Origin of the sequence: Massilia niastensis DSM 21313 (genome assembly GCF_000382345.1) — a bacterium.
Classification (GTDB): domain Bacteria; phylum Pseudomonadota; class Gammaproteobacteria; order Burkholderiales; family Burkholderiaceae_D; genus Telluria; species Telluria niastensis.
Genome location: NZ_KB908079.1, coordinates 1 through 57,531 on the forward strand (window position 1 = coordinate 1; position 57,531 = coordinate 57,531).

Consider the following 57,531-nt stretch of genomic DNA (forward strand, 5'->3'; position numbering starts at 1 on the left):
CCAAGCTTGTTCCAACGCTGGCGCCATTGCTCGACACTGTTCAAATGCACCGAGAACTCGTCAGCAGTCTCTTGCAGGGTCAGTCCCTGACTCAACCGCAAGATGCCTTGGGCGCGCATACGAGCCCGTGGATGAGGATGGAAAATCCCCATGTCCCGCAGCGTCCGACGCTCGGCATCGGACAACATTAACAGTTTCATCGCAGTGACTCCTGCAGCAGTCTCCGATCTGAGTTTAACTCAAAATTTTCGGAGACTACTTAGGCTCCCATCGCGATTTCTGGGCGGCGCATCGTTGCGCCGGGTCAGCCGTATTTGTAGAGCCGCCTCGGCTCAGATTTCCGGGCAAGCGAAATGGCTGCGAGGAATTGGGTTTCGTCCTTGTTCGGCCGCCACGTTCTCGAACTCGACGGCGCTTTTCTCCTCGCGATCGACGGCCGCCTTTAACAGCTCCGCCACCCCACCGGCATACTGGCGCGCGAGGGCGCGATAGGCTGCAAACATGGTCGATGAGGAATTCGCTGTCATCAGGGCGGTTTCATGCTGGGGAAAGATCGGACACGCGTCGCGGGATCGATACTTCTTGTTCGCCACCAGGAATACTGCCGCTTCGCAGTCGAGAAGTCCCTGCTCCCATTTCTCCGCCCCGGTCCGCACATTGCATCGGGCAACCTTCGGGGCATCGCCTTCCATGATTACTTGCTCTTGTACAAAGTAGTGATAATTTATCGCGGGCTTGACAATAAAAAGGCGCACATCTTCTTTTCCCAAATGGCGACACGCTTCGGCGGCAGTTCCGCGGGTTTCATGGCGCCTCACGCAACCGAACAACACCGGTTGCTTGATAAACCAGCGATACACATCGTAGCCTTTTCCCTTCTCGTTCTTGTCGCAATGCTCCTCGAAATCGGCTAGGCCAGGAACATAGAGATAGCGGGGCCACTCCTTTGGTGCCCACTGCAAGCGTTTCCGAAGTCCGCAGATATCACCAAAGCGCCCGTCTTTGTCTTCTGCCGCATCGGATATCAGGATATTCCGCGTCTTTCTCTTGATGAGCGAATACACGCCCAAGTTCTCGGAATTACCACCGTCGATCAGCCGGATGTAAACCGAGCGTCTACGATCACGCATTTCGTCCGTCTTCTCGCTCATGGTTGCCGTATATCCATCCACGTAATACAAAGGTACTGGCAATGCTCGGTGCAGTCGCCTTCGATCGATCGAGACGTTGTAGTTCGGAATGTCGTAGCCCCAATCCAAGTTTCCAACATGCATCAGTAGCGCGACAATGCTTTTCCCAAGACGGTTCTGATAAACCAGCTGGTTCGAGTCGAAAAAGGCGGCCGATGCGGCAACGGCATCCAATACTGTCATGTCGTAGATCGACACAGGAGCAGACACATAGCCATAACGGCCGGAGCCATGACTGACAGCGGTCATCTCGAACATGTCGTTATTGCTGGTGTCTTTCCTGGCTTTCACCAGCCAGCCATAGGCGCTACGATGCTTCGGTGCGGTGGCGTTGATGATCCAGAACGGAATGCGTCGACCCGCTACCCTGTTCAGCTTCTGCAAGCCGGATCGAAGCTCGTCGAAGCTCATGGGGGCCGGATCGGGATCGAAAACGTTCGGCTTGCAATCCAGCATTTCGCTTGCCTTTACCGATGCGGAATCACAGAATGACCTGCTCTGCTCTATCCCCTTTGGGAACGCACTCGGCCGGGACACCGTCGCCCCATTACTGATGCCGATACCGTCGTGATAAGTGCGACCGGAGGGCGATGTCGACAAGCCCCAGTCGAATAGCGTATTCGAGATATTGCTCAGCGGGAACAGACTAATGCTCCCGAGCAGGCTGATCTTCGAAATTCCCCAATCAAATCCCCTTGTTGTCCGCGTATCGCATTCGCCCGGCTGCAATACGTCTTGTGTACATCTCAGGAACGCCTGGTAGCGAATCGTTTGGGCAACGTCGTCGTTGGCCGGGTTCGGTACCAACCCAAGCCGGGGACAGTGATTGACCTTGCCGATCGCCGCAATGACCGTGCATGTGGCGATCACGCGGTCCGGCATGCCGATGCAATCGTTATACAGCGCCGCGGTATCTGGCGTAGTGCCGTGACCCGGCCTCACAACAGGGAAGATCCGGTGCGCATAGTAGAAATATGCAGCATATCCGCCGCCAGATACCGTGCTGATAAAGTCCGCGCGGTCGAGAAGATCGTGATCGGACAAGCCGGCCATGACACCGACTGTGAAGGCCGATGCCTTGCTGCCCCCGCCGGACAAGGCCAGCCCGAAACGCGGAGCGGCCGCGCCTGCCGCAAATGGCGGCTCCAGTTTGCCGCGCAAGACTGCTTCCGCACCTGAAAACGCCCGGGCCTCGATCTCACGCCGTTCTTCTTTGTTCGTTCCGGGCTGTGCCACTTCGCCGATCGGCGCGGTCACACAGAGCGATGTCGGATCAATCTTCTCTCTGCTTTTTGGCGCCTTCACATCTTTACCGACACGGGTGAGAACAGAATCGCTACACTCATCCAGAGGAAATTCCAGTCCGATGGGCGGTTCCGATTTGGGGTATTTCGTAACACATGCCGATAGTGTGACGAGGAGGAAGAGGCATGCGAGCGTGCGGATCGCCGACCTGATGTTATCTGGAGCTCCCGGTCGGTTCTCTTCGAGATACCCCCTCCACATGCCGAGCAAGCGTGACATGGCACGGCTCCTCAAGAAACCACGAACACACAACAGATATATGAAACCTGCCTGAATATATATTCCAGCTTATTCGAAAATGAGTGAGCTGACTCCTGGCGCATAACGGCCCGGTGAAAAAAACCACAGATTGACGTCTCCAAGCAATCCGACAAATTCACTTGTGAAGCATCAAGACGGCAGCCGGGCAGCGCCCTGCTGCCGGAACTGTTCGGGATCGATACCGTGGGTATCCTTGAACAGCTTCCAGAAGTGGCTGCGGCTGCGATATCCCAGCCGACCGGTGATGGTCTTGATCGGCATGTCGGTGTGGGCCAGCAGTTCCTCGGCCCGCTTCAGGCGGATCTCGCGCAGCACGCTCAGGGGCGAGCCGCCATAGGCCTGCTTGAATTCCCGGTGAAAGACGGTACGGCTCATCCCCGCCGCGTCGGCCAGGCCATCCAGGGTGTAGTCGCGCGCCGGATCCTTCCGCATCAGCTCGATGATCCTGCGCAGCTGCTCGCGCTTGCTGTCGACGCCGGCGGGCTGGATCGCGGTGGCATCCGGCCAGGCGTCCCGGACCAGGGTCGTGACCAGGCGCCGCGCCAGGCAGGTGACGATGGCGGACGAACCGGGGCCGCCGTGGGCGGCTTCGCGCAGCATTTCGGGAATGGCGCCCGTGAACAGCTCGCTGCCGCCAGCGTCCAGGGTGTGCGGCAGCGGCAGGAAGTCGAACAGGCTGCGGCCGTCCAGCAGCCGGGCGCCGAGCAGGCAGTGCGCCAGTTCCAGGCCGGCGCCCGCCTGCGGTGCGGCGTCGCGCGGCAACAGCAGCAGCTGGCCGGCCCGCACCGCACGGGGTCCGCCGGCGCAAGCCAGCATCCCCGCGCCATGGAGGACGGCGATGAAGTGCACCTGCCCCGCCGCCGGCGCCGGCATGCCGGTCCCGGGGTGGTCGACACGCCCGATCGCCACCGCCGAGATATCCAGTTGTCCCAGGGCCTGGTCCAGAGTCAGCGCCATCGTGTCCTCCCGTCCAATCATTTTTCCAGGCGCTTCAGTACCTCGTCCGTCGTCATGACGGCATTCGCGATGTAGCGGAAATTCACCAGTGCGCTGCCGTAGCCGTCGCCATCGGGAAGCTTGGGTCCGGCGATCGCATCGCGCACCACCACCACTTCGAAGCCGCGCTCGAGGAACTCGCGCAAATGGGATTCTACGCACAGATTGGACGCCATGCCGGTGAGGACGATCTTGTCGATGCCCTGCTTGTGGAGCTGGAGCATCAGGTCGTTGCTCTGCGGGCCATACAGCTTGTGCGGCGACGCGATCAGCGTGTGTCCGTCCTCGATGTACTGTTTGAATTCCGGCATGAAGTCTGCGCCGGAACCGAGGAAGCCATCCAGGTTCAGCGCGCCCTTGTTGCGTTCGAAGATGCCCAGCTTGTGCTGCACGCTTTCCGCGGGCGCCTGGAATTTCCACTTGTGGTCATGCGGGTAATAGTAGTGCGGCGAGATGGCGACCGTCATGCCGGCGCGCTTGGAGGCGGCGAACAGCTGCTGCAGGTGCGGCACCAGCTTTTGCTCGGTGACGCTTTCGCCCATGATGGCCCAGGCCCCGCCTTTCGGGCTCATGAAGTCGATTTGCGGATCGATCACGACCATGGCGGTGCGGCTGGTATCCCACTGAAAGGTGGAGGCGGGCAAGGCCGGCCGGGCCGGGTCGGCGTACGGATTCGTGCCCGCAGCGCCGGCCGGAGTGGCGAGCGCCAGGGCGGCCGCGAGGGCGCACAGGTGGAGTGGAACGAGGGTCTTGAGGGATTGCATGGTCGGTCTCCGGTCAGGTGATGGAGACTCCATGGTAGGGATGGGCGCGAACGAATTGGTACGCAGAAAGTTCTCATTCGTTCCGCCATCGGCATTGGAGTGGCCGCTTCACTGGCGGGCTCCAGCTTCCGGTTTCCACATCGAAGCGGTCGGTCACTCGTCACATCGCCCAGTCATTTGCTCACATGCCTATTGCCCTCGTCTCTATTTCATCAGACACTCAGCAGCAACGCCGGATCCAGCACTACCGCCACCTATCAAGAAAAGTTCTCATGCGCCGCCTGCTCGCCCTCATCCCCTTGCTGTTTGACTTGCCTATGGCCATGGCTTCCTGCTGAACGAGGAAGAACGGAGCCGCTACGCTACCTGCGTGGTCCACATCGAAGGCTCCCGACACAACGATATGCAAGATGCTGGCAGTGAACGACTCAAGGCCAGGATTACATCCGCCATCGATACTTTCCTCGCTCCAGCGCCGTATCCGAAATACGCTTGCGACCAGGACTCCAGGCTGGAATGAGGGCAGGTTACGGCTGCAAGTTGTGAACCTCGAACGCCGTTTCCTGTGGTGAGGTGGTGAATCCGCCATGGATACCTTGTGCCAATCTTGGCATCAGGATTTCGTCGCGAAACTGTTCCCAACTCGCCTTCGTATCATGGACAGCCACGACCATCCAACCGCCGAGCGATGGGCCAGCCGCGTGGAAAACCTGGCCTTTCGGCAAGCTCTCTCTGCTGGGATGCAACGCCGCAATGGACGCCTCGTATTGTTCCTTGGTACCACCAGGATAGAAATGCGTAATGCCGTAAGCCATGTCGGTTCTCCTTTCGGTTGACGAGGCTGCCACTGGACACCGCCCCTTGTTTGAAGCTTAGCGTGCATAATCGGCGCGTCAATGAAAGTCCCCTCATCTTTGAATTCCGGGCGGACATATCCACCTTTGGGCGCTTCAGACACGCCGGCGTCGAGTTCAGCGGTACGATGCCCGGTTCGCTCCATGATGCAGTCCGGTGGCGCTACTGGAAGCGCCTCGCTGCTCCCACCGGGGAGCCGACGGAGCCCATGAGTGCGCCCATGCCGGGCGCACAACGAAAGAGGCGGCCACGCGGGCCGCCTCCACCGGAACAAGGCCGTTTTTACACCTGCGCCGCGATCAGGTCCGCGCTTTCCGGATCGGTCACCCGGATCGCCTCGACGAACACCGACAGCGAGGAGCCGCACGCGAACACCAGCACGTCGCCCGGCCGGCACAGGCTCAGGCCGAGGCGGATCGCCGGACCGACTTCGAGCTGGCGGTGCAGCGTGTCGCTGATGCCGACTGCTTCTTCCGCCCCCTCGAGGATCAGGTCGACCGCGTCGCCCACCGGGCGGCCGCGGCTCTGCGACTCGTACACCACCAGCTCGTCGAAGCGCTCGCCGCAGACCATGCCGATCTCGCGCAGGTCCTTGTCGCGGCGGTCGCCCGGCGCGGTGACGATCCCCACCAGCTGCCCGGGCAGCATGGCGCGCGCCATTTCCGCCATCGCCGCGTAGGCGGCGGCATTGTGGGCGTAGTCGACGATCACCGTCACGCCGCGCACGTCGAACATGTTGGTGCGCAGCGGATTGGTGCGCCCGTTCGAGACGAAGGTCGAGAGCCCGGCCGCGATCTGCATGTTGTTGAAGCCGGCCGCCATCAGGCCGGCGGCCGCCGCCAGGCTGTTGGCGATGTTGAAGCGCGCCCTTCCCCCGAACGCGACCGGCATGGCGTCGACCTTGACGATGGCCTGGTGGCGGCGGCCGTCGGCCACGACCACGGCGCCGTCCTGCAGGTAGACCCCGCGCCCGCCGTCGGCCAGGTGCTTGATCAGGACCGGGTTCTCGGCTTCCATCGAGAAGAACACGATGTCGGCGCCGGGCCTGACGCGGCGCGCCATCGCGACGCACAGCGCATCCTCGGCGTTGAGCACGGCCGCCTTCGAGGCAGACAGCGCCACCACCGCCTTCACCTGCGCCAGGTCCTCGATGGTGTCGATGCCGTCCAGGCCGAGATGGTCGGCGGCGACGTTGAGCACGATGCCGACGTCGCAGCGGTCGTAGGCCAGGCCGCGCTTGAGGATGCCGCCGCGCGCCGTCTCGAGCACCGCGAACTCGACGCTGGGGTCGGCCAGCACGGTGCGCGCCGACCAGTAGCCGGTGCAGTCGCCCTTGACGATCTGCTTGCCGTCGATGAACACGCCCTCGGTGGTGGTCACGCCCGTGGTCAGGCCTGCCATGCGCACCGTGTGCGCGATCAGCAGCGTGGTGGTGGTCTTGCCGTTGGTGCCGGTCAGCGCGACCAGCGGGATGCGCCCGTCGGAATCGCCCATCAGGCCCTCGACGATGGCGTCGCCGGCGTCGCGCGCGGCGCCGCTGCTCGGATACTGGTGCATGCGGATGCCCGGCGCCGCGTTGACTTCGATGACGGCGCCGTGCTGCTCCGCCAGCGGCTGGGAGATGTCCTTGCACACGATGTCGATCCCGGCCACGTCCAGCCCGATCTTGGCGGCGGCGCGCACGCACAGGGCGCGGGTCGATGCGGGCAGCAGCTCGGTCACGTCTTCGGCGGTGCCGCCGGTGGACAGGTTGGCGTTGCCGCGCAGCTCGGCAATCGCGCCGTGCGCCAGCACGGTGTCGAAGTCGTGGCCCTGCCGGGCCAGCATGTCGGCCGCGTGTTCGTCGAGCGCGATCCTGGTCAGGATGTTCGTGTGTCCCGCGCCGCGCGCCGGCTTGCCGTTCTCGATCTCGACCAGCTGGCGCACGGTCCGTTCGCCGTCGCCGACCACGTGCGCAGGACGGCGCAAAGACGCGGCCGCGACCTTTCCGCCCGTCACCAGAACGCGGTAGTCGTGGCCCTCGACGTGGCGTTCGACGATGATGCGGCGGGCGTACTCGCGCGCGAAGGCGAAGGCGCGCTCGACCTGGTCCGGGGTGGCGCAGCCGACCGTCACGCCCTTGCCCTGGTTGGCGTCGAGCGGCTTGACCGTGACCGGCCCGCGCAGGCGGCTTGCTGCGCGCTGGGCCGCTTCCAGGGTCGTCACCGTCTCGCCTTCCGGCACCGGCACCCCGGCTTCCTTGAGCAGGGCCTTGGTCAGCTGCTTGTCGCTCGCGATCTTGACCGCGATGAAGCTGGTGTCGCCGGTGGTGGTGGCCTGCAGGCGCTTCTGCTTCGCGCCCCAGCCCAGCAGGAACAGGTTGGCGTCTTCGGTGATGCGCTGGGTCGGGATGCCGCGCTCGTGCGCCGCCGCCAGCACCGCGGCGGTGCTGGTGCCGACCGCGTAGCGCGCCGCGAGCTCGCGCAGTTCGTCCATGCGCGGCGCGAGCTCGAACGCCTCGCCGCGCGCCAGCGCGCCGACCAGGTCGACCGCCAGCTGGAATGCGGGCTGGGCCAGCTTCTCGCAGCCATAGGCGCAGACGATGCGGAACAGGCCCGGCTCGCCCGTGACCGGGCGCGTGCGCCCGAAGCTGGCCGGCGCGCCGGCCTTGGTCTGGAGCTCGAGCGTCACATGCTCGACCACGCGGCCGAGGTAGGTGCCTTCGCGCAGGCGCTGGGCGAAGCCGCCGGGCTGGCCGTTCGGGACCAGTTGCCCGTGCAGCGAAGGCAGCATGGCAAGGAGCGCGTCATTGAAACCCGGGAGATCCCGGGTCGAGCGCCCATACAGCTCCTCGAGGTCGAGGACGCTCAAGAGGCAAGGCGAATCGGCGTGGATATTCGGTCCGCGCAGGAAGCGTTGTTCGAGGATGTGCACCGGTGATTCCTTCTAATAATTGTTGAGTGCAGGCGCGGCGCCCCTGGGACGCCGCCTCCTTTGCGCCGCCGGCGTGTCTCAGGCGTCGAACAGGCGCGTGTACAGGCGGGTGGCCATCAGGCCCACCGCGGTATGGTGCACCTCGGGCGACATCAGCCCGGCCAGCAGCTCCATCGCTTCCTGCTTGCCGCTGGCGGACGCCACCTGCTGCTCCAGCAGGCGCAGCTCGTTGCCCGTCTCTTCCGAGCGGTGGCGGCGGATCAGGCCGCGCTCCGGGAAGGCGGCGCCGCGTCCGGCATCCTGGCCCAGGGTGTCGAGCGTGCGCCGGCGCGCGCGGTGGGTCAGCACGCGGGGGCCGGCGGCGGTTTCACCGTCCGGGGCCGTGGTGATCCAGTCGCGCAGGACCTGCTGCTCGTAGGCGTTGAAGACGCCGAACATCTCGGCCCGCTCGCCGTGCACCAGGCGCCAGAAGCGGCTGTGCTCGACGTCCTCGCCGCGCTTGATCCAGCCCGCCTGTTCGAGCGCGGCCAGGAAGTCCGGAATGCGCGCCGGATCGAGCAGCCAGTCGTTGACCGAGCGGCCCGCGACGCGGCAGTAATCCGAATGCATGTTCTTGCCGACCTTGCTCTTCGCGGCCAGGATGTCCACCAGTTCCGCCTGCAGGTCGAAGCCGGCGATCACCGAGGTGGTGCTTGCCCCGAGTTCGTTGAGGCGGTAGCCGTCCAGCACGCGGCGGTAGAAGGCCTCGCGGTCGCCCACGCGCGGCATCAGGTCGGCCAGCGCCTGCACCGCCTTGCGCGCATGGCCGCTGGCGGCATTGTCGACCGTGACGTGCAGGGTGAAGTAGTAGGGATCGATCCCGAGCTCGTTCAGCTCGTAGGACGTGATCAGCAGGTGCAGCGGCAGCTGCTCGTAGCCCAGGTTGTAGCCGATGACTTCGGGCAGGAAGCGTTCGGCATGGTGGCCCAGGGCCAGCTGGATCGCGCCCTGCAGGAAGTGGCTGTCGTCGAGCTCTTCCCATCCTTCGCAGCCGTGGGTGGCCAGCAGCTTGCGGTAGATGGTGACATGGTTCTTGTCCGGCACGCCCTCGCCCAGCTCTTCCAGGTAGGTCTTGATCAAGGGATGGCAAGCGGGCTTGTCCCACTGCCGCAGCAAGCCGTACAGCCAGGCGCCGTCGACCAGCTTGGTCGGCGCCACGCCTTTCAGGAAGTACAGCGCATGCGCGCGGCAATGGAAATAGCGGCGCGGCGCGCCCGCCTTGCGCGCAGCGAGGTAGTCGCGATACTGCGCGCCCACGGCGTCGGTGCGCTCCTCGATCCAGGCCGGCATCCCGACCAGGGTCGGAGGCAGGTCGGCGGGCAGCGCGGATGCGGCGGCGATCTGCTCGGCAAGGAAGGATTGCGCCTCCCCGGGGATGGCGGCGGGGTCGTCGTAGAGCGAAAAATAGAGGTGCCTGGCGCGCTCGGCGGCGCCTGGAGCCTGGGTAACGGCGACGCCTGGTGCGTCGGCTAACAGCGTGGAAGTCATGGGTCTCGGATCGTTCTGGTGAATGTTGACGACGATATAAGACATTATCCGGACTGGAGCTTCGCACGAGAATCGGTAGGCGCGCTGAGAGACTGTAAGAGAGGGATTACAAAAAAATATCACATTGCCATGACATGGTCCGGCAGCCGGCGATGCGGGGCCGGCTGCCGGGGAGCGGCCTATCGTCCTCCCCCCTGCTGCTCGATCCCGCGCGCCGCGTCGCCGGCTTCGGGATCGCCCTTCGCGATCGCCTCGCGCACCTGCTGTTCCTGCTGGTCGACGATATGGGGCGGGAACGGCGGGATGTTCGGGTCGGCCAGCACTTCCAGCACGAACGGGCGCCGCGCCTGCAGGGCCCGGTCCCAGGCCGCGCCCAGCGCCCCGGGGGCCTCGACCCGCTCGCCTTCCAGGCCCAGCATGCCGGCGAAGGCGGCATACGAAAGGTCCGGCAGCACCTGCGAGGGTTCGTATTTCGGTTCGCCCTGCATGCCGCGCTGCTCCCAGGTCACGAAGTTGAGGTCGCGGTTGTTCAGGACCAGCACCACCAGGGTCGGGTTGCTCCAGCGCTGCCAGTGCCGGGCGATCGTGATCAGGCCATTCAGGCCGTTCATCTGCATGGCGCCGTCGCCGGCCAGCGCGATCACCGGCCGGCCAGGATGCGCCATCTTGGCCGCGAATGCGTACGGCACCGCCGAGCCCATGGTCGCCAGCCCGCCGGACAGCGAGGCCAGCATGCCGCGCCGCACCCGCAGGTGCAGCGCATACCAGGCCGACACCGAGCCGGAGTCGGCGGCCAGGATCGCGTCGTCGGGCAGGCGCTTCGAGAGCTCGGTGAAGGCGCGCTGCGGATTGACGGGATCGGCCGGCCTGGCGGCGCGCTCCTCAAGCTGGCGCCAGCTGTCGGCCACATTGCGCTCGATCCGCGCGCGCCAGGTGCGCTCGGGTTTCCGCTGCAGCAGCGGGACCAGGGCGCGCAGGGTGGCGCGGGCGTCGCCCGCCAGGTTCACTTCCATCGGATAGCGCAGGCTCAGCATGCGGGCGTCGATGTCGATCTGCACGGCGCGCACCTGGCCGTCCGGCGGCAGGAACTCCGCATACGGGAAGCTCGAGCCGACCATCAGCAGGGTGTCGCATTCGTTCATCATGTCGGCGCTGGCCCTGGTCCCGATCATGCCGATGGTGCCGGTGCAGAACGGCAGGTCGTCCGGCACCACGGCCTTGCCCAGCAGGGCCTTGGCGATGCCGGCGCCGAGCAGTTCGGCCACGGCGAGCAGTTCGTCGGTCGCGCCGTGGGCGCCGGCGCCGGCCAGGATCGCCACCCTGGCGCCGGCGTTGAGCACCTCGGCCGCGGCGCGCAACCCGTCCTCGGGCGGGGTGGCGGCGGCGCGCGCCGCGCCGACGCCGGTATAGGTGCTGCCGTGCTTGCGCGGCGGGCTGGGCACCGCGTCCTGTTCCTGGAGGTCGCTGGGGAGGATGATGCAGGTAACGCAGCGCTGCGACTGGGCGATCCGCAGGGCGCGGTCGACCAGGTGGCGCACCTGCTCCGGGCTGCTCGCCATCTGCACGAACTCGCCGGCGACATCCTTGAACAGCGACACCAGGTCGACCTCCTGCTGGTAGTGGGCTCCCAAGGCCGCGCGCTGTTGCTGGCCCACGATCGCGACCACCGGCTGGTGGTCCAGCTTGGCGTCGTACAGGCCGTTGAGCAGGTGGATCGCGCCCGGTCCCGAGGTGGCCAGGCAGACCCCGACCTCGTCCGTGAACTTGGCATGGCCGCAGGCCATGAAGGCCGCCATCTCTTCGTGCCGGGTCTGCACGAACTCGATGGATTGCTGGCGCCCGAAGGCGGCCAGGATGCCGTTGATCCCGTCGCCGGGATAGCCGTAGATGCGGCGGACGCCCCATTGTCCGAGCCGCCCGAGGAGGAAGTCGCCGACCGTCGCCATGGCGGCCTCCCTATGCGCGCGGCGCCGCGGCGCCCGTGTCGTGGATTGCCCCTGCTGTCATGACGCTCCTCCCTTGACGGATGGCTTGGCCCGCACCATCCAGGCGGCGGGCGGAGCGTGCACTCTACGTCCTGGAGCGGCGTCCGACTGTGCGCCAGCGCTCACAAGGCGCCGGACCGGGCGCCGGGCTCAGAGCTGGGCGCCGAGCGCCGCGTCGGCGATCAGGTGGCCGCCCGACAGCCGCACCGGCACCGCGCCGCGCATCAGCATCCGCGTCATGGCGCGGTCGCCGTCGCCGGGCGACACGTTCACGGCGCGGGTCGCATCGGGCGCCAGCAGCACTTCGAAGCCTTCCCCGATGCCGTCCAGTACGGTGTTCAGCACGCAGTAGTCGGTCGCCAGCCCGCACACGGCAAGCCGGCTCACGCCCTGCTCGCGCAGGCGGCGCGCCAGCCCGGTGCCGTTGAAGGCCGAGTAGGCATCCTGCGCGGCGGTTTCGGCCTTGGAGACGACGATGGCATCAGGAGGAAGTTGCAGGTCGCTGCCGAAGCGCGCGCCTTCGCTGCCGGCCACGCAGTGCGGCGGCCAGGGACCGCCCTGGGCGGCGAACGAGACATGGTCGGCGGGATGCCAGTCGCGCGAAGCGTAGACCGGCAGGCCGCGTTCGTGGTACAGCCGGATCAGTTCATTGATCGGCGCGATGACGAGGTCGCCCTGTGGGACGCCCAGGCTGCCGCCCGGCAGGAAGTCGCGCTGCAGGTCGACGATCAGGAGGGCGTCGCCCTTGCCGAGTACGATGGCACTCATGGAATGGTCTCCGCGTGATCGTGGCGCGCCGGGACGGCGCACCACGTTTCAGCTTATCACGGGAGGGGCTTGCCTGCAGCGGGGCGGGCAAGCCCGGAGGACGCTCAGGCGGTCGCGTTGAGCAGGGAACGCTTGCGCGCGTAGCCGAAGTAGACGGCCAGGCCAATCGCCAGCCAGATCCCGAAGGCGACCCAGGTGTGCCAGCTCAGGAAGGACATCAGGGCCAGGCAGAACACCACGGCCAGCGCCGGGATGACCGGCACGCCCGGGCAGCGGAAGGCGCGGTGCAGGTCCGGACGCTTCTTGCGCAGGATGATCACGGCCACCGACACCAGCGAGAACGCGGCCAGGGTGCCGATGTTGACCAGCTCGGCCAGCACGCCCAGCGGCACCACGGCGGCGATCAGGCCGAAGATGATGCCGACCATCCAGGTGGCGAAGAACGGGGTGCCGTACTTCGGATGCACTTTCGACAGCTTGCCAGGGAGCAGGCCGTCGCGCGACATCGCGAACAGGATGCGGGTCTGGCCATAGGCCATCACCAGGATCACGGTGCTCATGCCCAGGATCGCGGCCAGGTCGACGAAGCCGGCGACCCAGTCCTCGCCCGCCACCTGCAGGGCCAGCGAGACCGGGTGGTCGACGCCCTTGAAGTCCATGTGGGGAACGATGCCGGTCATGATGGCGGCCACGATCACGTACAGCACGGTGCAGACGGCCAGCGAACCGATGATGCCGATCGGCAGGTCACGGGTCGGATTCTTGACTTCCTCGGCAGCCGAGGTCACGGCGTCGAAGCCGATGAAGGCGAAGAACACCAGCGCGGCCGCGCTCATCACCCCGCCCATGCCGTAGGGCATGAACGGCTGCCAGTTGTCCGGCTTGACGTGGAAGGTGCCGACGGCGATGAACAGGAGCACCACGCCGGTCTTGATGATGACCATGACGTTGTTCAGGCGCGCCGACTCGCGCATGCCCAGCGACAGCATGCCGGTCAGGATGATCATGATCAGGAAGGCCGGCAGGTTGAACAGGGTCTCGACGCCCGGGACCGCGCCCGGGGCGGCGCTCAGCGCGGCCGGCAGCACCACGCCGAAGCCTTTCAGCAGCGACTGGAAGTAACCCGACCAGCCGACCGCCACGGTCGAGGTGGCCAGGCCGTACTCGAGCAGCAGGTCCCAGCCGATCATCCAGGCCACCAGTTCGCCCAGGGTGGCGTAGCTGTAGGTATAGATCGAGCCGGCGACCGGCACGGTGGAAGCGAATTCCGCGTAGCAGAGGGCGGCAAAGGCGCAGGCGAGCGCCGCGACGACGAAGGAGATGGTGAGCGCCGGGCCGGCCGTGACCGCGCCCGTGCCGGTGAGCACGAAGATACCGGTGCCGACAATGGCGCCGATGCCCATCAGTACCAGGTCGGTCGGACCCAGTACCTTCTTGAGTCCACCCGAGCCGGACGCGCGGCTAGCGGCCACCATGGTGTCAAGATTCTTGGTTCTGAAAATACTCACTACGTGTTCTCCAATCAAAATAGTGTTTGGTCTCGCGTCTTGTCGTTATTGCAGCTGGCGCAGGTCGTGCGTCGCGCTCTTGGTCCGCGGCCTGTTTGACCGCAGCCTGACTTGAAACCGCCTTTGCTTCCGCCTGCAGGCAATATTCTCGCAGACGCGCCATTATCGCCAGAATGTTGTTCGGAATCAAAGCAAAGTGAAGCACTGCACCCAATTCGGTCGATAAAAGGCGAAAAAAGTTGACCGTTGCGTATACACCTCCCCGGCCACCCCCAAACTTGCTTTCCATACGTCAACATCCCATAATGGCCTGACCAATTCTTCCAGCCCGCGCCCGTCACCGCAATGGCGGCTTGACAACGCGACTATTTTTTTACACCCCAAGCTCGGCAGCCGCCCGGAACCAGATGAAGACTCGACAGCCGTTGCGCACGGCGCTGTGCGCCTTGCGCATGGCTGCCCCGGCCGGGCTGCTGGCGGCGGCCCTGGCCCTGCCGGCGCACGCGGCCGACCCCGAGGGGCGGCTGCACGAGATCCAGCTGCTGTCCGAGCAAAGCAATGCGAAGGCGCGCCTGGCGCTGCTGGACGAGGAACAGGCGCTCACCGCGGGCAGTTCCTACGCGGTCCGCCTGCGCTACCTGCGCCTGCTGCGCCGCATCCAGACCGACGCCGGCCAGCTGCCCGAGGCCTACGAGGTCAACGAACGGATCCTGCAACTGGCCGAGGCCGAGCGCGACCGGGTCGAGGTCGCGCTGGCCAGCGTGGTGCGCATCCACCGCCAGCTCGACAACAACGACCCGTACGCGGCGCTCGCCATGCTGGAAAGCCTGCGCGCGCGCTTCCGCGGCCTGGACGACCCGGGCTTCCTGGCCAGCCTCGAACTCGTCCATGGCATGGCCTACGACAGCATGGGCCAGTATGACCGTGCGCTGGGCCATTACCTGCGCGGACTGGACATGGTGCAGCGCCATCCGGACCTGTGGACGCCGCGCGAAGCCGACCTCCGGCTGGCGCTGGCGCGCCTGTACCTGAATGCGGACGACCCCGCGAAGGCGCTCGAGACCACGCGCGAGTTCCGCGCCACCGGGCCGGTCCCGGCGCGCATCGCCGCCTCCCTGCACTTCCTGGAAGGCCGCGCCCTGGTCGGCACCAGGCGGATCGACGAGGCGCTGGCGGCCTTCGACCGCGCGCTGGCGCTGGCGCGCGCCAACGAACTGCGTTCGCTGGAAGCGAACATCCTCGGCAACGTCGCCGATGCGCACCTGAAGGCGCAGCGCTACGACGAGGCCGAGCGCGCGGCGCGGGTCGCGCTGCCGCTGGCGCGGCAGATCCAGGACCAGAACAGCCTGGAGATGGCCCAGGCCAGGCTCGGCTTCGCCCTGTTCGGCAAGGGCCGCATGCGTGAAGGCCTGGCGTATGTCGACCGGGTCGTCGACGCCTTGCGCAAGACCGGGGCGAACTCGGACCTGGCCAGCCTGCTGGGCGAGAAGAGCGCAGCGCTGGAACAGGCCGGCATGCACCGCGAGGCGCTGGCCACGGTGCGCGATCGCGAAGCGATCCTGGCCGACCTTTCGCTGAACGAACGCAACAAGGCCATTTCGGCCCTGCAGGAGCAGTTCAAGGCCAAGGAGCGGGCTGCCCAGATCGACAACCTGCGCCAGGAAAACGCGGTCAAGGATGTCGAGATCCGCAACCGCAGCCTGCGCCAGGCCGTGGCCTGGCTGGCCGCCGCGCTGGCGCTGGTGCTGTCGGGCTTCGTCTTCACGCTGTACCAGCGCTCGGTGCGCACCGGCCGCCGCCTGGCCGAGCTGAACGAGGAACTGGCCTACCGCTCGGCGCACGACCCGCTGACCGGCCTGTTCAACCGCCGTTCCTTCCAGGAGCGCATGCGCAACCGCACCGCCGAAGCCGCGCCGCGGGTCGACGCCGCCGACTGCTTCACCCTGCTCGACATCGACCACTTCAATCGCATCAACGACGAATACGGCCATGCGGCCGGCGACGCCGTGCTGGTCGAGGTCGGCCGGCGCCTGCGCCACGCGGTGCGCGACACCGACATGGTGCTGCGCTGGGGCGGCGAGGAATTCCTGGTGTATTCGCAGGGCGTGAGCCCGGCCCAGCGTCCCTTGCTGGTGCAGCGCATCCTGCACACGATCGCGGCCACGCCGGTGCTGCTGGACGACGGCAGCGCGCTGCAGGTGAGCGCGACGGCCGGCGCCATCGCGCTGCCGCTGGCGCCCGGCCTCGATGGCGTCAGTGGCTGGGAACAGGCGATCGCGCTGGCCAACCGCGCCCTGTACAAGGGCAAGGAAGCGGGCCGCAACCGCGGCTTCATCGTCGCAGGCCTGCATGCGCCGGCGGGCGCCGACCCGGCCGACGGCCTGGACCTGCACCTGGTGCTGCCTGGCCTGCCCGCGCAGGCCTGACCGGCCGCACTAGACCGCGCGCAGCAGCGCCTTGCGTTCGGCGATCGCGACCACGGTCTGCACCAGCACCGCGGGCCGCAAGGGCTTGGCCAGGTATTCGTCGAAGCCCGCTTCGAGCGCGCGCTGCTGGTCTTCCTTGCGCGAGAACGCGGTCAGGGCGATCGCCGGCACCGCCGCCGCCTGGCGGTCGCGCAGTGCGCGCACATGGCCGATCAGCTCGAAACCATCCATCAGCGGCATGCCGATGTCGCTGATGAACAGGTCGGGCCGGCGCCGCTCGATGACGCGCAGCGCCTCGGGGGCGTTCATCGCGGTCAGGACCGTGGCCTGGGTGTCGGCCAGCACCTGCTGCACCAGCTCCAGCGAATCGAGTTCGTCGTCCACCACCAGCACCGTCAGGCCGGACAGGTCGGCCGTGGCCTTCGCCGCCGCATGGGCCACGCGCGCCTCGGGCGCCGTGGCCGGCGCCGCGCCGGCGCCGGACGCCGGCAGGTGCAGGGTGAAGGTGGCGCCCTGCCCCGCGCCGGGACTGGCGACCGTGATGGTCCCGCCCTGCAGCTCCACCAGCTGGCGCGCGATCGCCAGCCCGAGACCGAGGCCGCCGTGGCGGCGCGCCGAGGAAGCGTCGGCCTGGCGGAAGCGGTCGAACACGAAGGGAAGGAAATCCGGCTCGATGCCGATGCCGGTGTCGCTCACATCGATGGCGACGCCGTCGTCCTCGCGGCGCAGCGCGACGACGACCTTGCCGCCCGCCTCGGTGAACTTGATGGCGTTCAAGATCAGGTTGGACATCACCTGCTGCATGCGCCCGACGTCGCCGATGACCATGCCGATGTCGTTCCCGAGGTCGGCGCTGAGACGGATATGCTTGCCGAGCGCGGCCGGGCGCGCGGTCTCGATGGCGGCCTGGACGAAATCGGCTGGCGCGATCGGCCTGGCTTCCACCCGCACCTTGCCGGCGATCAGGCGGCTCATGTCGAGCATGTCTTCGATCAGCTGGGACTGGGCGCGCGCGTTGCGCTCGATGGTCTCGAGGCCACGGCGCAGCATGGCGTCGTCGCGGAAGCCCTGCAGCAGCAGCTGGGACCAGCCCAGCATCGCGTTCAGCGGCGTGCGCAGCTCGTGCGACAGGGTCGCCAGGAAGTCGTCCTTCAGCTGGCTCAGGTGCTCGGCCTCGACCCGCGCCTTCTGTTCGCGCAGGTAGAGCTGCTGGCGCTGCGCGGCGGTCTCGAGCGACGCGGCCAGGGTGCGGTTGCGCGCCGCCAGGCGGGTGTCGAAGATCGCGGCCAGCAGCGCAATGCTCAGCATGGCGACCGTGGCCACCGTGACCAGCAGCGCCAGGTGGTCCTGGTCGACCCCGTCCACCACCGCGCGGCAGATGCTGCCGACGCGGATATGGGCGGCCGCCATGCCGGTGTAGTGCATGCCGGCGATCGCGCCGCCCATCACCACCGCGGCGCCGAGCTGGGTCAGGCGCGGATGGCGCACGTTGTCGTGCAGGCGGAAGCCGATCCACAGGGCCAGCGCCGAGGCGCCGATGGCGATCGCGACCGAGGCGGCGAACAGTCCGGGAGCGTAGGTGATCGGCGGATCCATGCGCATGCCGGCCATGCCGGTGTAGTGCATCGCATTGATGCCCAGCCCCATCAGGATCGCGCCCCATGCGAGGTGGCGGCCGCCGATCTCGCGGTGCCGCAGCTGCCACAGCGCCAGGCCGGACACGATCACCGGCAGCAGCCACGAGACGAAGGTAATCCAGGGATCGTAGCCGACCGGCATCGGCAGGCGGAAGGCGAGCATGCCGACGAAATGCATGGCCCAGATGCCGCTGCCCATGGCGAACGCCCCGCCGGCGATCCAGGCGTAGGGCCCGCGGCCATGCGCTTCCTTGACCCGCATGGCCATGCTCAAGGCCGTGTACGAGGCGAGGATCGCCACCAGGATCGACACTAATACCAGCAGGGGTTCGTAATGGCCGCTTAACATAAGGTTTCGACTGTTGGTCATACTCCGGCGCACTGCGCGACCGGCAGCTGTCCAAGCACCGAGTGTACACGACGCGGCCGGACACACAGGTCCCGGCACGGCGTGCGGCGGGCGCCGGAACAGGCCTGGCAGGACTTCCGCGCGATTTCATGCGAATCGGGTCGCCCCGTCCCAGGACCGCGGCGGGCTCATGGGTGCGGCATCGACCGGTGCTCCGAGTATAGCGCGAGTTTCCCCAGTGCATCACATTTACCTGCGCCGGCCCCTGCTCCCCCCCGTCCATCTCCATTGCGCTAATGACAGCGCATCCGGCGAGGCGTAGAGTGATTGATGCATGGCGGCGCAGGGCGGCGCGCCCATTCGCACCTCGTTCATCGCATGGCACCGACATGGCGCCTTGCCTGCCGCCTCCCCCGGCCCGGCCGGATGCGCTCCGGCTTTCCGAATGCCTGTTTTTGATGAAAGGATGAGTCATGTACAAGACGATCGTCATCAATGTTGATGACGGGCCATTGATGGAAAGCCGGCTGCTGGCGGCCGCCTGGCTGGCCGACGCCTTCGGCGCGCACCTGGTGGGCAGCGCCGTGACCGGCCTGTCGTGGTCCCAGTATGCGCTGCTGACCAGTTCCTTGACCACCCCGCCGCCCGGCGAAGACTTCCAGGTCTACCGCGACCAGGCCCATGCGTCGCTGCAGCGCTTCCGCCAGCAGGCCGGTCGCCTGGGCATCGGGTCGGCCGAGGAGCGCCTGGTCGAGGACGACAGCCGGCACGCCCTGCTGCTGCATGCGCGCTATGCCGACCTGGTGGTCACCAGCCAGGAGCCGGGCCGGCGCGGCGCGCTGGGCGGCATCCCGCAATACATCGCCCTGCACAGCCCGCGTCCGGTGCTGGTCGTGCCCGGCACCTATGCGGGCGCGCCGATCGGCGCCCGGATCGTCGCCGGCTGGGACGGCAGCATGCAGGCGATCCGCGCCCTCGATGCCGCCCTGCCCTTCCTGGCGCGCGCCGAGAAGGTCACGCTGGCCCTGGCCGATCCGGAGCACGAACCGGGCCTGCATGGCGAGGAGCCGGGCGCCGACATGGCGCGCTACCTGGCGCGCCACGGCGTGAAAGTCGAGGTCGCCTGCGAGCGCGGCCGCGCCCCGGCCGGCGAGGTCCTGCTCGCCGTGGCGCGCAACGCCGGCGCCGACCTGATGGTCACCGGGGCGTTCGGACACAGCCGCTACCGCGAACTGGTGCTCGGCGGCGTGACCCGCATCCTGCTCGAGCGCAGCCCGCTGCCGCTCCTGATCGCACACTGAGGCCGGCCCGATGAACGACCCGAGCGCGACTCCCCAGGCCGTACGCCAGCGCGACGCCAGCGCCTGGCAGGGCATGCGGCGCCAGTATCCGGAGGCCTATGTCGAGCACGCCTCTGCCGACCTGTTCCTGCAATCCGGACTGGGCAAGCTGACCGGCCACCTGTCCCCGGCCGCGCTGGGCCTGGCATGGATGGACTGGAGCAGCCACCTGCTGCTGTCGCCGGACAAGCAGAGCGAGCTCGCCAACCACGCCGCGGCGGCGCTGCTGCGCTGGCTGCAGTATTGCGTGAGCCTGCCGGCCGGCGACGCCGACGCGCCGATCGCACCGCTGGCCCAGGACAAGCGCTTCACCGACCCGGAATGGCAGGACTGGCCGTTCAATGCCCTGAGCCAGGCCTTCCTGCTGCAGCAGCAATGGTGGCACCGCGCCACCAGCAGCATCCGCGGCATGTCTCCCCACCACGCCGACGTGGTGACCTTCATGGCGCGCCAGCTGCTCGACTGCGTCGCGCCCTCGAACTTCGTGTTCACCAATCCGGTGGTGCTGCGCGCGACCTGCGAGCATGGCGGCCTGAACCTGACCGGCGGGGCCATGCGCGCGCTCGGGGACGCCTTCAACGCGTTCAACGGCAAGCTGCCGGAACAGGCCTTCAAGCCGGGCCGCGATGTCGCCACCACCGCGGGCCAGGTGGTGCTGCGCAACCGCATCATGGAGCTGTTGCGCTATGACCCGGTGACGCCGCAGGTGCGCCAGGTGCCGCTCCTGATCGTGCCGGCCTGGATCATGAAGTACTACATCCTCGACCTGTCGCCGCAGAACTCGCTGGTGCGCTACCTGGTCGAGCACGGCCACACGGTCTACATGATTTCCTGGAAAAATCCGCAGGATGGAGACCGCGACCTCGGCATCGACGACTACCGCCGGCTCGGCGTCATGGAGGCGCTCGACGCGATCACCCACGAGACCGGCGCCGACAAGATCAACGCCTGCGGCTACTGCCTCGGCGGCACCCTGCTGGCCATCGCCGCGGCCGCGATGGCGCGCGAGCGCGACCGGCGCCTGGCCAGCCTGACCCTGCTGGCGGCCCAGGTCGACTTCACCGAGCCGGGAGAACTGTCGCTGTTCATCGACGAAAGCGAGGTCAGCTTCCTGGAGGCGACCATGTGGAGCCAGGGCTACCTCGACACGCGCCAGATGGCCGGCGCCTTCCAGCTGCTGCGCTCGAATGACCTGATCTGGTCGCGGCAGCTGCGCCATTACCTGTTGAACCTGCCGGAGCGCCAGACCGACCTGATGAGCTGGAACGCCGACGCCACCCGCATGCCCTACCGCATGCACTCGGAGTACCTGCGCCGGCTGTTCCTGAACAACGACCTGGCCAGCGCCCGCTACGCCGTCGACGGCCGGCCGGTGGCCCTGACCGACATCAGCGCGCCGCTGTTCGCGGTCGGGACCCGGACCGACCACGTCGCACCCTGGCGTTCGGTGTACAAGATCGAGCTGCTGACCGACACCGAGGTGAGTTTCCTGCTGACCTCGGGCGGCCACAATGCCGGCGTCGTCGCCCCGCCCGGCACCCAGGAGCGCAGCTACCAGATGACGACGCATGCGCATGGAACGCCATATATTAATCCAGAGCAATGGCAAGAACAGACCGCCGTGCACGATGGCAGCTGGTGGCCGGCCTGGGAAGCCTGGCTGGCGCGCCATGCGGGCGACTGGACCGAAGCGCCGCCGCCCATGCTCGCACTCGGGCCCGCGCCCGGGCGCTACGTGTTCGAGGCGTGAATGGATGCGGAGGATAGAGAAGGAGAAGTATGTGATGAGTGCTTTTTATACGCCTTACGCGCGGATGCATGCCGTCGGCAAGGCCATGGGCCGGGTACGGCGCCGGCTGTGCGAACACATCGCCCAGCTGGCCGGAAAGCCCGACCGGGAGTTTGTGGAGGGATGGGATGCGCTGGTGGCCGCGGTCGAGGCCGGGTTCCGGCAGGAAGAGACCGTCATGGATGCGGTCGGCTACCCGGGCCTGGGCGAGCATCTGGCCGGGAATGCGTTCGCGCTGACCGCCCTGCATTCGATCACCTCGCGGGTCGAAGCGGGGGATACGATGCTGGGGCGGCAGGCATTGGCCGCGCTGGCCGACATCCTGTCGCTGCACCGCTTCACCGCCACGCTGGAAGTGGCGTTCGTGTTCAAGCCCGCCGCCTCGCTGCACCTGCGCGCCCATGCGGGCCGTGCGGCGCGCATGCGCGTCGAGGCGACAGGCGCCTGCCTGGCCTATACGCCGGCGCGGCCGGAGCGGCATCCCAGGAATGCGCATTGAAGCGCGCATGCAAAAGCAAAAAAGGCCTGCGACTTTCGTTGCAGGCCTTTCAGCGTATTCTGGTGGGAAGTGCAAGTTTCGAACTTGCGACCCCTGCAGTGTGAATGCAGTGCTCTACCCCTGAGCTAACCTCCCGGGTGGCCGTATTATGCCACAGCTGTGGCGAGATGCCAAATAGCAATCTTGAAAAAGCGCATGGCTACGCCGATTCAGGTGTGCGTATCCATCCGGCGCCGCACAATAACAAAGGCCAGCACGAAGCTGGCCTTTTTGAATCTTGGTGGGAAGTGCAAGTTTCGAACTTGCGACCCCTGCAGTGTGAATGCAGTGCTCTACCCCTGAGCTAACCTCCCAAAGCGAGGCGTATTATGGCACAGAATCTGCGCCTCGTCACCCCTGCGGAGAATAATTTCTCCAAACACACTGCCCTTTGACGTTTTTATCGAGGCCCGTGAGGACCTGCTCGTGAATGGCAAGCTCGTCCGCGCTGGCCGATACCACGATGATCTCGCCCAGCGGCCCCGCGTCCAGGATCTCGCCGGCATCCGCCGTCTCGACGTCCACATCCATGGTCAGCGTGTTCTGGCCGCGCGTCATCGCCAGGTAGACGTCGGCCAGCAGTTCCGAGTCGAGCAGTGCGCCGTGCAGCTTGCGGTGCGCGTTCGAGACCTCGTAGCGGTCGCACAGCGCGTCCAGCGAGTTGCGCTTGCCCGGATGCAGTTCCTTCGCATGCACCAGGGTGTCGATCACGTTGCTGCAGTGCTCGACGAAGGGCGGCAGGCCGAGCCGCACGAATTCATGGTTCAGGAAGCCCAGGTCGAAGGGCGCGTTGTGGATGATGACCTCGGCGCCCTGGATATAGGCGCGCAGCTCCTCGGCGATCTCGTGGAACTTCGGCTTGTCGCGCAGGAACTCGGTGGTCAGGCCGTGCACCGCCAGCGCCGCCTCGTCCGAGTCGCGCTCCGGATTGATGTAACGGTGGAAGTTATTGCCGGTGAGCTTGCGGTTGAAGATCTCCACGCAGCCGACTTCGATGATGCGGTCGCCTGTGCGTGGATTCAGGCCGGTGGTTTCGGTATCGAGGACAATCTGGCGCATGGATGAATACTGATGAGTTGGAGCGGTCCGCAGTATAGCAAACCGCAGCCGACATCAACGACGCACCGACGCCACACCCCGGTTCGCCAGCACGTCCGCGCGTTCGTTGCCCGGGTGGCCGTTGTGGCCGCGCACCCAGCGCCATTCGACCGCGTGCTGCGCCTGCGCCAGGTCGAGCGCCTTCCACAGGTCGTCGTTCTTGACCGGTTCCCTGGTCGAGGTCTTCCAGCCGCGCGCCTTCCAGCCGTGGATCCATTCCGAGATCCCCTTCTGGACGTACTGGCTGTCGGTGTGCAGCACCACCTGGCAGGGACGGTTCAGCACCCCCAGCGCCTCGATCACGGCGCGCAGCTCCATGCGGTTGTTGGTGGTGTTCAGTTCGCCACCGAAGATTTCCTTTTCGTGACCGTTGGAGACGAGCAAGGCGCCCCATCCGCCCGTGCCCGGATTGCCCTTGCAGGCGCCATCGGTAAAGACCTCGACCTTGGTCAGGTTGGATTCGCTTGGTTCGCCCTTGGCGGGCTTGGTATCGTTCAACTTTTCTTCGCTCATTCTCTGTTCGCCGCCGGGACTGCCGCCGGCCGCTTGCTCGTTTTCTTGTTCCATGCGGGACCGATGATGTGCATGCCCTTGACCCGCTTGATCGCATGCACGACATATACCGCGCCGAGGTAGGGCCACCAGCGTTGTCCGGCGCTCTCCATCATGGAGAACCGGCTCAGCCAGTGCGCCGTGCGGCACGGCGGCGCGTAGCAGCCGAAGTGGCTGCGGGTCGCGCCCAGGTTCAGCAATTTTAGCCAGTCTTTCAGGCGCGGCAAAGAAATGAATTCGCCGCTGACCGGCAGGTAGTCGCTGCTGGCGATGCGGCCGACGCCCTGGCGCATGCCCCACAGGCTGGCCGGGTTGAAGCCGCAGATGATCACCTGCCCTTCCGGGATCAGGACCCGTTCGACCTCGCGCAGCACCTGGTGCGGCTCGGCCGCGAATTCCAGCACGTGCGGCAGCACCACCAGGTCGATGCTCTGCGACGCGAACGGCAGATCGGCGAAGTCGAGCGCCACCGCGATCTGCTTGCCGCCCGAGGCGAACGCCAGTTCGTCGGCGCTCGAGGTGCGGGTCGCCGCCTGCCACTTGTTGGGCATGCGGCTGGCGGCGAGCGCGTCGAGCTGCGGCACGCCGATCTGCAATGCGTTGAAGCCGAAGATATCCACGGTCAACTCATCGAGGCAGGCCTGCTCGAACGCGCGCACGTATGCCCCGGCTGCCGATTGCAGCCAGACATCGAGCGCTATAATGGATTTTTCGGACGCCGCGCTATCCATGCCACACCTTTTGAAACATCTCTGCTGACCATCATGACCAATTCGCCGTGTAAAGACCTGGCTGTCCTTACTATACCCGCCTTCCAGGACAACTATCTCTGGCTGATCCACGACGGGGTCCATGCCGCGGTGGTCGATCCCGGCGACGCCCAGCCCATCCGCGACGCACTCGCCGCGCACGGGCTGACCCTGACTGCCATTCTACTCACCCATCACCATGCTGACCATATCGGCGGTGTCGGCGCCCTGCTGGCCGACGCGGCGGTACCGGTCTACGGGCCGCGCCACGACAACATCGCCGGGCTGACCGAGATGCTGGGCGAAGGCGACCGGGTGCGGGTCCCGGGCCTGGACCTGGAACTGGAAGTGCTGGACGTGCCGGGGCACACGCGCGGCCACATCGCCTACGTGCGGCGCGCGCGTGGAGCGAACTGGCTGTTCTGCGGGGATACGCTGTTCGGGGCCGGCTGCGGGCGCCTGTTCGAAGGCACGCCGGCGCAGATGACGGCGTCGCTGGCCAAGCTGGCGGCCTTGCCGGACGACACCCTGGTGTATTGCGCGCACGAGTACACGATCTCGAACCTGCGCTTCGCCCAGGCGGTCGAGCCGGACAACCAGGCCGTCGAGGCGCGGATGCGGGATGCGAGCGCGAAACGCGGCACCCGCCTGCCGACGGTGCCGTCCACCATCGGCCTGGAGAAAGGCAGCAATCCCTTCCTGCGCTATACCGAGCCGGGCATCGTGCACAGCCTGGTCGCGGCCGGGCGCCTGGCCGACGGCGCCACGCCGGTCGAGGCCTTCGCGGCCTTGCGCGAGTGGAAGAACGTGTTCTAGGCAGGGTGGACAGCCATCGCCGCGTGGGCGGAAAACCCGCCCACCCTGCGCCCGCCGTGTTACCTCAGATTTCCTCGTACAGCGGCAAGGTGAGGAACTCGGCAAAGGTTTCCGAGGTCGACATCTCCTCGAAGATCACGGCCGCGCGCGCATAGCTCGGATTGTCGCCGTTCGGCGCCGCCTCCTTCGCCTTCGCCAGTTCTTCCGGAATCATGGCGCGCACCATCTCGGCCGTGACCTTGCGGCCATCTTCCAGCACGCCCTTGGGCGAGCGGATCCACTGCCACACCTGCGAACGGCTGATCTCGGCGGTCGCCGCATCTTCCATCAGGTTATGGATCGGCACGCAGCCGTTGCCGGCCAGCCAGGCGCCCAGGTAGTGGATGCCGACATTGATGTTGTAGCGCAGGCCCTCTTCCGTGATCGGCGCTTCCGGCTTGAAGTCGAGCAGGTCCTGCGCCGTGACCTCGACGTCCGGACGCTGCTTGTCGATCTGGTTCGGGCGGTCGCCCAGCACGCGGGTGAACTCGGTCATGGCCAGCTCGACCAGGCCCGGATGGGCGACCCAGCCGCCGTCGTAGCCATCGTTCGCGTCGCGCGCCTTGTCGTTGCGCACGCCGCCCATCGCCACCTCGTTCCTGGCCGGATCGTTCTTGATCGGGATCAGGGCCGCCATGCCGCCGATGGCCGGCGCGCCGCGCTTGTGGCAGGTCTTGAGCAGCAGCAGCGCGTAGGCGCGCATGAAGGGCGAGGTCATCGTCACCTTCGGACGGTCGGCCAGGCAGAAGTCCTTGTCCAGCTTGAACTTCTTGATGCACGAGAAGATGTAGTCCCAGCGCCCCGCATTCAGGCCGGCGCTGTGCTCGCGCAGTTCGTACAGGATCTCGTCCATCTCGAAGGCGGCCAGGATGGTCTCGATCAGGACGGTGGCCTTGATCGTGCCCTGCGGCAGGCCCAGTTCGTCCTGGGTCATCACGAAGATGTCGTTCCACAGGCGCGCCTCGAGATGGGATTCCATCTTCGGCAGGTAGAAGTAAGGGCCGGCGCCGCGCGCCAGCTGTTCTTTTGCGTTGTGAACCATGAACAGCGCGAAGTCGAAGATGCCGCCCGAGATCCGCTTGCCGTCGACCAGCACATGCTTCTCGTCGAGGTGCCAGCCGCGCGGGCGCACCACCAGGGTCGCGACCTTGTCGTTCAGCTGGTAGCGCTTGCCGCCCTGCTCCAGGGAGATCGTCTTGCGCACCGCGTCGCGCATGTTGAGCTGGCCGGTGATCTGGTTGTCCCAGTTCGGCGTGTTCGAATCCTCGAAGTCGGTCATGTAGCTGTCCGCCCCGGAGTTCAGCGCATTGATCACCATCTTGCGTTCCACCGGCCCGGTGATTTCCACGCGGCGGCATTCGAGCGCCTTCGGGATCGGGGCGATCTTCCAGTCGCCGTCGCGGATGTGGGCGGTCTGCGGCAGGAAGTCCGGACGCTCGCCGGCATCCAGGCGCCTGGCCCGCTCGGCGCGTACGGCCAGCAGCTCCTGGCGCCGCGGCTCGAAGGCGCGCGTCAGCTTGGCGACCAGTTCGAGGGCCTCGGGAGTGAGGATCTGTTCGTAGCCGGGCTTGATGTCGGCCTTGATTTCCATGCCTGCTGGGGTGGCGATGCTCATGCTTGCTCCTGAATCGATGGTTGTGAATGCGTTGCCGGCCAGGCGCCCGTATAGGCGAGCTTGGCCTTTGTCATAGCTTCAAGTATATTCACTCGAACATATCTAAACGATACAAAATCTCACTACATCTGTGCGTTTTTGGTTGAAATCAGGAGAAGCATGGGCAAGTTCAAGGAGATCTCGACCTTCACCGAAGTGGTGGCGCGCGGCAGCCTGTCGGCCGCGGCGCGCGCCGAGGGGATCGCGCCGGCCATGATCGGGCGCCGCCTGGACGCGCTCGAGGCGCGTCTCGGGGTCAAGCTGCTGCAGCGGACCACCCGCAAGCTGGTGCTGACCGACGAAGGCGCCGCCTTCCTGGAAGACTGCCAGCGCATCCTGTCCGAGCTCGACGAAGCCGAAGCCGCGGTCTCCGAGCGCAGTGCGCGCGCCACCGGCCACCTGCTGGTGTCGGCGCCGGCCGGCTTCGGGCGCCAGCACGTGGCGCCCCTGCTGCCCTCCTTCCTGGCCGAGCACCGCGAACTGACGGTCAACCTGAACCTGAACGACCGCGTGGTGGACGTGCTGGGCGAAGGCGTGGACGTGGCGATCCGCATCGCTCCCCTGAGCGATTCCAGCCTGGTCGGGGTGAAGCTGGCCGACAACCACCGGGTGGTGGTGGCCGCTCCCGGCTACCTGAAGCGGCACGGCGCGCCGCAGCAACTTTCGGACCTGGCGCGCCACAACTGCCTGGCGATCAGCAGCGAAGGCAGCCAGCGCGGCTGGACCTTCCTCGACGCGGGCAAGCCGGTCACATTGAAGGTCGGGGGCAACATGGTCTGCAACGACGGCGCCGTGCTGCATGCCTGGGCGCTGGCCGGCAAGGGCCTGGCCTGGCGCTCGATGTGGGAAGTGGGCGCGCAGATCGCGAGCGGGGAACTGTGCACGGTGCTGGACCGCTACGCCGCGCCGGGAACCGACGTCTACGCCGTGTTCGCGCAGCGCCGCCACCTGCCGCTGCGCATACGCGCCTTCGTCGACTTCCTGCGCCGCGCCTATGCGCAGCCGGCGTACTGGCGCGACCGCTGAGCAGCGGAACCGATGGGCGCCGGAATGGATGGGCAAAAAAAATCCCCGGCAATTCCGGGGATTTTTTACATCGCGCTGAAGATTACAGCGGCTGGATGTTCGAGGCTTGCTTGCCCTTAGGGCCGGTGGTCACGTCGAACGAGACGCGCTGGTTTTCCTGCAGCGACTTGAAGCCGGTGCTCTGGATAGCCGAGAAGTGAGCGAACAGATCTTCGCCGCCTTCGTCAGGGGTGATGAAGCCAAAACCCTTCGAATCATTGAACCATTTTACGATGCCAGTTGCCATTACAATTTCCTATTTCAGTTAAGTTGGGCTTGCGCCCGTTTAGATCGTTTGAACAACAAGAAAGGAAATGACAGACAGACTGCACTACCACTTGAATCCAACGATCCCTCATTATACCGAATAAAAATGGAGGATGCTCCATTCGTTAAGCAAAAAAGGTCGATATCCGCAACGTTCCGTTAATCAACTTTATCCGGAACGCTTTTTTTTCATTCGGTATAAGGAATATAGGCCAAGATCCGGACGATTGTTTGCGATGGATCAAATTTCGCCCAACAGTATCCTTGCGCAGGCTGCTTGACAGCCCGCGGCCTCAGCCGAGCGCCTTCGGATCGCGCCGCGCCTCCCTGACGAAACAGGCCAGCTCGCCGAGCCAGCCGTCCCAGTCCGCCGCGGCCACCGCGTCGAAGGTCGTCAGGACCCGCAGGCGCTGTTCCAGGGTGCGCGCCTGCTGGCCGAGGCCGCGGAAGCCGAAGGTCGCGGCGGAGCCGGCGATCGTGTGCAGCACCGCCTGCAGCTCGGCCGCGGCCGGCGCCGGCGCCTCCTTGTCGAGTTCGGCAGCCAGGCCGGCCAGCCGGTCCAGGGTGGCCGGCAGGCCGTCCGCGAATTTCTCGTTGAGCGCAGCCAGGCGCGCGAAGAAGTGCTGGTCGGCCGGATGCGCCATCGGCTTACTTGGTGCCGAAGATGCGGTCGCCCGCATCGCCCAGGCCCGGCACGATGTAGGCGTGCTCGTTCAGGTGCGAGTCGAGCGAGGCCACGTAGACCTTGACGTTCGGGTGGGCGTTCTGGAACACCGTGATGCCTTCCGGCGCGGCCACCAGGGCCAGGAACAGGATATGTTCGTCCGGGACGCCGCGCTTCTTCAGCACGTCGACGGCGTGCACCGCCGAGTTGCCGGTGGCAACCATCGGGTCGCACAGGATGAAGGTGCGGTCCTTGGTTTCCGGCAGGCGCACCAGGTACTCGACCGGCTCGTGGGTGTCGGGATCGCGGAACACGCCGATGTGGCCGACGCGCGCCGACGGCACCAGTTCGAGCAAGCCGTCGCTCATGCCGATGCCGGCGCGCAGGATTGGCACCACGGCCAGCTTCTTGCCGGCGATCACGGGCGCATCGATGGTCACCAGCGGGGTCTGGATCTGGCGCGTGGTCAGCGGCAGGTCGCGCGTGATCTCGTACCCCATCAGCAGCGTGATCTCGCGCAGCAGTTCGCGGAAGGTGCGCGTCGAGGTGTCATGCTCGCGCATGTGCGACAGCTTGTGCTGGATCAGCGGGTGGTTCAGGATGTAGAGGTTCGGGAAACGCGGGTCTTGTTTCATGGTGGACACGGATAGAGTCGTTGTGTAGCTGGTAAGCGCGCATTATCCCAGCCGCGCAGCCGTTTGTCCCGCGCGGGCACAAATAATTTTCGCCTTGGGCGGCCCCCGCGCCGCGCCGCAGGCTCAGGCCGCCAGGGCGCGCGCCAGGATCGCGCCGCAGTCGCTGCCCGCCGGCAGCCGGCCGAAGGCGCCGCCCGCATCCACCGCGATGCGCGAGGCCACGAAGGCGCCCGACACACACGCCGGCGCATGGCGCAGCAGCAGCGCGCCCTGCACCGCCACCACCAGCCGCTCGGCCAGCCGGCGCGCGCCGAACTCGTCCTGCAGGCGCAGCGGCAGCTCCTCGAGCAGGCGGCCGGCGAAGGCGGCGAAGCGCGCATCCAGCCCGGCGCCCGGCATCAGCTCGGCGGCCAGCGCCTCGCGCGCCGCCGAGGGCGACTTGCCGAGCGCGCGCAGCACATCCAGGCACATCACGTTGCCGGAACCTTCCCAGATCGAGTTGACCGGGAATTCGCGGTACAGGCGCGCCAGCGGGCCGTCCTCGACATAGCCGTTGCCGCCCATGACTTCCATCGCCTCGGCGCCGAAGGCCGGGCCGCGCTTGCAGATCCAGTATTTACCCGCCGGGGTCAGGATCCGGCCCAGCAGCGCCTGGCGGGGGTCGTCCTGCTGGTCGAAGCAGCGCGCCAGGCGCAGCGCGAACGCGGTCGCGGCCTCGCTCTCGAGGGCCAGGTCGGCCAGCACGTTCTGCATCAGGGGCTGTTCGGCCAGCACGCGCCCGAAGGCGCTGCGCCCGCGCGCATGGTGCAGCGCGTGGCACAGGGCGGCGCGCATGATGCCGGCGCTGCCGAGCACGCAGTCCAGGCGGGTGTGGCTGCCCATCTCGAGGATGGTCGGGATGCCGCGCCCCGGCGCGCCGATCATCCAGCCGAGCGCGCCGCAGAATTCGACTTCGGAAGAGGCGTTGGAACGGTTGCCCAGCTTGTCCTTCAGGCGCTGCACGCGGATCGCGTTGCGGCTGCCGTCGGGCAGGAAACGCGGCACGAAGAAGCAGCTCAGGCCGGCGCTCCCGCCGCCGTCGGCCTGGGCCAGGATCAGGTGGGCGTCCGACTGCGGCACCGAGAAGAACCATTTATGCCCGACGATGCGCCAGGCGCCCTCGCCCGCCGCCCCGAAGCGGGCCGCGGCCTCGTCCGGCGCAAGCGGCTCGGCGCGGGTGGTGTTGGCGCGCACGTCGGTGCCGCCCTGCTTTTCGGTCATGCCCATGCCGATCAGCGCACCGCGCTTGTGCTCGACGGGCAGCGAACGCGGATCGTACTCGGTCGACAGGATCTTCGGCAGCCAGGCCCGGGCGAGCGCGGGATGGCGGCGCAGCGCCGGCACCGAGGCATAGGTCATCGTCACCGGGCACTGGGCGCCGTTCTCGACCTGGCCGAACAGCAGGTACTGGGCCGCGCGCGCCACCTGGGCACCGGGGCGCGGCTCGCGCCAGGGCGCCGCATGGGCGCCGGCGCCGATCATCATCTCCATCAGGCGGTGCCAGGCCGGATGGAACTCGACTTCGTCGATGCGCCTGCCGGAACGGTCGAAGCCGGCCAGCCGCGGCCCGTGGACATTGGCCAGCCGCGCCAGCTCCTGCACCTCGGCCGTGCCGAGCTGCGCGCCGAGCTGGTCGAGCGCCCCCGCGGCCCAGCCGCCGCCCTCGCGCTGCAGGCCTTCGCGCAGCGCCGGATCGCAGGCGTACAGGTTGACGCCGGCGAAAGGCGGCGCCTGGTTGAACACCTCATGGGTATCGAAGTTGGTGAGCAAGCCGGTCTCTCCTGATTCCTGGATGTTGCAACAAAGCATCAAAATTTCTGCACAAACTTTATCAATAAGAAATAATCAGCGACAATGGCGCGTCCAAAGGCTTGACTGTCCGACAAGAAGGCTAGCGCAAACATGCTGGTGAAGCAAGCCGGCTGCGGCAGCGCAACGCGTGAGGAAGGCCGGGTTTGTGTTTTTTAATGCCTTTTGGAATCTTTCAGTGATAGAGTCCCCATTGGTTTGATAGACTTGCACTGTTACAAGCATGTGAATGGATCGCCGGACACGTGCAGCAATAAGAAGGCAGACATCCCAACATGCACACCAGTTCCTCCGCCGCGCCCCAGCCGCAGCCGCAGCCGCAGATGCGCCAGCCGCTGCCGGCGTCGCTGCTCGACGGCCTGATGGAAACGGCCGGCGACGCCGTGCTGCGCATCACGACGGGCGGGCTGATCCGCGCCGCGAGCACGCGCGCGCAACGCCTGGCCGGCGTCGAGCCGGGCCAGGCGCTGGTGGCAGCCGTCCATGACGTCGACCAGCCGGCGCTGCGCAATGCGCTGCAGGCGACCGCCAGCACCCGGGACGCGGTGATCGTCGAAGTGCGCCTGCGCACCGGCGAACGCGACGTCTGGTACGAACTGCGCATCGCTCCCTTCGATACCGGCGACGACGCCCCGCTGCTGGTCATCGGCCGCGACATGTCGGTCCAGCACGCGACCGAGGAACGGCTGCGCCACATGGCGACCCACGACGCCCTGACCGAACTGCCGAACCGGGTGCTGCTGGCGGACCGCATCCGCATGGTGATCGCGAACGCGCGCCGCTCGGGCCAGGGCTTTTCGGTGGCCACCATCGGCATCGACGGCTTCAAGAAGGTGAACGACGGCCTCGGCCACCCGGTCGGCGACGCCGTGCTGCAGATGGCCGCCGGGCGCCTGCGCCGCACCCTGCGCGACAGCGACACCCTGGCCCGGGTCGGCGGCGACGAATTCGTCGCGGTGCTGCCGGGCACCTTCACCGAGGCCCAGATCAAGCTCGTCACCGGACGCCTGATGGCGACCCTGCAGTCGCCCTTCGAAGCCGGCGGCCATACGATCTACCTGGGTTCCTCGATCGGGGTCGCGGTCTACCCGGACCACGCCGAGGACGAAGTGCGCCTGGTGACCCTGGCCGACACCGCGATGTCGCGCGCCAAGGAAACCGGCAAGGCGCGCACCGTGGTCTACTGCGCGCGCGAACAGGGTCCGCCGCAGCACGACATCTCGCTCGAGGCGGCGATGTTCAACGCGGTGCGCGAAGGCGAGTTCCTGCTGTTCTACCAGCCGATCGTGGATGCGCGCACGCGCACCATCGAGGGCTTCGAGACCCTGATGCGCTGGAAGCATCCGACCCTGGGCATGGTGGCCCCGAGCCGCTTCATCCCGATCGCCGAGACCAACGGCCTGATCAACCTGCTCGGCGCCTGGGCGCTGAAGGCGGCCTGCATGCAGATCCGCCAGTTCCAGGAAGTCGCCGGGCGCGAACTCTACATCTCGGTCAACATCAGTCCGCGCCAGTTCCGCAGCGACCGCTTCCTGGACGTGCTCGACGACGCGCTGGCGCTGTCCGGCACCCCGGGCCACCAGGTGGTGCTCGAGATCACCGAAGGCACGCTGATGGTCGACCCGGCCCACGCCGAAGCGATCCTCGCCAAGATGGCCGAGCGCAAGGCGCGCATCGCGATCGACGACTTCGGCACCGGCTACTCGTCGCTGGCCTACCTGAAGCGCTTCCCGATCTCGGTCCTGAAGGTCGACCGCGCCTTCGTCAAGGACCTGCCGGCGTCGAAGAAGGATGCCGCGATCTGCAACGCCGTGCTCGACCTGGCCAAGCACCTGCAGCTGGCGGTGGTGGCCGAAGGCGTCGAGACCGAGGAGCAGCTGGCCTGGCTCGACAACCAGGGCTGCCACTACATCCAGGGCTACCTGACCGGCAAGCCGATGTCGGCCAGCGCCGCGCTCGCGGCACTCAAGGAAAACCTCTACACCGCTCTCCTGCCGGACACCCGGACGGGCAAATCATGACGACACAAGCTGACACCGTGCGCTCGCCGAAGGGGGAAGCCACCCTCGCCCTGTTGTGGGAACGTATCCGCAGGCAGGGCGACATGCCGGGATTCACCAAGGCGATCAACGCCATCCTCGCCTCCATGCGCGGCGAGGACGAGCGCGAATTCTCGATGACCCAGACCGTGCTGTCCGACCCGGTGCTCACCCAGAAGGTGCTGCGCCTGGCGAACAGCAGCATGTACTCGGCCTTCGGCCAGCGCATCAACACCGTCTCGAAGGCGGTGCTGGTGCTCGGCACCGAGGCGATCGGCCACCTGGCCCTGGGCCTGAAGCTGATCGAGGAATTGAGCAAGCAGACGCCCGATTCCGAAGTCGCCCATGTCGAGATGGAGAAGGCGGTGCTGGCCGGGATGGTGGCGCAGCAGATCGCCTTTCACGCGGCCAGCCGCGATCCGGAGGAAGCGGTGGTGTGCTCGATCCTGCATTCGCTGGGCCGCATGATGATCACCTTCTACATGGCCGAACGCTGGGCCCTGATGCGCGACAGCGCCGGCGAAGGCCGCGAGGACCACGCCGCCGAGGAGGTGCTGGGCCTGACGCTGGAAGAAGTCGGACGCGCCACGGCCGCGCACTGGGGCCTGCCGCGCAACCTGATCGCCGGCATGCGCCGGGTCGAGCCGGCCGAGCGCGGCGAGGGCTTCGGCCACGACGACTGGCTGGCGGCGCTGGGCACGATGTCGACCCAGGCGGCCAGCGCGCTGTGGAGCGACGACCAAGCCGGGAGCGAGCGCGTCGCCGCGCTGGCGGAGAGCTTCGCGCCGATGCTGGGCGTGGCGCCGACCGGCATCCTGGGGGCGATCGACAAGGCCAAGCAGGATGCCGCCGCCGACCTGAGCATCGCGCCGCTGGCCAAGCCGGCCGAGAAGCGCGCCGAGGCGGTTGCGGCCACGCGCAAGCGCATGGCCGGCAACAAGATCCTGATGAGCGGCGTGGCCGACATGCGCGACGCCGGCCCGCACGCCACCGCCGGCCAGATGATCTCGATGGCGCTGGAAACCATGCACAAGGGGCTCAGCTTCACCCGCTCCTACGCCTTCCTGCGCAACCGCCGCGAAGGCCGCTACTCGGCCCGCCTCGGCCTGGGCGACGGCGCCAAGGCGCTGCTGCCGAACCTGGTGTTCGACGACATCTACGAACCCAACGTGTTCCACGCCTCGCTCGGCAGCGACCGCGTGATCTTCATCGAGAACGCGCGCGATCCGAAGTTCTCGGCCAAGCTGCCGGGCTGGTGGAAAGGCGCGCTGTCGGATGCGCGCTGCTTCGTGGTGATTCCGCTGTGCGCGCACGGGCAGCCGGCCGGCTTCATCTACGGCGACTGGGACGACGGTTTCCCGTCGGTGATCCTGAGCCAGACCGAGTTCGCGCTGCTCAACGACCTGCGCGGGCTGGTGGTGCGGACGGTGGAGCGGCGGCACCAGCTCGAGGCGATCGCGACGCGGGTCTGAACCCGCGCACCGGCATCCGCACGGCGTGGTGGGCGGCTCGCCGCCCACCCGGCAGGTCAGCGCAGCTTCGGCGTGCCGACCCGCACATCCCCGCACTGCGCGCGGTGCATCAGCGCATGATCCATCAGCACCAGCGCCAGCATCGCTTCCGCGATCGGCGTCGCCCGGATGCCGACGCAGGGATCATGGCGACCGAAGGTCTCGACCATCACCGGATTGCCCTGCTTGTCGATCGAGCGGCGCGGGGTACGGATCGACGAAGTCGGCTTGATCGCGATCGAGACCGTGATGTCCTGCCCGCTCGAGATTCCGCCCAGCACGCCGCCGGCGTTGTTGCCCACAAACCCTTCGGGGGTCAGCTCGTCGCCGTGCTCCGAGCCTTTCTGCGACACCGCGTCGAAGCCGGCGCCGATCTCGACACCCTTGACCGCGTTAATCCCCATCATCGCGTAGGCGATGTCGGCATCGAGCTTGTCGTAGATCGGCTGGCCCAGGCCGACCGGCACGTTGCGCGCCACCACGTCGATGCGCGCGCCGATCGAGTCGCCGGCGCGGCGCAGTTCGTCCATCGCCGTCTCCATGCGGGCGATCAGCGCCGCGTCGGCGGTGGCCGCGAAGAAGGGATTGGCGTGCACGTGTTCCCACGACTCGAACGGCACTTCGATCTCGCCCAGCTGGCTCATGCAGCCCATGAACTCGGTGCCGAAACGCTCGCGCAGCCATTTTTTCGCAATGGCGCCGGCGCCCACCACGGGCGCGGTCAGGCGCGCCGACGAGCGGCCGCCGCCGCGCGGGTCGCGCACCCCGTACTTGTGCCAGTAGGTATAGTCGGCATGGCCGGGACGGAAGGACTCGGCGATGTTGCCGTAGTCCTTGCTGCGCTGGTCCTCGTTGGGGATCAGAAGCGCGATCGGGGTGCCGGTGGTGACGCCCTCGTACACGCCGGACAGGATCTGCACCCGGTCGGCTTCCTGGCGCTGTGTCACGTGGCGCGAGGTGCCGGGCTTGCGGCGGTCGAGTTCGGGCTGGATATCGGCTTCGCTCAGGGCCATGCCCGGAGGACAGCCGTCGATGACGCAGCCGATGGCCGGGCCATGCGACTCGCCGAATGTGGTTACTGAAAACAGCTTGCCAAAAGAATTACCGGACATGTTCTTCGCTTATCTGATGGATGGTCGAATTACCATTCTACCAGCCCCTCTGGCAAGCGGAGATTGTCAATATACTCCTGACTGTAGCAAAAATGTTTCCGTGTGGATATATTTTTTCGTGGAGGCTGGTTTGGGGGTCTTTCTTTTTTACAATTCCATATATACTGGGATTACCATTGCCCAGCTAACCTGGAGACGTAGCACATGCCAGCACCGATTACGCCCTCAGGCGCCATCACGGATGTGACCGACAACCACGACGACCTTGTCTTCGCCGACGAGGCCGCCGAGGCGTCCGCATCCGCGAGCGATGCGGCCTGGCGCATCCTGGTGGTGGACGACGACGCCGACGTGCATTCGACCACGACCTTCGCGCTCGGCAATGTCGAGATGCAGGGCCGCCCGCTCGCATTCCTGCATGCCTACTCGGCCGAGGAAGCCTTCGCCCTGCTCGGCCGCGAGCGCGACATCGCGGTGGTCCTGCTGGACGTGGTGATGGAGCGCGCCGACGCCGGCCTGCACCTGGTGCGCCGCATCCGCGAGGAGCTCGGCCTGCATGAGGTCCGCATCATCCTGCGCACCGGCCAGCCCGGCTATGCGCCGGAAATGGAGGCGATCCGCGGCTACGACATCAACGACTACCGCACCAAGTCCGAACTGACCCGCACCAAGCTGTACACGGCGGTCGCGGCGGCGGTCCGCTCCTACCAGCAGATCCGCGCGCTGGACGAGAACCGCCTCGGCCTGGAGCGCATCGTCGCGGCCGGCGCCGAGCTGATGGCGCTGCACGGCGTGCGCGACGTCGCGCTGGGCATCCTGGCGCAGGTGGCCGGACTGCTCGGCCAGGCGCCCGAGGGCGTGCTGTGCGTGCGCGAGACCTCCCTTGCCGCGCCCCACCACGAGGTGCTGCGCGCCGTCGCCGCGGCCGGCGCCTGCCGCCACCTCGACGGCCGCGAACTGGGCCCGCAGCGCGGCGCCCACCTGGCCCAGGCCGCCGAACGCTGCCTGCGCGCGCGCCGCACCCTGGGCGAGGACGACCTGCTCGCCATGTACTTCGCCGGCAAGGCAGGGCGCGACTTCGTCGCCTGCATCCCGCTCGACCGCCCGATCGGCGACACCACCCAGCGCCTGCTGCAGGTGTTCGCCGGCATGGTCGCGGTCAGCCTCGACAACGTGGAACTGGTCACCCACCTGAACAAGGCGGCCTTCCACGATCCGCTGACCGGCCTGCCCAACCGCACCCGCCTGGTCGAGCTGATCGACGCCACCCTGTGCACGCCCGTGCGCGCCAACGCCATCCTGGCCCTGGTCGACCTCGACCACTTCGCCGAGACCAACGACGCCCTCGGCCACCACTTCGGCGACCTGCTGCTGGTCGCGGTGGCGCGCCGCCTGAAGTCGCGCCTCGACCCGCAGCTGGACCTGGCGCGCATCGGCGGCGACATCTTCTGCGTGCTGGGCGATGCCGGCGCGATCCAGCCGGGCCCGCTCCAGGCGCTGTTCCACGAGCCGTTCCAGATCGACGGCCAGGACGTGCAGGTCTCGGCCACCCTCGGCCTGGTGCGCCTGTCCGAGCACGACGGCTGCGGCGCCGACGCCCTGAAGGACGCCGACATCGCCCTCAAGCGCGCCAAGTCGCAGCAGCGCGCCGGCCACTTCTATTTCTCGCGCAGCATGGGTGTCGAGATTCGCGAACGGGTGCGCATGATGCACGCGCTGCGCGGCGGCTTCCGGCGCGGCGAACTGTTCCTGGCCTACCAGCCGCAGGTCGACCTGGCCAGCAACCGCGCCTTCGGCGCCGAGGCGCTGCTGCGCTGGCGCACCGAGGACGGCCGCCTGGTGCCGCCCGACCGCTTCATCCCGATCGCCGAGTATTCCGGCCTGATCGTCGATATCGGCGAATGGGTGCTGCGCCAGGCCTGCGCCGAGCTGATGCGCCTGCGCCAGGCCGGCCACCGCGAATTCACGATGTCGGTGAACGTCTCGCAGGTCCAGTTCCGCCATCCGCACTTCCTCGACATGCTGCGCCGCGCACTGGACGACACCAGGGCGCCGCCCGAGTTCGTCGAGCTGGAAATCACGGAATCGATGGCGATGGAAGAACCTTCGCTGCTGGTGGAAAAGCTGGCCCAGGTCAAGCGCACCGGGGTGTCGATCGCGATCGACGACTTCGGCACCGGCTTCTCCTCGCTGTCGCACCTGCAGCGCCTGCAGGTCGACCGCCTCAAGATCGACCGCGCCTTCGTGACCGAGATCACGGGTTCGGCACGCGGCAGCAGCATCGCCGAGATGGTGGTGCAACTGGGACGCAACCTGGGCCTGTCGGTGATCGCCGAAGGCGTGGAGGACGAGCGCCAGGCCCAGATCCTGCGCGCGCTCGGCTGCCCGCTGGCCCAGGGCTACCTGTTCTCGCGTCCGCTGGCGCCGGAAGCCCTGCTCGAATGGCTGGGCAAGCAGGCGCTGACGCGCGCGGCCTGAACCCGGCCAAGCGAAGCCATCAATAGAGTGGGCAGGTTTCCTGCCCACGCGCTGCTGGTTGGCGGCGCCATCATCGAGCCCGATACCGGAGCCGATAAGGATCGCCGCGTGGGCGGCAAAGCCGCCCACCCTGCCGTCAATCGGCGGTCTGTTCGACCGGCCAGTCGCGGATATAGGCCTTCAGCATGCGGTTCTCGAAGTTCTGCGCTTCCAGCACCGCCTTCGCCACGTCGTAGAACGAGATCACGCCCAGCAGGGTCTTGGCGTTCATCACCGGCAGGTAGCGCGCGTGCTTGTCGAGCATCATGCGGCGCACTTCGTTGACTTCGGTGTCGGGGGTGACGGTGAGCGGGCTGTCGTCCATGTACTTGCGCACGGTGCCGCCGCCGACCGAGCCGCCGTTGGCGTGCAGGGCCCCGATCACTTCGCGGAAGGTCAGCATGCCGACCAGGTCGCCGTATTCCATCACCACCAGCGAGCCGATGTCGCGCTCCGCCATCGTGGCTACCGCTTCGACCAGCGGCATGTCGGGCGTGACGGTGTACAGGATATCGCCCTTGACCTGCAGGATTTCGGAGACTTTCATGTTGTCCACCCCGGTTTGATTGGTTGACTTACCTCGGATTACTTTTGTATAACGCATAACGCCGACTGTAGCCGATGCCCATTAAAAAATCCAGCACTGCGCCACATCATCTTCAGGAGATGTTGCGCAACATTAAATAAATGCTACGATGCCGGCCATTGACATTCCTGAAGAGTCCTGAACGATGAGCGGTCCACGTTATCCCGGCTTCGACACCCTGGCCCTGCACGCCGGCAGCGAGCCCGACCCGGCCACCGGCGCGCGCGCCACGCCGATCCACTTCACCTCCTCGTTCGCGTTCCGCGATTCGGACCACGCGGCCAGCCTGTTCAACATGGAACGCGCCGGCCACGTGTACTCGCGCATCTCGAACCCGACCAATGCGGTGCTGGAAGAACGCATCGCCGCGCTCGAGGGCGGCGTGGCCGGCATCGCCACCGCCAGCGGCCAGGCCGCGATGCACCTGGGCCTGGCGACCATCGCCGGCGCCGGCGCCCACATCGTCGCCTCCAGGGCATTGTACGGCGGTTCGCACAACCTGCTGGCCTACACCCTGCGCCGCTTCGGCATCGAGACCAGCTTCGTCGATCCGCGCGACATCGACGCCTGGCGCGCCGCGATCCGCCCGAACACCAAGCTGCTGTTCGGCGAGACCCTCGGCAACCCGGGCCTCGACGTGCTCGACATCCCCACCTTGGCCTCCCTGGCCCACGGGCACGACCTGCCGCTGATGGTGGACGCCACCTTCACCACCCCCTACCTGCAACAGCCGTTCGAGCGCGGCGCCGACCTGCTGTTCCATTCGGCGACCAAGTTCCTGTGCGGCCACGGCACCGCCATCGGCGGCCTGCTGGTGGACGGCGGCTGCTTCGACTGGCAGGCCGCGCACGAGCGCAGCGGCCGCTTCCCGGAACTGTGCGAACCCTACGAGGGCTTCCACGGCATGGTGTTCGCCGAGGAATCGACCGTCGGCGCCTTCGCGCTGCGCGCCCGCCGCGAAGGCCTGCGCGACTTCGGCGCGGCGATGAGTCCGCACAATGCCTTCGCCATCCTGCAGGGCATCGAGACGCTCGGCCTGCGCATGGAGCGCCATGTCGCGAATACCCGGCGCGTGGTCGAATTCCTGCAGACCCACCCCGCCGTCGATTCGGTCTCCTATCCGGAACTGGAGAGCCACCCCGACCACGCGCTGGCGCGCAAGCTGCTGCCGCGCGGCTGCGGCGCCGTGTTCACCTTCAACCTGAAGGGCGACCGCGCCGCCGGGCGCCGCTTCGCCGACAGCCTGCAGGTGTTCTCGCACCTGGCCAACGTCGGCGACGCCAAGTCGCTGGTGATCCACCCGGCCTCGACCACGCATTTCCGCGTACCCACCGACGAGCTGGCCGCCAGCGGCATCCTTGAGGGCACGATGCGCCTGTCGGTCGGCCTGGAAGACCCGGACGACCTGATCGACGACCTCAAGCGCGGCCTGAAACTGGCCCGGAAGGGAGCCTGAGATGCAGTTCGACGTCCAAGGCTCCCCGGTCTATTGCTACAGCGGCGGCAAGGCGTTCGACGCCAGCCTGCCGGCCATCGTCTTCATCCATGGCGCCCAGAACGACCACTCGGTATGGGCGCTGCAGTCCCGCTACCTGGCCCACCACGGCCATGCGGTGCTGGCGCCCGACCTGCCCGGCCACGGCCGCAGCGGCGGCGCCGCGCTGACGAGCGTGGGGGCGCTGGCCGACTGGCTGCTGGCCCTGCTCGACGCGGCCGGGGTGCGGCGCGCGATCCTGGCCGGCCACAGCATGGGTTCGCTGATCGCGCTGGAAGCCAGCCACCGCGCGCCCGGGCGCGTCGCCGGCCTGGCCCTGCTCGGCACGACCTACCCGATGAAGGTCTCGGACGCGCTGCTGGAAACGTCGCGCACGGACGAAGCAGGCGCGATCGACATGGTCAACATCTGGTCGCATGCGATGGTGACGCCCGGGCCGTCCAGCGCCGGCCCGGGATTCTCGGTGATGGGCGTGTCGCGCCGCCTGATGCAGCGCATGTCGCAGCGCAATCCGGAACAGCTGTTCCACACCGACTTCGCGGCCTGCAATGCCTACGCGAATGGCGAGGCGGCCGCCGCCGCCGTGAGCTGCCCGACCCTGTTCGTCCTGGGCAGCAAGGACATGATGACCCCGCCGCGCTCCGCAAAACTGCTGACCAGTACGATCAGGCATGGCAGAATCGTCACCGTGGCGGCGGGCCATTCCATGATGGCCGAAGCGCCGGACGCGGTGCTCGACGCGCTGGCCGGTTTCGCCACCGCCACCTTCCAGGAACGAGGAGACGCGCCATGACCGCACGCTATGCCAGTTTCGCGGAGTTCTATCCGTATTACCTGAGCCAGCACGAGGACCGGCGCTGCCGCCGCGCCCACTTCATCGGCACCTCGTCGGCGATCGCCGGCATTGCGCAATATATCGACAGCATGAACCCCTGGTGGCTGCTGGTGGCCCTGGCCAGCGGCTACGGCGGCGCCTGGATCGGCCATTTCTTCTTCGAGAAGAACCGGCCGGCCAGCTTCGGCTACCCCTTGTATTCGTTCCGGGCCGACTGGGTGATGTACTGGCAGATGCTGACGGGCAAGCTCAGCTGGTAACGGCGCGGGCGGCCGCGCCGCCCTCCTCGCCCGCTTGCCGGCCGGCGAAATGCTCGGCCAGGGTCTGCTCCAGGCCCTGCTCGACCGCACCCTCGACCTGGCGCGCCAGCGACGCCGTGTCCAGCGCGAGCGGGGTGTCGATCACCGGCTCGTCGCGCCTGACCACCTCGGCGCCGGCGCTGTCGAACACGAACAGGCGGTAGACATCGGCCAGCCGCACGGTGGCCGGATCCACCAGCAGCACCCAGCAGTCGGCGCCCTCGCGCGCGCCCTGGCCCCAGCGCGCATGCGCGGCCAGTTCATCGTGCACCCGGCCGACCCAGCCGGCCGCGACCATCTTTTCCAGCAGCATGGTCATCTCGTCGTAGCCGATCCGGGTATGGGCGCGGATCGTCGCGCTCGAGACCAGGGCGGTGCCGGTCACCTGCGAGCTGCAGTGCAAGACCTTGAGCACCGCCATCGCATCGACGAAGGCCCCGCCCGGCACCGGCTGGTACCACCAGCGTTCGTACTTGACCACCGGCAGCGCCGCGGCCAGCACCGCGCCGACCAGGGTGATCAGCCAGGACACGTACATCCAGATCAGGAACAGCGGCAGCGCCGCCAGCGCGCCATAGATGATGGCGTAGGTCGGGAACTGGCGGATGAACAGGGCGAACAGGCGCTTGGCGATCTCGAAGGCGATCGCGGCGGCCAGGCCGCCCCAGACCGCGTCGCGCCAGTCGACCCGGCGGTTCGGCACCGCCATGTACAGCAGGGTGTAGGCGCCGGTGGTCAGGCCCACCGAGACCAGGGAATAGAAGACGGTGCCCAGCATCGGCGCGGACTTGGCCAGGCCGCCGGTGGCGGTGAACAGCTGCGAGGTCGCGGTCAGGGACAGGCCGAACAGGATCGGGCCCAGCGACACCAGCGCCCAGTAGACCAGCACCCGCTGCGACAGCGGGCGCGGCCGGCGCACGCCCCAGATCCGGTTGAAGGCGCGCTCGATCATGCCCATCATCATCGCCGTGGTGAACAGCAACGCCACCGCGCCGACCGCCGACAGCCCCTTGGCCTTGCTCGCGAATTGTGTCAGATTGGCGCTGATGGTGTTGGCGATCGCCTTCGGCATCAGGGTTTGCACGAACCAGGTATCGAGGGCCGTGCGCAACTCACCAAACACGGGAAACGTGGTAAAAATGGCCAGGACGATCGTCAGCGCCGGCACCAGGGCCAGGGTGGTGGTGAAGGTCAGGCTGCCGGCGACCTGCGGCAGTTTCTCCTCGGTCAGGCGGCGCCGTGCGAAGCGCACCAGGTCGCGCGCCTCGCCCAGGGTGAGGCCGCGCATGCGGTCGACGCTGACATTGAACATACCGCTGGTGGAGCGTGACAGATGGTTGACGGTTCTGGAGAGCATGTAGGTAGATCGTGACCCATTTTTGGGCATGTCATTTCAGCAAAGCACTCTATAATACCAACGATGAACCCGACCAATCTGATCATCCTCGTTTTGTACTATTCGCGCCATGGCTCGACACGCAAGCTCGCTGAACTGGTTGCCCAGGGCATCGATGGGGTGCCCGGCGCCGAGGCGCGCCTGCGCACCGTGCCGGCGGTATCCACCGTGGCCGAGGCGACCGAACCCAGCATCCCGCGCGACGGCGCTCCCTACGTCGAGCTGGAAGACCTGGCCGAATGCGCCGGACTGGCCCTGGGTTCGCCTACGCGCTTCGGCAACATGGCGTCGGCCATGAAGTATTTCCTCGACGGCACCGCCACCGACTGGGTCAACGGCACGCTGTCGGGCAAGCCGGCGGTGGTGTTCGCCTCCACCGGCAGCCTGCACGGCGGCCAGGAATCGACCCTGCTGTCGATGATGATACCGTTGCTGCACCACGGCATGCTGGTGATGGGCCTGCCCTACACCCATCCGGAACTGATGAATACCGCCAGCGGCGGCAGCCCCTACGGAGCGACCCATTGGGCCGGCGTGGACGGCAAGCGCGCCGTGACCGAAGACGAGCGCACGCTGGCGGTCGCGCTCGGTCGCCGCCTCGCCGAGGCGGCAGTCAAACTGCATGGACGCGCTGATGGATACCGCTAAAATCTTCCACGCCGGCGCCATCGCCAGCCTGATCTGGCTGATCGGCTGGCTGATTGCCTGGGAAGTCGTGATTGCTCCGCTACATCCGGGCAGTTGGCTGCTCGCGCTCAAGGCCCTGCCGCTGCTGCTGCCGCTGCGCGGCGTGATCAAGCGCGACCTGTACACCCTGCAGTGGTCGTCGATGATGATCCTGGTCTATTTTGCCGAAGGCGTGGTGCGCGCCTGGGCCGACCAGGCCGAACCCTCGCGCCTGATGGCCATGGGCGAGGCGGGCCTGGTGCTGGTGTACTTCGCCTGCGCCCTGCTCTACCTGCGTCCCTACAAGAAGGAAGCGCAGCGCCTGGCCAAGGAATTGCTGGACAAGGTCAAAGTACCGCATGACTGACGCGCTGCTGGCGCATTGCCGCGCCATCGTCGGGGACAGCCACGTCCTCGACGACCAGGCCGCGATGGCGCCTTTCCTCACGGACTGGCGCGGCCGCTTCACCGGCCGCGCCCGCGCCGTCGTTTCCCCCGCCAATGCCGACGAGGTGGCCGCCGTCGTGCGCGCCTGCGCCGGCTCGCGCACCCCGATCGTGCCCCAGGGCGGGCGCACCGGGCTGGTGCTGGGCAGCGTGCCGGACGCCAGCGGGGCCGCCATCGTGCTGTCGCTGCGGCGCATGAACCGGGTGCTGGCCATCGACCCCGCCAACCGCACCATGACGGTCGAAGCCGGCTGCATCCTGTATGACGTCCAGCAGGCCGCGCTCGAGGCCGGCATGCTGTTCCCGCTGTCGCTGGCCGCCGAAGGCAGCTGCACCATCGGCGGCAACCTGGCGACCAATGCCGGCGGCACCGCGGTGCTCCGCTACGGCAATACCCGCGAACTGTGCCTGGGGCTGGAAGTCGTCACCGCCCGGGGCGAGGTCTGGAACGGCCTGCGCGCCCTGCGCAAGGACAACACCGGCTATGCCTTGCGCGAGCTGTTCATCGGCGCCGAGGGCACGCTCGGCGTCATCACCAAGGCCGTGCTCAAGCTCTACCCGCAACCGAAGGCCGCGCTGACCGCCCTGGTGGCCCTGGAATCGCCGCGCGACGCGCTCCGGCTGCTCGGCTTGCTGGAAGAGCGCTGCGGCCCGGTGCTGACCGCCTTCGAGCTGATGTCCGAGGTCTGCCTGCAACTGGTGGCCACCCATTTCCCCGACCTGCCGCGCCCGTTCCCGGTGCGCCACGCCCAGTATGCGCTGGTCGAGCTGTCCAGCAACGAATCGGAAGAGCTTGCGGAACAGCTGCTGGAGTCGGCGATCGGCGCCGCCCTCGACGCCGACATCGCGCTCGACGCCGTGGTGGCGACGTCGGTGGCGCAGACCCTCGGCCTGTGGCAACTGCGCGAGCACATCCCGCTGGCCCAGGCCGCGGCCGGCAAGAACATCAAGCACGACATCTCGCTGCCGGTGTCGCGCATTCCCGACTTCCTCGACCGCACCAACGCGGCGCTGCTGGCCGCCTTTCCCGGCTGCCAGCTGGTCACCTTCGGCCACCTGGGCGACGGCAACCTGCACTACAACGTGGCGCCGCCCGGCGGCAGCGGCCACGACGCCTTCCTGGCCAACCAGGCGGCGGTGAACCGCATCGTGCACGACAGCGTCGCACAGGAAGGCGGCTCGATCTCGGCCGAGCACGGCATCGGCGCCCTCAAGCGCGACGAGCTGGCGCGCTACAAGTCGGCGGTCGAACTGGACATGATGCGTGCCATCAAGGCCGCGCTGGACCCGCTCGGCATCATGAACCCTGGGAAGATACTTTGACCAGGAGAGCGACATGTTGCGACACCTGTCCGTGCTGACCGCCTGCGCCCTGTGCCAGGCGGCCGTGGCCGGCACCATCTACAAATGCGTCGAAGCCGGCCGCACCAGCTACGGCGACCGTCCCTGCGCGCATGCGGCGCGCGGCGCCGAACTCGCGATCCAGGCCACGCCGGTCCCGGACCCCGAGGTACTGGCGCGCCTGGCCGCCCAGCGCGAACTCGTGCTGGAACTCGACAAGCAGCGCGCCGCGCAGTCCGACCGCGAGGAGCGCGAATCGGTGCGCGCGCGCCGCGATGCCGCCGCCCAGGCGCGCCGCTGCGCCAGGCTGCGCCTGCAGGGCAAGTGGGCCGAGGAGGATGCGGCGCGCAGCGAGCGCGAGCAGGCGGGCGCGGCGCGCATCAAGGCGAGGCGCCAGGCCGAAGCGCTGGCGGTGGAATGCCCGGCCTGACGGTCCTGTCGCGCTGGCTGCTGTTCGGCGAATGGCGCGCCCATCCGGTGCGCGCACTGGTGGCGGTGCTGGCCATCGCGGTCGGGGTCGCGATGGGCTTCGCCATCCACCTCATCAACGCCGCCGCCTTCAATGAATTCTCCGCCGCCGTCAAGAGCCTGTCCGGCCAGGCCGACATCCAGGTCAGCGGACGCGAACCCCTGTTCGACGAAGCCGTCTATCCGCGCCTGGCCGCCGACCCGGAGGTCGCGGTCGCCTCGCCCATCCTCGAAGTCGCCGCCGGCGTGCCCGGCAAACAGGGATCGCTGCGCATCATCGGCATCGACGCCTTCCGCGCCGGCTTCATCGCGCCCGACCTGATCGGCGTGCCGGACGAAGGGCGCACGATCGACGTGCTGGCCGACGACGCCCTGTTCCTGTCACCGGCGGCCGAGGCCTGGCTCGGCGCCGGGAAAGGCGAGCGCCTGCTGCTGCGCGCCGGCACCATGGACGTGGCGCTGCGGGTGGCCGGTCCGGTGCAGCGCGCGCGCGCCGGCCAGCGCCTGGCCGTGATGGACATCGGCGCCGCCCAGTGGCGCTTCGCGCGCCTGGGACAGCTGTCGCGCATCGACCTCAAGCTGCGCGACGGCGTCGACCGCGCCGCCTTCCGCCAGCGCCTGGCCGCGACCCTCGAACGCGCGTTCCCCGGCCGCTTCACGGTCGGCCAGCCGAACGACGAGGACCAGGAAAGCCGCACCGACAACATGAGCCGCGCCTACCGCGTCAACCTGACGGTGCTGGCCCTGGTGGCCCTGTTCACCGGCGCCTTCCTGGTGTTCTCGACCCAGGCGCTGTCGGTGATCCGCCGGCGCAGCCAGTTCGCGCTGCTGCGCGTCCTGGGCCTGGAGCGCGGCCAGCTGCTGCGCCAGGTACTGCTCGAAGGCGGCAGCCTGGGCGTGGCCGGCGCCCTGCTCGGCGTGGCGGGCGGCTACGGGCTGGCCGCCGCCGCCCTGCATTTCTTCGGCGGCGACCTGGGCGCCGGCTACTTCCCCGGCATCCGGCCGCAGGTCCGCTTCACGCCGCTCGCCGCCTTCGTCTTCTTCGCGCTCGGCCTGGGCGTGGCCTTGCTCGGCTGCCTGGTGCCGGCGCTGGAGGCGGCGCGCGCCCGCCCGGCGGTGGCGATCAAGTCGGGCGCCGACGAGGGCGCGCTGGCGCGCCTGGCGCGCATCTGGCCCTCGCTGGCCTGCCTGCTGCTGGCCGCCGTCTTCGCCTTCGCCCCGCCGGTGTTCGAGCTGCCGCTGTTCGGCTATTGCGCGATCGCCCTGCTGCTGGTCGGCGGCATCGGCCTGATGCCGCGCTTCGCCGCCCTGTCCTTCCGCGCCATCGAAGCCCTGGTATTGCGCCTGCGGCGCCGGCCGCCGGTCCTGGCGCTGTCGCTGGCGCGCCTGGCGAACGCCCCGGGCCAGGCCTCGATCGCGCTCGGCGGCGTGCTGGCCAGCTTCAGCCTGATGGTCGCGATGGGCATCATGGTGGCCAGCTTCCGGGTCTCGGTGGACGACTGGATGGGCCACATCCTGCCGGCCGACCTGTACGTACGCACCGCTGAAGGCGGCAACACCGGCTTCCTCACCCCTGGCCAGCAGGCCGCGCTGGCCGCGGCGCCCGGCGTGGCGCAGATCCAGTTCCTGCGCACCCACCGGGTGGCGCTGGCGGCCGACCGCCCGCCGGTGGTGGTGATCGCGCGCGACATCGATGCGCGCGACGCGGGACGCCTGCTGTACCTGGTCGGCAAGGCCGCGCCGGTGCCCGAAGGCGCGCGCCCGGCCTGGGTCTCGGAGGCGATGCTCGACCTGTACGGCGTACGGGTCGGCGCGCCCCTGCCGCTGCCGCTGGGCGGTGCGCAGGCGCCCTTCTTCGTCGCCGGCGTGTGGCGCGACTACGCCAACCAGTCCGGTTCGGTCGTGGTCCGCCTGTCCGACTACCGCGCGCTCACCCGGGAGGGCGCGGTGACCGACGCCGCCCTGTGGAGCGCGCGCGCAGGCGACGTCGAACGGCTCGAACACGCCGTCCGCGCCCTGCCCTTCGGTCCCGCGCTGCAGATCATGCGTCCCGGCGACATCCGCGCAGCCAGCCTGAAGATCTTCGACCGCAGCTTCGCCGTCACCTACCTGCTGGAGGCGATCGCGATCGCGATCGGCCTGTCCGGGGTGGCGGCCAGCTTCTCGGCCCAGACCCTGGCGCGCTCGCGCGAGTTCGGGATGCTGCGCCATGTCGGCGTCACGCGCGGCCAGGTGCTCGGGATCCTGGCCTTCGAGGGCGGGCTCCTGACCTCGCTGGGCGTGGCCTGCGGGTTCGCGCTCGGGCTGGTGATCAGCCTGATCCTGGTCTACGTGGTCAACCCGCAGTCCTTCCACTGGAGCATGCAGCTGCACCTGCCCTGGCCGCTGCTGGGCGGCGTGGCGGCCGTGCTGGTGGCGGCCTCGGTGGCCACGGCCCTGGTCTCGGGCCGCCATGCGCTGTCCCAGGGACCGGTGCGCGCAGTGAGGGAGGACTGGTGAAGCGTCTCATCGTCGTCATGCTCGTGCTGCTGGCCCAACTGGCCCACGCTGTCCCGCCCGATTTCGCGCCGGTGGTCCCGGGCTCGAACCTGTCCTTCCCGCGCGACTACGGCGCCCATCCGGAATTCCGCACCGAGTGGTGGTATGCCACCGGCTGGGTCGAGACGCCGGACCGCAAGCCGCTCGGCTTCCAGGTGACCTTCTTCCGCAGCCGCACCGAACACGACCCGAACAATCCCAGCCACTTCGCCCCGCGCCAGCTGGTGATCGGCCATGCGGCGCTGTCGGATCCGGCGGTCGGGCGCCTGGTGCACGACCAGCGCAGCGCGCGCGAAGGCTTCGGCCTGGCCTGGGCCCGGCCCGGCAACACCGACATCAAGCTGGACGACTGGCGCATGGTGCGCGAGCCGAACGGCAGCTACCGGGTCACGATCCGCTCGAACGAAGTGACGCTCGAGCTGCGCCTGCGCCCGACCCAGCCGGTGCTGGTGCAGGGCGACGGCGGCTATTCGCGCAAGGGCCCGAGCCCGCGGCACGCCAGCTATTACTACAGCGAGCCGCAGCTCGAAGTCAGCGGCAGCGTGGGCCGCTCCGGCATGGCGCCGGTGGCCGTGAAAGGCAGCGCCTGGCTCGACCACGAGTGGTCGAGCGAGCCCCTGCAGCCGGAGGCGGCGGGCTGGGACTGGATCGGCGCCAACCTCGACGGCGGCGGCGCCCTGATGGCTTTCCAGATACGCGGCAAGCGAGGTGGTAAACTATGGGCGCACGCAACGGTGCGCGACGCGTCGGGGAAGGTGACGCGCTACGCGCCGGAGCAGGTCAGTTTCACTCCGCAGACACGCTGGAAGTCGCCGCGCACCCAGGCCGAATACCCGGTCGGCACGGAAGTCTCCACCGGCGCGCTGCGCTGGCGTATCCTTCCCCTGCAGCCGGACCAGGAACTCGATTCGCGCCGTTCGACCGGCGCGGTCTACTGGGAAGGCGCGGTGACGGTCGAGCGCGACGGCAAGCGCGTCGGACGCGGCTACCTGGAAATGACCGGCTACGTGCAGCCGATGAAGCTATGATTTGACGAGAACAACAAGCGACACGATGACCAAGCGTTCCACCAGCAGCACCGACACCGAGACCTCCCGCAAAGGCAGCCTGGCCACCCTCAAGGGCCTGGTCCCCTTCCTGAAACCCTACCGCCGCCAGTTCATCCTGGCCGGCATCGCGCTGCTGTTCGCCGCCGGCGCCACGCTCGCGATTCCGGCCGCGTTCAAGCAGATGATCGACCATGGCTTCGGCGCCTCGGCCGGCGGCCAGAGCATCCAGCACGTCGACGCCACCTTCCTGGCCCTGTTCGGCGTGGCCGCCGTGCTGGCGATCGCCACCGCGGCGCGCTTCTTCACCGTCTCCTGGCTGGGCGAGCGCGTCACCGCCGACATCCGCAGCGCGGTCTACCGCCACGTGGTCCACCAGAGCCCCGAGTTTTTCGAGACCACCCGCACCGGCGAGGTGCTGTCGCGCCTGACCACCGACACCACCCTGATCCAGACCGTGGTCGGCACCAGCATCTCGCTGGCGCTGCGCAACACCCTGCTGTTCCTGGGCGGCCTGGTGATGCTGTTCGTGACCAGTCCCAAGCTATCCTCGATCATCCTGGGCCTGCTGGTGCTGGTGGTGCTGCCGATCGTGCTGTTCGGGCGGCGCGTGCGCAAGCTCTCGCGCGACTCCCAGGACCGCATCGCCGACGCCTCGGCGCTGGCCGGCGAGATCCTCAATGCGATGCCGACCGTGCAGGCCTTCACCCACGAGGGGCGCGAGGCCGGCCGCTTCGGCGCCTCGGTCGACGAAGCCTTCCACACCGCGATCCGGCGCACCCGCGCGCGCGCCGCGCTGACCATGATGGCGATCCTGCTGGTGTTCGGCGCCATCGTGTTCGTGCTGTGGCTGGGCGCGCACGCCGTGCTGCGCGGCGAGATGACCGGGGGCGACCTCGGCCAGTTCATCCTGTACGCCTCGATCGTGGCCGGCTCGATCGGCGCGCTGTCCGAAGTGATGGGCGACGCCCAGCGCGCGGCCGGCGCCACCGAGCGCCTGCTGGAGCTGCTGGCGGCGCGCTCCGACATCCAGAACCCGGCCCATCCGAAGGCGCTGGCCGCGCGCACCGCGAACGGCGCCCGCGTGACCCTGGCGGACGTCACCTTCTCGTATCCCTCGCGCCCGGAATCGGCGGCGCTGTCGCACCTGGCGCTCGACATCCGCCCCGGCGAGACCGTGGCCGTGGTCGGCCCGTCCGGCGCCGGCAAGACCACCCTGTTCCAGCTGCTGCTGCGCTTCTACGACCCGCAGGCCGGCGCCATCCTGCTCGACGGCGTCGACATCCGCGACCTCGACCTGCACGCCCTGCGCAACGCGATCGGCATCGTGCCCCAGGACACGGTGATCTTCTCGGCCGACGCGCTCGAGAACATCCGCTACGGCCGTCCGGACGCCCTGGATGCCGAGGTGTACGCCGCCGCCAGGATGGCCGCGGCCCACGAATTCATCGAACGCCTGCCGCAGGGTTACCAGTCCTTCCTGGGGGAGCGCGGCGTGCGCCTGTCGGGCGGCCAGCGCCAGCGCATCGCGATCGCCCGCGCGCTGCTGAAGAACCCGCCGGTGCTGCTGCTGGACGAAGCCACCAGCGCTCTCGACGCCGAGTCCGAGCGCCTGGTCCAGCGCGCGCTGGAGGCGGCCATGGTCGGCCGCACCACGATCATCATCGCGCACCGCCTGGCGACGGTGCAGCGCGCCAACCGCATCGTGGTGCTGGACGAAGGCCGGATCGTGGAAGCCGGCACCCATGCCGAACTGGTGGCCCTGGGCGGCGTGTACGCCAACCTGGCCGCCCTGCAGTTCCAGGCGCACGCGCACGCCGCGGCCTGAGCCCGGGAGCTTGTCGAAGCGTCAGCTGTCTGTTAATTATCGTGTTGCATCCAGACACAAATTGATGCCCGCAGGGCAGTCTTTGTTGCCCTGAAAAAACTTCGCACGGTATGATGGGATCACCTCCCCCGATCCCATCGTCCCATGAAACACAGTAGTTTCCACCCCGCCAACTGGAGCGTCGGCACGCGCATCAGCGCCATCACCTTCGCGCTGGCGAGCGCCGTCATCGCGGTGCTGGTGGCCGCCATCACCCTCTCCACCTCGACGATGCTGGAGCAGCGCGCCCGGCAGAGCGTGGAGAACGAGCTGAAAGGCGTGGCGGGCACCGTGCAACTGTTCAACAAGACCGTCAGCGGCCAGGCCGTAAGCTTCGGCCACATCTTCCGCGCCGGCCTGCCGGGCAGCCTCGAACTCGATCCCGAGGCGTCCAGCGAGATCGGCGGCCGGCAAGTGCCCGCCCTCAAGCTCGACGGGAACAAGCTGAACCTGGACTTCAGCGCGCCCGACGCCTTCACCGAACAAACCGGCGGCAACGCCACCATCTTCGCCCTGGCCGGCGAGGAATTCGTGCGCATCAGCACCTCGGTGAAGAAGGAAGACGGCGCGCGCGCCGTCGGCACGGTCCTCGACCGCGCCAGCCCGGCCTACGCGGCGCTGCGCGCGGGCCGCACGTATATCGGCCTGGCGACCCTGTTCGGCAAGCAGTACGTCACCCAGTACGAACCGGCGCGCGACGCCGCCGGCAAGCTGGTCGGCGCGCTGTACGTCGGGGTCGACATCTCGAAGGACCTGGCCAGCCTGAAGGAGCGCATCCGCGCGATCAAGGTCGGCGAGACCGGCTACTTCTATGTGCTGGACGCGGCCCCGGGCAAGCACCATGGCGACCTGGTCGTGCACCCCGCCAGGGAAGGCCGGAACATCCTCGACAGCCGCGACGCCGACGGCCGCTTCTTCATCAAGGAAATCCTCGCGAAGCGCAACGGCAGCATCGTCTACGACTGGCGGAACCCGGACGAAGCCAGCCCGCGCCAGAAGTTCGTGGCCTACGCCGAGGTCAAGGAGTGGAACTGGGTGATCGCCGGCGGCACCTACCGCGACGAGATCACCGCCGCCGCCGGCGCGCTGCGCAAGCGCTTCATCCTGCTGGGCCTGGGCGCCCTGGCCCTGCTGTCCGGCGTGGTGCACCTCGTGGTGCGCCGCAGCGTGTCGGCGCCGCTGGCCGAGGTGCGCGACGTCGCGATGCGCATCGCCGAGGGCGACCTGAGCGCCCAGGTCGAGACCAGCCGCCGCGACGAGATCGGCCGCCTGACCGGCGCCATCAATGCGATCGGCGCGCGCCTCTCCAGCGTGGTGGGCAGCGTGCGCGAAGGCGCCGAGCAGATCGCCCATGCCTCCCAGGAGATCTCGGCCGGCAACCTCGACCTGTGCGGCCGCACCGAACAGCAGGCCGCCAGCCTGGCCAGCACCGCCTCGTCGATGGACCAGCTGACCTGCACCGTGCGCCAGAACGCCGACAACGCGCGCCAGGCCAACCAGCTGGCGCTGAGCGCCTCGCAGGTGGCCCAGAAAGGCGGCAGCACCGTGGCCCAGGTGGTCGAGCGCATGGATTCGATCAACCAGGCCTCGCGCAAGATCTCGGACATCACCGGCGTGATCGACGGGATCGCGTTCCAGACCAATATCCTGGCGCTGAACGCCGCCGTCGAAGCGGCGCGCGCCGGCGAACAGGGGCGCGGCTTCGCCGTCGTCGCCAATGAAGTGCGCAGCCTGGCGCAGCGCTGCGCGGCCGCCGCCAGGGAGATCAAGGGACTGATCGAGGCCTCGAACGGCGAAGTCGCGGCGGGCAGCCGCCTGGTGGCCGAAGCCGGCGTCACGATGAACGAGGTGCTGGCCAGCGTGGGGCGCGTCACCGACATCATGGCCGAGATCAGCGCCGCCAGCCAGGACCAGACCCGCGGCATCGAGGAAGCGAACCGCTCGATCCTCGCCATGGACGGCACGACCCGGCAGAATGCCGCCCTGGTCGAGCAGGCCAGCGCCGCCGCCCAGGCCATGAGCGAGCAGGCCGATTCGCTGGCGCGCGCGGTGCGCCGCTTCCGTCTGGCCGGCAACGACGCCATGCCGGCCCTTTCCCGGTAGGGTCGGCGGGTTTTCGGTGTACAGTAGCGGGCTCCCGCCCAAGGAGTCCGCCTTGAACGAATCCGACCTGCTGCGCCGCAGCCATACCATCATCCCCGGCCACCGCGTGCGCCGTCCGGCCGAGATGTACGCGGCCATAGCCGCCTGGTGCGAACAGCACGACGTCGAGCACGACGTCTACGGCAGCGGCGCCCTGCTCCAGCAGTTCGAGCGCAAGGTGGCCAGCCTGCTGGGCTTCGAGGCGGCGGTGTTCTGCATCAGCGGCACCATGGCCCAGGTCACGGCGCTGCGCCTGGCCTGCGAGGACCGCGGCAGCCGCCTGGCCGCGCTGCACCCGACCTCCCACATCTTCGTGCACGAACGCTCCAACTACCAGCTGCTCGGCCATTTCGACGCGCTGCAGGCCGGCGACCGCCACCGTCCCTGGACCGTGGCCGACCTGGAGGCGATTCCCGACCGCCTCGGCGCGGTCGGGCTCGAGATCCCGATGCGCGAGATCGGCGGCCAGCTGTCGTCCTGGGACGAGCTGGAAGCGATCAAGGCCCACTGCCGCGCGCGCGGCGCGCACCTGCACATGGACGGCGCCCGCCTGTGGGAAGCGGCCGCCGGCCATGGCCGCGGCGTGGCCGAGATCGCGGCCGGCTTCGATTCCGTCTATGTCTCGCTGTACAAGGGCATCGGCGGCCTGGGCGGGGCGATGCTGGCCGGCAGCCGCGGGTTCGTGGCGCGCGCCGCGGAGTGGTTCCGGCGCGAAGGCGGCAACGTGATCCACCGCTCGCCCTACGTGGTAGCGGCGGCGATGCAGTTCGATGCGCGGCTGGCGGCGATGCCCGACTACTTCCGCCGCACGCAGTTCTTCTACGAGGCCCTGCGCGCCCATCCGCAGATCCGGGTCAACCCGGCCGCGCCCCAGGCCAGCATGCTGCACCTGCACCTGCCGGTGGGGCGCGAGCGCACGCTCGCCATCCGCGATGCGCTGGCGGCGCAGGAAGGCATCTGGATGTTCAACCGGGCGGCGCACGGCGCGCTGGCGGCGGCCAGCGTGGCCGAGATCCATGTCGGCGACAACCTGCTGGCCATGGCCGACGACACGCTGCGCGCGGCCCTGGCGACATTCGCCGACCGCCTGGGCCATGCTGCCTGAGTTACAATGGCGGGCTTCATAGAAGGAATGTAATGCGCCAATACCTTGAATTCATGCGCCATGTGAAAGAGCACGGCGCCGTCAAAACCGACCGCACCGGCACCGGCACCCTGTCCGTGTTCGGCTACCAGATGCGCTTCGACCTGCAGCAGGGCTTCCCGCTGCTGACCACCAAGAAGGTGCACCTGAAGTCGATCATCCATGAGCTGATCTGGTTCCTGCAGGGTTCGACCAACGTCGCCTACCTGAAGGAACACGGCGTCACCATCTGGGACGAATGGGCCGACGCGAACGGCAACCTGGGTCCGATCTACGGCTACCAGTGGCGCAACTGGCCGACGCCCGATGGCGGGCATGTCGACCAGATCGCGCAGGTGCTGGACCAGATCAGGAACAATCCGGACTCGCGCCGCATGATCGTCTCGGCCTGGAACGTGGCCGACGTGCCGCAGATGAAGCTGCCGCCCTGCCATGCCCTGTTCCAGTTCTACGTGGCCGACGGCAGGCTGTCCTGCCAGCTGTACCAGCGCAGCGCCGACATCTTCCTGGGCGTGCCGTTCAATATCGCCTCGTACGCGATCCTGACCCACATGATGGCCCAGCAGGCCGGCCTCGAGGTCGGCGACTTCGTCTGGACCGGCGGCGACTGCCACCTCTACTCGAACCACCTGGAACAGGTCGACCTGCAGCTGTCGCGCGAGACCCGCGAACTGCCGCGCCTGGTCCTGAAGCGCAAGCCGGACTCGCTGTTCGACTACCGCTTCGAGGATTTCGAGGTGAGCGGCTACGATCCGCATCCGCCGATCAAGGCGCCGGTCGCGGTCTGAAACGTCAGGGATGCACAACAAGGCGGCATCCCGGCTTGACAGCGGGCTTGCGAGGCGACAACATTTGTTAGTTGAATCATTATGAATGCGAGGACTTGACCATGTGCATCACCGCGACTTCCCACTCCAACGCAGCAAAGGTGCGCTGATGGCCCGTCTTGCCCTCGTGGTCGCGGTCGATGCCCAGAACGGCATCGGCGTCGACAACCAGCTCCCCTGGCACCTGCCCGAAGACCTGGCCCATTTCAAGCGCGTCACGCTCGGCAAGCCCATCATCATGGGCCGCAAGACCTTCGATTCCATCGGACGTCCGCTGCCCAAGCGCCGCAACATCGTCATCACCCGCAACAGCGCCTGGCGCCATGAAGGGGTCGAGACCGCGCCCTCGCTCGAGGCCGCGGTCGCGCTGCTCGGCGGCGAGCCGGCCAGCATCATCGGCGGCGCCCAGGTCTTCCGCGAGGCGATGGACGTGGCCGACGAGATGATCGTCACCCACATCGCCCACAGCTTCCGCTGCGACACCTTCTTCCCGGCCATCGATCCCGCCGCCTGGGTCGAAACCGCGCGCGAAACCCACCATTCCGACGCCGGCGGCTACGACTACGCCTTCGTCACCTATGCCCGCAGGGAGGGTCCTTGACCTCCGGCCAGCCGGTCCGTCCGCCCGGCTCGCGCGGCGGCGACGGCTTCGCCGGCAAGGTCGCGGTCCTGATCGCCGTGCTGGCGACCCTCGGCACCCTGTTCGCTTTCCTGGGCAGCGCCTCGCACAACGACGCCGCCATGTACAAGACCAGCGCGGCGATCGACAAGACCAGCGCCGCCAACGCCTGGAGCCACTACCAGGCCAAGTCGAACAAGCAGAACCTGGCCGAACTGGCGTCGAACCTGCCGGGCGTGAACCACCTGCGCTACCGCGACGAAGTCGCGCGCTACCAGGCCGAAAAGGAAGTGATCCGCAAGGAAGCCGAGCGCTGGGAAGCCTCGTCGACCGAGTGGAACCAGCGCGCCGAGAACGAGCTGCACCGCCAGCGCCAATGGGCGGCGGCCTCGGTGGCCCAGCAGATCGCGATCTCGCTGGCCGCCATCACCCTGCTGGCGCGCCGCACCTGGCTGCTGACCCTGACCTGCGCGGTGGCCGCCTTCGGCATCACGCTGGGGATCTTCGCCGCCCTGCACACGGCGCCCTCCATGCTGTCGCCGATTCCGCTGCTCAGCGCCCTGGGCGCCGCCGCCCTGACCGAAGTATTCCGGCGCATGGGCCGGCGGCTGGACACCTAGTCCGCCCGCGCGGCCGCTCATGTGCGCCAGCATTTGCCGACTGTGGTTAACCTAGCAAAATAATTTGCACCGAAGTCCGCAATTTCTGCGAAAATCCGCTTCTTCTTTTTTTTGGTGCCGTGCGCGGCGGCCGGGCCTGCCGGAATGCCCGGTGAGACCAGCCGCTTGCACGGCGCTTCGCTTTGGAGCTGTCCATGAAATTTCGTTTCCCCATCGTCATCATTGACGAGGACTTCCGCTCGGAGAACACCTCCGGTCTCGGCATTCGCGCCCTTGCAGCCGCGATGGAACAGGAAGGCATGGAGGTCCTGGGCCTGACGAGCTATGGCGATCTCTCGCAGTTCGCCCAGCAGCAGTCGCGCGCCTCGGCCTTCGTGCTCTCGATCGACGACGAGGAATTCGGCGGCGGCACCCTCGAAGAGACGAATTTCGCGCTGACCGGCCTGCGCGCCTTCGTGCAGGAGATCCGCCACAAGAAC

Annotated in this window: 48 protein-coding genes and 2 tRNA genes (1 of these 50 only partly in view); 25 read left to right on the forward strand and 25 right to left on the reverse strand. The window is 67.7% G+C overall.

Going from position 1 to position 57,531, the window contains the following annotated elements:
- The 11 genes from H162_RS30010 to H162_RS33890 all read right to left on the reverse strand — a co-directional run.
- The coding region (locus H162_RS30010) for a helix-turn-helix domain-containing protein (RefSeq protein ID WP_169444429.1) at positions 1–200 on the reverse strand (200 nt) is incomplete at its 3' end.
- 132 nt (positions 201–332) lie between these two features.
- Positions 333–2,714, reverse strand: coding sequence for a patatin-like phospholipase family protein (locus H162_RS0103375; RefSeq protein ID WP_156885451.1), 2,382 nt, complete (start codon positions 2,712–2,714; stop codon positions 333–335).
- A 171-nt stretch (positions 2,715–2,885) separates the two neighbouring features.
- Complete coding sequence (locus H162_RS32485) at positions 2,886–3,713, reverse strand: helix-turn-helix domain-containing protein (protein WP_020652040.1); 828 nt, start codon at positions 3,711–3,713, stop codon at positions 2,886–2,888.
- A 17-nt stretch (positions 3,714–3,730) separates the two neighbouring features.
- Positions 3,731–4,516: a cysteine hydrolase family protein gene (locus H162_RS0103385; RefSeq protein WP_020652041.1), complete on the reverse strand. Its 786-nt coding sequence runs from the start codon at positions 4,514–4,516 to the stop codon at positions 3,731–3,733.
- Positions 4,517–5,043: 527 nt separating this feature from the next.
- A complete protein-coding gene (locus H162_RS0103395; RefSeq protein WP_020652042.1) occupies positions 5,044–5,331 on the reverse strand; it encodes a hypothetical protein in 288 nt (95 codons plus the stop codon).
- A 322-nt stretch (positions 5,332–5,653) separates the two neighbouring features.
- Positions 5,654–8,284 carry a cyanophycin synthetase gene (cphA, locus tag H162_RS0103400; RefSeq protein ID WP_020652043.1) on the reverse strand — a complete coding sequence of 877 codons (2,631 nt, stop codon included), beginning with the start codon at positions 8,282–8,284 and terminating at the stop codon, positions 5,654–5,656.
- A gap of 78 nt (positions 8,285–8,362) precedes the next feature.
- On the reverse strand, positions 8,363–9,811 hold the full coding sequence (locus tag H162_RS0103405; protein WP_020652044.1) for an iron-containing redox enzyme family protein: 1,449 nt from the start codon (positions 9,809–9,811) through the stop codon (positions 8,363–8,365).
- Positions 9,812–9,990: 179 nt separating this feature from the next.
- Entirely contained in the window at positions 9,991–11,757 is a 1,767-nt protein-coding gene (locus H162_RS0103410) for a thiamine pyrophosphate-requiring protein (protein ID WP_020652045.1), read from the reverse strand.
- 189 nt (positions 11,758–11,946) lie between these two features.
- Positions 11,947–12,564, reverse strand: a complete 618-nt coding sequence (locus H162_RS0103415; RefSeq protein WP_020652046.1) for an isochorismatase family protein — start codon at positions 12,562–12,564, stop codon at positions 11,947–11,949.
- Positions 12,565–12,668: 104 nt separating this feature from the next.
- Positions 12,669–14,072: a branched-chain amino acid transporter BcaP gene (bcaP, locus tag H162_RS0103420; protein ID WP_026354178.1), complete on the reverse strand. Its 1,404-nt coding sequence runs from the start codon at positions 14,070–14,072 to the stop codon at positions 12,669–12,671.
- Entirely contained in the window at positions 14,044–14,361 is a 318-nt protein-coding gene (locus tag H162_RS33890; protein ID WP_156885452.1) for a hypothetical protein, read from the reverse strand. Before H162_RS33890 ends, bcaP begins: the two co-directional genes overlap by 29 nt.
- 118 nt (positions 14,362–14,479) lie before the next feature.
- Here H162_RS33890 and H162_RS0103425 point away from each other — a divergent pair, with 118 nt between their 5' ends.
- On the forward strand, positions 14,480–16,498 hold the full coding sequence (locus H162_RS0103425; protein ID WP_229451915.1) for a tetratricopeptide repeat-containing diguanylate cyclase: 2,019 nt from the start codon (positions 14,480–14,482) through the stop codon (positions 16,496–16,498).
- Between the two features lie 9 nt (positions 16,499–16,507).
- Here H162_RS0103425 and H162_RS32490 read toward each other — a convergent pair whose 3' ends face one another.
- Complete coding sequence (locus H162_RS32490; RefSeq protein ID WP_051109872.1) at positions 16,508–18,484, reverse strand: MHYT domain-containing protein; 1,977 nt, start codon at positions 18,482–18,484, stop codon at positions 16,508–16,510.
- 473 nt (positions 18,485–18,957) lie between these two features.
- Between H162_RS32490 and H162_RS0103435 the strand changes: the two genes are divergently transcribed.
- Genes H162_RS0103435 through H162_RS32495 form a run of 3 tightly spaced genes read left to right on the forward strand, consistent with a single transcriptional unit; the run spans position 18,958 to position 22,112 of the window.
- Positions 18,958–19,785 (forward strand): universal stress protein, encoded by an 828-nt coding sequence (locus tag H162_RS0103435; RefSeq protein ID WP_020652049.1) that lies wholly within the window; start codon positions 18,958–18,960, stop codon positions 19,783–19,785.
- 10 nt (positions 19,786–19,795) lie between these two features.
- Positions 19,796–21,574, forward strand: coding sequence for a PHA/PHB synthase family protein (locus H162_RS0103440; RefSeq protein WP_020652050.1), 1,779 nt, complete (start codon positions 19,796–19,798; stop codon positions 21,572–21,574).
- Positions 21,575–21,608: 34 nt separating this feature from the next.
- Positions 21,609–22,112, forward strand: a complete 504-nt coding sequence (locus H162_RS32495) for a hemerythrin domain-containing protein (protein WP_156885453.1) — start codon at positions 21,609–21,611, stop codon at positions 22,110–22,112.
- Between the two features lie 60 nt (positions 22,113–22,172).
- On the opposite strand, the gene H162_RS0103450 is transcribed toward H162_RS32495, so the two are convergent.
- The 5 genes from H162_RS0103450 to H162_RS0103470 all read right to left on the reverse strand — a co-directional run bounded on the left by H162_RS0103450 (position 22,173) and on the right by H162_RS0103470 (position 24,532).
- Positions 22,173–22,247 (reverse strand) — tRNA-Val (locus H162_RS0103450).
- 143 nt (positions 22,248–22,390) lie between these two features.
- Positions 22,391–22,465 (reverse strand) — tRNA-Val (locus H162_RS0103455).
- Between the two features lie 37 nt (positions 22,466–22,502).
- Positions 22,503–23,210: a DNA polymerase III subunit epsilon gene (gene dnaQ / locus H162_RS0103460; RefSeq protein ID WP_020652052.1), complete on the reverse strand. Its 708-nt coding sequence runs from the start codon at positions 23,208–23,210 to the stop codon at positions 22,503–22,505.
- Between the two features lie 54 nt (positions 23,211–23,264).
- Positions 23,265–23,702 carry a ribonuclease HI gene (gene rnhA, locus H162_RS0103465; RefSeq protein ID WP_026354179.1) on the reverse strand — a complete coding sequence of 146 codons (438 nt, stop codon included), beginning with the start codon at positions 23,700–23,702 and terminating at the stop codon, positions 23,265–23,267.
- 56 nt (positions 23,703–23,758) lie between these two features.
- Positions 23,759–24,532, reverse strand: a complete 774-nt coding sequence (locus H162_RS0103470; RefSeq protein ID WP_026354180.1) for a class I SAM-dependent methyltransferase — start codon at positions 24,530–24,532, stop codon at positions 23,759–23,761.
- Between the two features lie 33 nt (positions 24,533–24,565).
- On the opposite strand from H162_RS0103470, the gene gloB reads away from it, so the two are divergent.
- Positions 24,566–25,366, forward strand: coding sequence for a hydroxyacylglutathione hydrolase (gene gloB / locus H162_RS0103475; RefSeq protein WP_020652055.1), 801 nt, complete (start codon positions 24,566–24,568; stop codon positions 25,364–25,366).
- Between the two features lie 64 nt (positions 25,367–25,430).
- Here the strand turns inward: gloB and aceB are convergent, their stop codons facing one another.
- A complete protein-coding gene (aceB, locus tag H162_RS0103480; protein WP_020652056.1) occupies positions 25,431–27,020 on the reverse strand; it encodes a malate synthase A in 1,590 nt (529 codons plus the stop codon).
- A 159-nt stretch (positions 27,021–27,179) separates the two neighbouring features.
- Between aceB and H162_RS0103485 the strand changes: the two genes are divergently transcribed.
- Positions 27,180–28,085, forward strand: a complete 906-nt coding sequence (locus H162_RS0103485) for a LysR family transcriptional regulator (RefSeq protein WP_020652057.1) — start codon at positions 27,180–27,182, stop codon at positions 28,083–28,085.
- A gap of 82 nt (positions 28,086–28,167) precedes the next feature.
- Here the strand turns inward: H162_RS0103485 and H162_RS0103490 are convergent, their stop codons facing one another.
- From H162_RS0103490 to H162_RS0103505, 4 genes are all read right to left on the reverse strand, one after another.
- A complete protein-coding gene (locus tag H162_RS0103490; protein WP_005670341.1) occupies positions 28,168–28,371 on the reverse strand; it encodes a cold-shock protein in 204 nt (67 codons plus the stop codon).
- Between the two features lie 313 nt (positions 28,372–28,684).
- Entirely contained in the window at positions 28,685–29,035 is a 351-nt protein-coding gene (locus tag H162_RS0103495; RefSeq protein WP_020652058.1) for an Hpt domain-containing protein, read from the reverse strand.
- A gap of 4 nt (positions 29,036–29,039) precedes the next feature.
- A complete protein-coding gene (gene upp / locus H162_RS0103500) occupies positions 29,040–29,690 on the reverse strand; it encodes a uracil phosphoribosyltransferase (protein WP_020652059.1) in 651 nt (216 codons plus the stop codon).
- Between the two features lie 123 nt (positions 29,691–29,813).
- Positions 29,814–31,499, reverse strand: a complete 1,686-nt coding sequence (locus tag H162_RS0103505; protein WP_020652060.1) for an isovaleryl-CoA dehydrogenase — start codon at positions 31,497–31,499, stop codon at positions 29,814–29,816.
- Positions 31,500–31,813: 314 nt separating this feature from the next.
- Here H162_RS0103505 and H162_RS0103510 point away from each other — a divergent pair, with 314 nt between their 5' ends.
- The gene (locus H162_RS0103510) at positions 31,814–33,559 is read left to right on the forward strand and encodes a putative bifunctional diguanylate cyclase/phosphodiesterase (protein ID WP_020652061.1); all 1,746 of its coding nucleotides are present in this window, start codon (positions 31,814–31,816) and stop codon (positions 33,557–33,559) included.
- Positions 33,556–35,049 carry an HDOD domain-containing protein gene (locus tag H162_RS0103515; protein WP_026354181.1) on the forward strand — a complete coding sequence of 498 codons (1,494 nt, stop codon included), beginning with the start codon at positions 33,556–33,558 and terminating at the stop codon, positions 35,047–35,049. Before H162_RS0103510 ends, H162_RS0103515 begins: the two co-directional genes overlap by 4 nt.
- Before the next feature lie 56 nt (positions 35,050–35,105).
- Here H162_RS0103515 and aroC read toward each other — a convergent pair whose 3' ends face one another.
- On the reverse strand, positions 35,106–36,200 hold the full coding sequence (gene aroC / locus H162_RS0103520; protein ID WP_020652063.1) for a chorismate synthase: 1,095 nt from the start codon (positions 36,198–36,200) through the stop codon (positions 35,106–35,108).
- Between the two features lie 204 nt (positions 36,201–36,404).
- Between aroC and H162_RS0103525 the strand changes: the two genes are divergently transcribed.
- Entirely contained in the window at positions 36,405–38,678 is a 2,274-nt protein-coding gene (locus H162_RS0103525) for a GGDEF/EAL domain-containing response regulator (RefSeq protein WP_026354182.1), read from the forward strand.
- A 136-nt stretch (positions 38,679–38,814) separates the two neighbouring features.
- Here the strand turns inward: H162_RS0103525 and H162_RS0103530 are convergent, their stop codons facing one another.
- Positions 38,815–39,264, reverse strand: a complete 450-nt coding sequence (locus tag H162_RS0103530) for a CBS domain-containing protein (protein WP_026354183.1) — start codon at positions 39,262–39,264, stop codon at positions 38,815–38,817.
- Positions 39,265–39,448: 184 nt separating this feature from the next.
- Here H162_RS0103530 and H162_RS0103535 point away from each other — a divergent pair, with 184 nt between their 5' ends.
- Genes H162_RS0103535 through H162_RS0103545 form a run of 3 tightly spaced genes read left to right on the forward strand, consistent with a single transcriptional unit; the run spans position 39,449 to position 41,893 of the window.
- Positions 39,449–40,759: an O-acetylhomoserine aminocarboxypropyltransferase gene (locus tag H162_RS0103535; RefSeq protein WP_020652066.1), complete on the forward strand. Its 1,311-nt coding sequence runs from the start codon at positions 39,449–39,451 to the stop codon at positions 40,757–40,759.
- A 1-nt stretch (position 40,760) separates the two neighbouring features.
- Entirely contained in the window at positions 40,761–41,591 is an 831-nt protein-coding gene (locus H162_RS0103540) for an alpha/beta fold hydrolase (protein WP_020652067.1), read from the forward strand.
- Positions 41,588–41,893, forward strand: coding sequence for an Mpo1-like protein (locus tag H162_RS0103545; protein ID WP_020652068.1), 306 nt, complete (start codon positions 41,588–41,590; stop codon positions 41,891–41,893). The genes H162_RS0103540 and H162_RS0103545 overlap by 4 nt, the downstream gene beginning before the upstream one ends.
- Here the strand turns inward: H162_RS0103545 and H162_RS0103550 are convergent.
- A complete protein-coding gene (locus tag H162_RS0103550) occupies positions 41,883–43,244 on the reverse strand; it encodes a YihY family inner membrane protein (RefSeq protein WP_020652069.1) in 1,362 nt (453 codons plus the stop codon). The two genes, H162_RS0103545 and H162_RS0103550, sit on opposite strands and share 11 nt — an antisense overlap.
- A 108-nt stretch (positions 43,245–43,352) precedes the next feature.
- Between H162_RS0103550 and wrbA the strand changes: the two genes are divergently transcribed.
- The 13 genes from wrbA to H162_RS0103615 form a co-directional block, all read left to right on the forward strand.
- Positions 43,353–43,976, forward strand: coding sequence for an NAD(P)H:quinone oxidoreductase (gene wrbA, locus H162_RS0103555; protein WP_020652070.1), 624 nt, complete (start codon positions 43,353–43,355; stop codon positions 43,974–43,976).
- A complete protein-coding gene (locus H162_RS0103560; protein ID WP_020652071.1) occupies positions 43,963–44,361 on the forward strand; it encodes a DUF2069 domain-containing protein in 399 nt (132 codons plus the stop codon). Before wrbA ends, H162_RS0103560 begins: the two co-directional genes overlap by 14 nt.
- Entirely contained in the window at positions 44,354–45,763 is a 1,410-nt protein-coding gene (locus tag H162_RS0103565) for an FAD-binding oxidoreductase (protein WP_020652072.1), read from the forward strand. Before H162_RS0103560 ends, H162_RS0103565 begins: the two co-directional genes overlap by 8 nt.
- Before the next feature lie 13 nt (positions 45,764–45,776).
- Positions 45,777–46,211 carry a DUF4124 domain-containing protein gene (locus H162_RS0103570; RefSeq protein WP_020652073.1) on the forward strand — a complete coding sequence of 145 codons (435 nt, stop codon included), beginning with the start codon at positions 45,777–45,779 and terminating at the stop codon, positions 46,209–46,211.
- The gene (locus H162_RS0103575; protein WP_020652074.1) at positions 46,199–48,748 is read left to right on the forward strand and encodes an FtsX-like permease family protein; all 2,550 of its coding nucleotides are present in this window, start codon (positions 46,199–46,201) and stop codon (positions 48,746–48,748) included. Before H162_RS0103570 ends, H162_RS0103575 begins: the two co-directional genes overlap by 13 nt.
- A 17-nt stretch (positions 48,749–48,765) precedes the next feature.
- A complete protein-coding gene (locus H162_RS0103580; RefSeq protein WP_040786368.1) occupies positions 48,766–49,815 on the forward strand; it encodes a lipocalin-like domain-containing protein in 1,050 nt (349 codons plus the stop codon).
- Positions 49,816–49,840: 25 nt separating this feature from the next.
- Entirely contained in the window at positions 49,841–51,661 is a 1,821-nt protein-coding gene (locus H162_RS0103585; protein ID WP_020652076.1) for an ABC transporter transmembrane domain-containing protein, read from the forward strand.
- Between the two features lie 144 nt (positions 51,662–51,805).
- Positions 51,806–53,803 (forward strand): methyl-accepting chemotaxis protein, encoded by a 1,998-nt coding sequence (locus H162_RS0103590; RefSeq protein WP_020652077.1) that lies wholly within the window; start codon positions 51,806–51,808, stop codon positions 53,801–53,803.
- A 52-nt stretch (positions 53,804–53,855) separates the two neighbouring features.
- Entirely contained in the window at positions 53,856–54,947 is a 1,092-nt protein-coding gene (locus tag H162_RS30030; protein ID WP_020652078.1) for a threonine aldolase family protein, read from the forward strand.
- Positions 54,948–54,979: 32 nt separating this feature from the next.
- Positions 54,980–55,774, forward strand: coding sequence for a thymidylate synthase (locus H162_RS0103600; RefSeq protein WP_020652079.1), 795 nt, complete (start codon positions 54,980–54,982; stop codon positions 55,772–55,774).
- Between the two features lie 148 nt (positions 55,775–55,922).
- Positions 55,923–56,414, forward strand: a complete 492-nt coding sequence (locus H162_RS0103605) for a dihydrofolate reductase (RefSeq protein ID WP_020652080.1) — start codon at positions 55,923–55,925, stop codon at positions 56,412–56,414.
- On the forward strand, positions 56,411–57,052 hold the full coding sequence (locus tag H162_RS0103610; protein WP_020652081.1) for a DUF4337 domain-containing protein: 642 nt from the start codon (positions 56,411–56,413) through the stop codon (positions 57,050–57,052). The genes H162_RS0103605 and H162_RS0103610 overlap by 4 nt, the downstream gene beginning before the upstream one ends.
- A 194-nt stretch (positions 57,053–57,246) precedes the next feature.
- On the forward strand, positions 57,247–57,531 hold the 5' portion of the coding sequence (locus H162_RS0103615; RefSeq protein ID WP_020652082.1) for an arginine/lysine/ornithine decarboxylase. Its footprint extends 1,974 nt past the window's final position; only the first 285 of its 2,259 coding nucleotides appear in the window; its start codon is at positions 57,247–57,249; its stop codon lies off the right edge, out of view.

Excerpts from the sequence above, each read along its gene's own strand:
- H162_RS0103490 (WP_005670341.1), bottom strand. The coding sequence starts at position 28,371 with ATGGCAACTGGCATCGTAAAATGGTTCAATGATTCGAAGGGTTTTGGC.
- H162_RS0103560 (WP_020652071.1), top strand. The coding sequence starts at position 43,963 with ATGGATACCGCTAAAATCTTCCACGCCGGCGCCATCGCCAGCCTGATC.
- H162_RS0103510 (WP_020652061.1), top strand. The coding sequence starts at position 31,814 with ATGCACACCAGTTCCTCCGCCGCGCCCCAGCCGCAGCCGCAGCCGCAG.
- upp (WP_020652059.1), bottom strand. The coding sequence starts at position 29,690 with ATGAAACAAGACCCGCGTTTCCCGAACCTCTACATCCTGAACCACCCG.
- H162_RS0103575 (WP_020652074.1), top strand. The coding sequence starts at position 46,199 with ATGCCCGGCCTGACGGTCCTGTCGCGCTGGCTGCTGTTCGGCGAATGG.
- H162_RS0103495 (WP_020652058.1), bottom strand. The coding sequence starts at position 29,035 with ATGGCGCATCCGGCCGACCAGCACTTCTTCGCGCGCCTGGCTGCGCTC.
- H162_RS0103515 (WP_026354181.1), top strand. The coding sequence starts at position 33,556 with ATGACGACACAAGCTGACACCGTGCGCTCGCCGAAGGGGGAAGCCACC.
- H162_RS0103580 (WP_040786368.1), top strand. The coding sequence starts at position 48,766 with ATGCTCGTGCTGCTGGCCCAACTGGCCCACGCTGTCCCGCCCGATTTC.
- H162_RS0103565 (WP_020652072.1), top strand. The coding sequence starts at position 44,354 with ATGACTGACGCGCTGCTGGCGCATTGCCGCGCCATCGTCGGGGACAGC.
- wrbA (WP_020652070.1), top strand. The coding sequence starts at position 43,353 with ATGAACCCGACCAATCTGATCATCCTCGTTTTGTACTATTCGCGCCAT.
- H162_RS32490 (WP_051109872.1), bottom strand. The coding sequence starts at position 18,484 with ATGTTAAGCGGCCATTACGAACCCCTGCTGGTATTAGTGTCGATCCTG.
- H162_RS0103385 (WP_020652041.1), bottom strand. The coding sequence starts at position 4,516 with ATGCAATCCCTCAAGACCCTCGTTCCACTCCACCTGTGCGCCCTCGCG.
- H162_RS0103545 (WP_020652068.1), top strand. The coding sequence starts at position 41,588 with ATGACCGCACGCTATGCCAGTTTCGCGGAGTTCTATCCGTATTACCTG.
- gloB (WP_020652055.1), top strand. The coding sequence starts at position 24,566 with ATGACCAATTCGCCGTGTAAAGACCTGGCTGTCCTTACTATACCCGCC.
- H162_RS32485 (WP_020652040.1), bottom strand. The coding sequence starts at position 3,713 with ATGGCGCTGACTCTGGACCAGGCCCTGGGACAACTGGATATCTCGGCG.
- H162_RS0103470 (WP_026354180.1), bottom strand. The coding sequence starts at position 24,532 with ATGGATAGCGCGGCGTCCGAAAAATCCATTATAGCGCTCGATGTCTGG.
- H162_RS0103375 (WP_156885451.1), bottom strand. The coding sequence starts at position 2,714 with ATGTCACGCTTGCTCGGCATGTGGAGGGGGTATCTCGAAGAGAACCGA.
- dnaQ (WP_020652052.1), bottom strand. The coding sequence starts at position 23,210 with ATGCGCCAGATTGTCCTCGATACCGAAACCACCGGCCTGAATCCACGC.
- H162_RS0103525 (WP_026354182.1), top strand. The coding sequence starts at position 36,405 with ATGCCAGCACCGATTACGCCCTCAGGCGCCATCACGGATGTGACCGAC.
- H162_RS0103410 (WP_020652045.1), bottom strand. The coding sequence starts at position 11,757 with ATGGCGACGGTCGGCGACTTCCTCCTCGGGCGGCTCGGACAATGGGGC.
- H162_RS0103570 (WP_020652073.1), top strand. The coding sequence starts at position 45,777 with ATGTTGCGACACCTGTCCGTGCTGACCGCCTGCGCCCTGTGCCAGGCG.
- H162_RS0103540 (WP_020652067.1), top strand. The coding sequence starts at position 40,761 with ATGCAGTTCGACGTCCAAGGCTCCCCGGTCTATTGCTACAGCGGCGGC.
- H162_RS0103590 (WP_020652077.1), top strand. The coding sequence starts at position 51,806 with ATGAAACACAGTAGTTTCCACCCCGCCAACTGGAGCGTCGGCACGCGC.
- aceB (WP_020652056.1), bottom strand. The coding sequence starts at position 27,020 with ATGAGCATCGCCACCCCAGCAGGCATGGAAATCAAGGCCGACATCAAG.
- H162_RS0103550 (WP_020652069.1), bottom strand. The coding sequence starts at position 43,244 with ATGTTCAATGTCAGCGTCGACCGCATGCGCGGCCTCACCCTGGGCGAG.
- H162_RS0103485 (WP_020652057.1), top strand. The coding sequence starts at position 27,180 with ATGGGCAAGTTCAAGGAGATCTCGACCTTCACCGAAGTGGTGGCGCGC.
- H162_RS0103530 (WP_026354183.1), bottom strand. The coding sequence starts at position 39,264 with ATGAAAGTCTCCGAAATCCTGCAGGTCAAGGGCGATATCCTGTACACC.
- H162_RS0103425 (WP_229451915.1), top strand. The coding sequence starts at position 14,480 with ATGAAGACTCGACAGCCGTTGCGCACGGCGCTGTGCGCCTTGCGCATG.
- H162_RS0103435 (WP_020652049.1), top strand. The coding sequence starts at position 18,958 with ATGTACAAGACGATCGTCATCAATGTTGATGACGGGCCATTGATGGAA.
- H162_RS0103535 (WP_020652066.1), top strand. The coding sequence starts at position 39,449 with ATGAGCGGTCCACGTTATCCCGGCTTCGACACCCTGGCCCTGCACGCC.
- H162_RS0103600 (WP_020652079.1), top strand. The coding sequence starts at position 54,980 with ATGCGCCAATACCTTGAATTCATGCGCCATGTGAAAGAGCACGGCGCC.
- H162_RS0103415 (WP_020652046.1), bottom strand. The coding sequence starts at position 12,564 with ATGAGTGCCATCGTACTCGGCAAGGGCGACGCCCTCCTGATCGTCGAC.
- aroC (WP_020652063.1), bottom strand. The coding sequence starts at position 36,200 with ATGTCCGGTAATTCTTTTGGCAAGCTGTTTTCAGTAACCACATTCGGC.
- H162_RS32495 (WP_156885453.1), top strand. The coding sequence starts at position 21,609 with ATGAGTGCTTTTTATACGCCTTACGCGCGGATGCATGCCGTCGGCAAG.
- H162_RS0103605 (WP_020652080.1), top strand. The coding sequence starts at position 55,923 with ATGGCCCGTCTTGCCCTCGTGGTCGCGGTCGATGCCCAGAACGGCATC.
- H162_RS0103585 (WP_020652076.1), top strand. The coding sequence starts at position 49,841 with ATGACCAAGCGTTCCACCAGCAGCACCGACACCGAGACCTCCCGCAAA.
- H162_RS0103440 (WP_020652050.1), top strand. The coding sequence starts at position 19,796 with ATGAACGACCCGAGCGCGACTCCCCAGGCCGTACGCCAGCGCGACGCC.
- H162_RS0103405 (WP_020652044.1), bottom strand. The coding sequence starts at position 9,811 with ATGACTTCCACGCTGTTAGCCGACGCACCAGGCGTCGCCGTTACCCAG.
- H162_RS33890 (WP_156885452.1), bottom strand. The coding sequence starts at position 14,361 with ATGGAAAGCAAGTTTGGGGGTGGCCGGGGAGGTGTATACGCAACGGTC.
- H162_RS0103395 (WP_020652042.1), bottom strand. The coding sequence starts at position 5,331 with ATGGCTTACGGCATTACGCATTTCTATCCTGGTGGTACCAAGGAACAA.